This is a genomic window from Mycobacterium sp. E802 (assembly GCF_001666875.1).
GTDB lineage: Bacteria > Actinomycetota > Actinomycetes > Mycobacteriales > Mycobacteriaceae > Mycobacterium.
Genome location: NZ_LZJD01000066.1, coordinates 1 through 43,372, shown reverse-complemented (window position 1 = coordinate 43,372; position 43,372 = coordinate 1). Strand labels below are relative to the sequence as shown.

The 43,372-nt window shown below is 64.9% G+C and carries 41 protein-coding genes and 2 pseudogenes; 12 read left to right on the top strand and 31 right to left on the bottom strand.

What is annotated here, in order from left to right:
* Window positions 1-190: pseudogene (locus A5699_RS29545) on the bottom strand (esterase); the annotation flags it as partial.
* 49 nt (window positions 191-239) lie between these two features.
* Between A5699_RS29545 and A5699_RS09925 the strand changes: the two are divergent.
* Complete coding sequence (locus A5699_RS09925) at window positions 240-920, top strand: alpha/beta hydrolase (protein ID WP_231965669.1); 681 nt, start codon at window positions 240-242, stop codon at window positions 918-920.
* On the opposite strand, the gene dmpG is transcribed toward A5699_RS09925, so the two are convergent.
* Genes dmpG through A5699_RS09910 form a run of 3 tightly spaced genes read right to left on the bottom strand, consistent with a single transcriptional unit; the run spans window position 917 to window position 3,675 of the window.
* Window positions 917-1,969 carry a 4-hydroxy-2-oxovalerate aldolase gene (gene dmpG, locus A5699_RS09920; RefSeq protein WP_067768682.1) on the bottom strand — a complete coding sequence of 351 codons (1,053 nt, stop codon included), beginning with the start codon at window positions 1,967-1,969 and terminating at the stop codon, window positions 917-919. The two genes, A5699_RS09925 and dmpG, sit on opposite strands and share 4 nt — an antisense overlap.
* A complete protein-coding gene (locus A5699_RS09915) occupies window positions 1,966-2,877 on the bottom strand; it encodes an acetaldehyde dehydrogenase (acetylating) (RefSeq protein WP_067768680.1) in 912 nt (303 codons plus the stop codon). Before A5699_RS09915 ends, dmpG begins: the two co-directional genes overlap by 4 nt.
* 12 nt (window positions 2,878-2,889) lie before the next feature.
* Window positions 2,890-3,675, bottom strand: coding sequence for a 2-keto-4-pentenoate hydratase (locus A5699_RS09910; protein ID WP_067768678.1), 786 nt, complete (start codon window positions 3,673-3,675; stop codon window positions 2,890-2,892).
* 73 nt (window positions 3,676-3,748) lie between these two features.
* Between A5699_RS09910 and kstD the strand changes: the two genes are divergently transcribed.
* Genes kstD through A5699_RS09895 form a run of 3 tightly spaced genes read left to right on the top strand, consistent with a single transcriptional unit; the run spans window position 3,749 to window position 7,312 of the window.
* On the top strand, window positions 3,749-5,428 hold the full coding sequence (gene kstD, locus A5699_RS09905; RefSeq protein WP_067768698.1) for a 3-oxosteroid 1-dehydrogenase: 1,680 nt from the start codon (window positions 3,749-3,751) through the stop codon (window positions 5,426-5,428).
* Complete coding sequence (locus A5699_RS09900; protein ID WP_067768676.1) at window positions 5,429-6,289, top strand: MaoC family dehydratase; 861 nt, start codon at window positions 5,429-5,431, stop codon at window positions 6,287-6,289.
* Between the two features lie 60 nt (window positions 6,290-6,349).
* Window positions 6,350-7,312: an endonuclease/exonuclease/phosphatase family protein gene (locus A5699_RS09895; protein WP_231965668.1), complete on the top strand. Its 963-nt coding sequence runs from the start codon at window positions 6,350-6,352 to the stop codon at window positions 7,310-7,312.
* A 21-nt stretch (window positions 7,313-7,333) separates the two neighbouring features.
* Here the strand turns inward: A5699_RS09895 and A5699_RS09890 are convergent, their stop codons facing one another.
* From A5699_RS09890 to A5699_RS09775, 25 genes and pseudogenes are all read right to left on the bottom strand, one after another.
* A complete protein-coding gene (locus A5699_RS09890; RefSeq protein ID WP_231965667.1) occupies window positions 7,334-8,044 on the bottom strand; it encodes a glycoside hydrolase family 16 protein in 711 nt (236 codons plus the stop codon).
* A 17-nt stretch (window positions 8,045-8,061) separates the two neighbouring features.
* Window positions 8,062-9,330 (bottom strand): xylan 1,4-beta-xylosidase, encoded by a 1,269-nt coding sequence (locus tag A5699_RS09885; RefSeq protein WP_231965666.1) that lies wholly within the window; start codon window positions 9,328-9,330, stop codon window positions 8,062-8,064.
* A gap of 77 nt (window positions 9,331-9,407) precedes the next feature.
* A complete protein-coding gene (locus A5699_RS29065) occupies window positions 9,408-9,554 on the bottom strand; it encodes a hypothetical protein (RefSeq protein ID WP_157561182.1) in 147 nt (48 codons plus the stop codon).
* Window positions 9,555-9,591: 37 nt separating this feature from the next.
* Window positions 9,592-10,440, bottom strand: a complete 849-nt coding sequence (locus tag A5699_RS09880) for a hypothetical protein (protein ID WP_067768672.1) — start codon at window positions 10,438-10,440, stop codon at window positions 9,592-9,594.
* Window positions 10,437-11,855: a KamA family radical SAM protein gene (locus A5699_RS09875; RefSeq protein WP_067768670.1), complete on the bottom strand. Its 1,419-nt coding sequence runs from the start codon at window positions 11,853-11,855 to the stop codon at window positions 10,437-10,439. Before A5699_RS09875 ends, A5699_RS09880 begins: the two co-directional genes overlap by 4 nt.
* A pseudogene (locus tag A5699_RS09870) lies at window positions 11,855-13,258 on the bottom strand (flavin monoamine oxidase family protein); the annotation flags it as partial. The pseudogene A5699_RS09870 and the gene A5699_RS09875, both read right to left, overlap by 1 nt.
* Window positions 13,240-13,458: an acyl carrier protein gene (locus tag A5699_RS09865; RefSeq protein WP_067768669.1), complete on the bottom strand. Its 219-nt coding sequence runs from the start codon at window positions 13,456-13,458 to the stop codon at window positions 13,240-13,242. The pseudogene A5699_RS09870 and the gene A5699_RS09865, both read right to left, overlap by 19 nt.
* Entirely contained in the window at window positions 13,455-14,984 is a 1,530-nt protein-coding gene (locus tag A5699_RS09860) for an AMP-binding protein (protein ID WP_067768667.1), read from the bottom strand. Before A5699_RS09860 ends, A5699_RS09865 begins: the two co-directional genes overlap by 4 nt.
* A 27-nt stretch (window positions 14,985-15,011) precedes the next feature.
* Window positions 15,012-17,144 carry a hypothetical protein gene (locus A5699_RS09855; RefSeq protein ID WP_067768665.1) on the bottom strand — a complete coding sequence of 711 codons (2,133 nt, stop codon included), beginning with the start codon at window positions 17,142-17,144 and terminating at the stop codon, window positions 15,012-15,014.
* A complete protein-coding gene (locus A5699_RS09850) occupies window positions 17,132-18,535 on the bottom strand; it encodes an oligosaccharide flippase family protein (RefSeq protein ID WP_067768663.1) in 1,404 nt (467 codons plus the stop codon). Before A5699_RS09850 ends, A5699_RS09855 begins: the two co-directional genes overlap by 13 nt.
* Window positions 18,528-19,325 carry a polysaccharide deacetylase family protein gene (locus A5699_RS09845; RefSeq protein WP_067768661.1) on the bottom strand — a complete coding sequence of 266 codons (798 nt, stop codon included), beginning with the start codon at window positions 19,323-19,325 and terminating at the stop codon, window positions 18,528-18,530. Before A5699_RS09845 ends, A5699_RS09850 begins: the two co-directional genes overlap by 8 nt.
* Complete coding sequence (locus A5699_RS09840; RefSeq protein WP_231965664.1) at window positions 19,322-20,314, bottom strand: glycosyltransferase family 2 protein; 993 nt, start codon at window positions 20,312-20,314, stop codon at window positions 19,322-19,324. The genes A5699_RS09845 and A5699_RS09840 overlap by 4 nt, the downstream gene beginning before the upstream one ends.
* Entirely contained in the window at window positions 20,311-20,685 is a 375-nt protein-coding gene (locus A5699_RS09835; protein WP_157561180.1) for a hypothetical protein, read from the bottom strand. Before A5699_RS09835 ends, A5699_RS09840 begins: the two co-directional genes overlap by 4 nt.
* A 5-nt stretch (window positions 20,686-20,690) precedes the next feature.
* Window positions 20,691-21,677 (bottom strand): NAD-dependent epimerase/dehydratase family protein, encoded by a 987-nt coding sequence (locus tag A5699_RS09830; RefSeq protein WP_067768690.1) that lies wholly within the window; start codon window positions 21,675-21,677, stop codon window positions 20,691-20,693.
* A 10-nt stretch (window positions 21,678-21,687) separates the two neighbouring features.
* The gene (locus A5699_RS09825) at window positions 21,688-22,575 is read right to left on the bottom strand and encodes a glycosyltransferase family 2 protein (RefSeq protein WP_082957644.1); all 888 of its coding nucleotides are present in this window, start codon (window positions 22,573-22,575) and stop codon (window positions 21,688-21,690) included.
* Between the two features lie 53 nt (window positions 22,576-22,628).
* Complete coding sequence (glmS, locus tag A5699_RS09820; protein WP_067768655.1) at window positions 22,629-24,389, bottom strand: glutamine--fructose-6-phosphate transaminase (isomerizing); 1,761 nt, start codon at window positions 24,387-24,389, stop codon at window positions 22,629-22,631.
* A gap of 175 nt (window positions 24,390-24,564) precedes the next feature.
* Window positions 24,565-25,752 carry a LuxR C-terminal-related transcriptional regulator gene (locus A5699_RS30250; RefSeq protein WP_369806680.1) on the bottom strand — a complete coding sequence of 396 codons (1,188 nt, stop codon included), beginning with the start codon at window positions 25,750-25,752 and terminating at the stop codon, window positions 24,565-24,567.
* 259 nt (window positions 25,753-26,011) lie between these two features.
* Window positions 26,012-26,809, bottom strand: coding sequence for a hypothetical protein (locus A5699_RS09810; RefSeq protein WP_067768686.1), 798 nt, complete (start codon window positions 26,807-26,809; stop codon window positions 26,012-26,014).
* A gap of 29 nt (window positions 26,810-26,838) precedes the next feature.
* A complete protein-coding gene (locus tag A5699_RS09805; protein ID WP_067768653.1) occupies window positions 26,839-27,939 on the bottom strand; it encodes a hypothetical protein in 1,101 nt (366 codons plus the stop codon).
* A gap of 76 nt (window positions 27,940-28,015) precedes the next feature.
* Window positions 28,016-29,179, bottom strand: coding sequence for a lipid-transfer protein (locus A5699_RS09800; protein WP_067768651.1), 1,164 nt, complete (start codon window positions 29,177-29,179; stop codon window positions 28,016-28,018).
* Window positions 29,176-29,595, bottom strand: a complete 420-nt coding sequence (locus tag A5699_RS09795; RefSeq protein WP_142254169.1) for a MaoC family dehydratase — start codon at window positions 29,593-29,595, stop codon at window positions 29,176-29,178. The genes A5699_RS09800 and A5699_RS09795 overlap by 4 nt, the downstream gene beginning before the upstream one ends.
* Entirely contained in the window at window positions 29,577-30,536 is a 960-nt protein-coding gene (locus A5699_RS09790) for a bifunctional MaoC family dehydratase N-terminal/OB-fold nucleic acid binding domain-containing protein (protein ID WP_067768646.1), read from the bottom strand. Before A5699_RS09790 ends, A5699_RS09795 begins: the two co-directional genes overlap by 19 nt.
* An 85-nt stretch (window positions 30,537-30,621) precedes the next feature.
* Window positions 30,622-31,785 (bottom strand): acyl-CoA dehydrogenase FadE29, encoded by a 1,164-nt coding sequence (gene fadE29 / locus A5699_RS09785; RefSeq protein WP_067768644.1) that lies wholly within the window; start codon window positions 31,783-31,785, stop codon window positions 30,622-30,624.
* Window positions 31,786-32,790, bottom strand: a complete 1,005-nt coding sequence (locus A5699_RS09780) for an acyl-CoA dehydrogenase family protein (protein WP_067768642.1) — start codon at window positions 32,788-32,790, stop codon at window positions 31,786-31,788.
* Between the two features lie 27 nt (window positions 32,791-32,817).
* Window positions 32,818-34,068: a cytochrome P450 gene (locus A5699_RS09775; RefSeq protein ID WP_067768640.1), complete on the bottom strand. Its 1,251-nt coding sequence runs from the start codon at window positions 34,066-34,068 to the stop codon at window positions 32,818-32,820.
* Window positions 34,069-34,234: 166 nt separating this feature from the next.
* Here A5699_RS09775 and A5699_RS09770 point away from each other — a divergent pair, with 166 nt between their 5' ends.
* The 4 genes from A5699_RS09770 to A5699_RS09755 all read left to right on the top strand — a co-directional run bounded on the left by A5699_RS09770 (window position 34,235) and on the right by A5699_RS09755 (window position 37,888).
* The gene (locus A5699_RS09770) at window positions 34,235-35,386 is read left to right on the top strand and encodes a steroid 3-ketoacyl-CoA thiolase (RefSeq protein WP_067768638.1); all 1,152 of its coding nucleotides are present in this window, start codon (window positions 34,235-34,237) and stop codon (window positions 35,384-35,386) included.
* Complete coding sequence (locus A5699_RS09765; protein WP_067768636.1) at window positions 35,386-35,760, top strand: hypothetical protein; 375 nt, start codon at window positions 35,386-35,388, stop codon at window positions 35,758-35,760. The genes A5699_RS09770 and A5699_RS09765 overlap by 1 nt, the downstream gene beginning before the upstream one ends.
* An 8-nt stretch (window positions 35,761-35,768) precedes the next feature.
* Complete coding sequence (locus A5699_RS09760) at window positions 35,769-36,248, top strand: nitroreductase family deazaflavin-dependent oxidoreductase (RefSeq protein ID WP_067768634.1); 480 nt, start codon at window positions 35,769-35,771, stop codon at window positions 36,246-36,248.
* A 197-nt stretch (window positions 36,249-36,445) separates the two neighbouring features.
* Window positions 36,446-37,888, top strand: coding sequence for a histidine phosphatase family protein (locus tag A5699_RS09755; protein WP_067768631.1), 1,443 nt, complete (start codon window positions 36,446-36,448; stop codon window positions 37,886-37,888).
* A 74-nt stretch (window positions 37,889-37,962) separates the two neighbouring features.
* On the opposite strand, the gene A5699_RS09750 is transcribed toward A5699_RS09755, so the two are convergent.
* On the bottom strand, window positions 37,963-38,868 hold the full coding sequence (locus A5699_RS09750) for an SDR family oxidoreductase (protein ID WP_067768629.1): 906 nt from the start codon (window positions 38,866-38,868) through the stop codon (window positions 37,963-37,965).
* 16 nt (window positions 38,869-38,884) lie between these two features.
* The gene (locus tag A5699_RS09745) at window positions 38,885-39,667 is read right to left on the bottom strand and encodes an SDR family oxidoreductase (protein ID WP_067768627.1); all 783 of its coding nucleotides are present in this window, start codon (window positions 39,665-39,667) and stop codon (window positions 38,885-38,887) included.
* A gap of 59 nt (window positions 39,668-39,726) precedes the next feature.
* On the opposite strand from A5699_RS09745, the gene echA20 reads away from it, so the two are divergent.
* Genes echA20 through ipdC form a run of 4 tightly spaced genes read left to right on the top strand, consistent with a single transcriptional unit; the run spans window position 39,727 to window position 43,204 of the window.
* Window positions 39,727-40,482, top strand: coding sequence for a (7aS)-7a-methyl-1,5-dioxo-2,3,5,6,7,7a-hexahydro-1H-indene-carboxyl-CoA hydrolase (gene echA20, locus A5699_RS09740; protein WP_067768625.1), 756 nt, complete (start codon window positions 39,727-39,729; stop codon window positions 40,480-40,482).
* Window positions 40,482-41,381 (top strand): cholesterol ring-cleaving hydrolase subunit IpdA, encoded by a 900-nt coding sequence (gene ipdA, locus A5699_RS09735; protein WP_067768623.1) that lies wholly within the window; start codon window positions 40,482-40,484, stop codon window positions 41,379-41,381. Before echA20 ends, ipdA begins: the two co-directional genes overlap by 1 nt.
* Window positions 41,378-42,127 (top strand): cholesterol ring-cleaving hydrolase subunit IpdB, encoded by a 750-nt coding sequence (gene ipdB, locus A5699_RS09730; RefSeq protein ID WP_067768621.1) that lies wholly within the window; start codon window positions 41,378-41,380, stop codon window positions 42,125-42,127. Before ipdA ends, ipdB begins: the two co-directional genes overlap by 4 nt.
* A gap of 3 nt (window positions 42,128-42,130) precedes the next feature.
* Window positions 42,131-43,204, top strand: a complete 1,074-nt coding sequence (gene ipdC / locus A5699_RS09725) for a (3aS,4S,5R,7aS)-5-hydroxy-7a-methyl-1-oxo-octahydro-1H-indene-4-carboxyl-CoA dehydrogenase (protein WP_067768619.1) — start codon at window positions 42,131-42,133, stop codon at window positions 43,202-43,204.
* Window positions 43,205-43,372 lie beyond the last annotated feature (168 nt).

The following is a 43,372-nucleotide window of genomic DNA, read 5'->3' as shown; positions in this document are numbered from 1 at the left end:
TGTTGGGGTTGTACACGAATCCGCTGCCATGCACGGCAATGACGCGTTCGCCGGTGGGGTTGGGTGGGGTGATCACCCAGACGTCGCCACCCTCGTAGGTCTCTTTGGTGACGTCCAGTCCGATCGTGGTGAACCACGGCGGGGTCGGGGTGGTGATCACCCCACCCAACCCCACCGGCGAACGCGTCATTGCCGTGCATGGCAGCGGATTCGTGTACAACCCCAACATCATTCACTGGATGGACTACACGCAGATGGCACGGCAGACCGGCGCTACGATCGTCGTCCCGCGTTATCCGCTGATTCCCGACGGCGGCACCGCGGAGAACTCGGTCCCGCCCATGGCTGATTTCATCGCGGCACAAATTGAGGAGTACGGCGCCGAGAACGTCAGCATCTATGCGGATTCGGCCGGTGGCACGCTCTCGACGCTGGCCGTGCAGAAGATCGTCCGCGACTGCAATGGCGATTCGAGCTGCCTGGCGAACAAGGTGCCGTCGCGCATGGTGCTGCTGTCCCCCGGTCTCAGCGGCCCGGACATCTACACCGATCCCAACGTCGAGCTGGTCAACGACCCGGTCGCGTGGCTGACCGAGGAAGACAGGGAGTACTACGCGCAGTGGTCCACCGGGCCCGAAGAATTTTGGAATGCGATGGTCGGCCCGACCGAGGGCATGCCGCCGACCACGATCTACATCGGATCGCGCGAATCATCGGCACCGGGCGCGTTGCTCTACGCACAGCGGATGGTCGATGCCGGCGGCGACGTCGACGTGGTGATCGGGATGGGCCAGATCCACGACTGGGCGCAGGGCGGACCGATCCCGATCAACTCACAGTCGGCGAATTATCGCGACGACATCTACCGCGAGCTCGGCATCGTCTCTGAAGCCGACGATGCCGAGACCGTCAGCGTTTAGGCCTTCGCCTTCTCGGCTTCCCGCTCGCGCTTGATCTCCAGGGCGATGTCGATCAATTGGTCCTCCTGACCACCGATCAGCTTGCGCTGTCCGGCGCGGTGCAGGAGCTCATGTGCGGGAACGCCGTACCGCTCGGACTGACGGATGGCGTGCTTGAGGAAGCTGGAGTACACCCCCGAATAACCCATGATGAGCGCGTTGCGGTCCAGCAGGCACTCGGCGGGCATGGCCGGGGCGACAACCTCTTCGGCGGCGTCGGCGATGTCGAAGAAGTCGATGCCGGTCTTGACGCCGATCTTGTCGAACACTCCGATGAGCGCCTCGACGGGTGCATTACCCGCACCCGCACCGAACCTCCGGCACGATCCGTCGATCTGCTTGGCACCGGCGCGCACGGCCTCTATCGAGTTCGCGACGCCCAGGCCGAGGTTCTCGTGACCATGGAAGCCCACCTGCGCGTCGTCACCGAGTTCGGCGACCAGCGCGCTGACCCGGTCGGCGACACCCTCGAGCACCAACGCGCCGGCCGAGTCGACGACGTAGACGCACTGGCAGCCGGCGTCGGCCATGATGCGGGCCTGCTTGGCCAGCTTCTCCGGGCTGATGGTGTGGCTCATCATCAAGAAGCCCACGGTCTCCAGACCGAGTTCCCGAGCCAGACCGAAGTGCTGAATCGAGACGTCGGCCTCGGTGCAGTGCGTCGCGATGCGGCAGATCGAGCCACCGTTGTTCTGGGCTTCCTTGATGTCTTCCTTGGTGCCCACACCGGGCAGCATCAGGAAGGCGATCTTGGCTTCCTTGGCGGTTTCGGCGGCGAGCTTGATCAGCTCTTGCTCCGGAGTCTTGGAGAACCCGTAGTTGAAGCTCGACCCGCCCAGACCGTCACCGTGGGTGACCTCGATGACCGGGACGCCGGCGGTGTCCAGGGCGGCGACGATGGCACCGACCTCGTCCTTGGTGAACTGGTGCCGCTTGTGATGCGACCCGTCGCGCAGCGACGTGTCGGTCATCCGGACGTCCCAGATCGGATTGAAGAAAATGTCACTCATGCTTGCGCTCCTGCCGAGGCACGTTCTTTGGCGATCTCCTCGCCCACCTTGGTGGCCGCGGCGGTCATGATGTCCAGATTTCCAGCGTAGGGCGGCAGGTAGTCACCCGCACCCTCCACCTCCACGAACACAGTGACCAGGTGGTTGCCGCCGTTGACCACCGATGGCTCGTCGAACTGCGGCTCGTTCAGCAACCGGTAGCCCGGGACATAGGTCTGCACCTCGGCCACGACGTCCTTGATCGACTGGGTGATCGCGGCGTGGTCAGCGTCTTCCGGAATAGCGCAGAAGATGGTGTCGCGCATGATCATCGGCGGCTCGGCCGGATTCAGGATGATGATCGCCTTGCCCTTGCGGGCGCCACCGATGTTCTGCACACCGGCACTGGTGGTCTTGGTGAACTCGTCGATGTTGGCCCGGGTGCCCGGCCCGGCCGAGGCCGACGACACCGACGCCACGATCTCGGCGTAGGGCACGTCCACCACACGGCTGACGGCGTAGACCATCGGGATGGTGGCCTGGCCACCGCAGGTGACCATGTTGACGTTGGGCGCATCGAGGTGCGCGCGCAAGTTCGCCGGCGGAATGACGCCGGGGCCGACGGCGGCCGGGGTCAGGTCGATCGCCCGGATTCCGGCCTCTTCATAGCGTGGCGCGGCGTCGCGGTGGACGTAGGCGCTGGTGGCTTCGAACACCAGGTCCGGCTTCTCGTCCTGGGCCAGCAGCCAGTCCACCCCCTCATGGGAGGTCTCCAAACCGAGTTTGCGGGCCCGGGCCAGACCCTCGGACTCCGGATCGATGCCGATCATCCAGCGCGGCTCAAGCCACTCCGAGCGCAGCAGTTTGTACAGCAGGTCGGTGCTGATGTTGCCCGACCCGACAATGGCAACAGATGCTTTCTCAGCCATAAAACGGCTCCCTTATTCGAAACTCAGTCTTACTGAACCTAACCCGGCGAAGTCCGCGACGAAATCGCTGCCCGGAGGTGCATCTATCGCACGCGTGCACGAGCCCGGCAACACGATGTCCCCGGCCTTCAGACGCACCCCGAAGCTCTCCACCTTGCGGGCCAGCCAGGCCACCGCAGTCACCGGATTTCCCAGCACCGCATCGCTGCGTCCCTCGGCCACGACCTCGCCGTGATTGGTCAGCACGGCGTCGATGTTGCAGATATCGATGTCCTTGGGCGAGACCCGCGCCTCCCCCAACACCCAGCCGGCGCTGGAAGCGTTGTCGGCGATGGTGTCGCACAACTTGATCTGCCAGTTGGTGATGCGGGTGTCGATCAACTCGATCGCCGGGGCGAATGCGGCCGTCGCCGCCAGCACATCCTCCTCGGTGCAACCCGCGCCGGGCAGGTCGTCGGCCAGGATGAATCCGACCTCGACCTCGACCCGGGGGTACAAGAATCGCCCGGACTTGACCGGAACGTCTTCGAAGACCTCCATCTCGTCGAGGAGGTGGCCGTAGTCCGGCTCTTCGACGCCCATCATGTCCTGCATCGCCTTGCTGGACAGACCGACTTTGTGGCCGACGATCTTGGCGCCCTCGGCCACCCGTTGGCGGATGTTGATCAGCTGGATCTCGTAGGCATCCACCACATCGATATCGGGATGGCCATCGGTCAACGGGGTCAGCGGAACCCGGCTGCGCTCGGCCTGGGCCAGGTCGGCGGCCAGCTGGGCGCGCACCTCGTCACTAAGCATTCTGGTGAAGTCCCCTCACTTCTTTGACCGGGGGTGTTGTTGTAACGCCGGCCAATTCTATAACGTGTTCTACATGACTGGACAGGAGTATGACGTCGTCGTGGTCGGTAGCGGGGCTGCCGGCATGGTCGCCGCCCTCACCGCTGCCCACCAGGGCCTCTCGACAGTAGTCGTAGAAAAGGCCCCGCACTATGGAGGTTCCACTGCGCGGTCAGGTGGCGGGGTGTGGATCCCGAACAACGAGATTTTGAAACGGGACGGCGTGAAGGACACCCCCGACGCCGCACGTACTTACCTGCACAAAATCATCGGTGACGTGGTGCCCGCGGAGAAGATCGACACCTATCTCGACCGGTCGCCGGAGATGCTGTCGTTCGTCCTCAAGCACTCGCCGCTCAAGCTGTGCTGGGTGCCCGGCTACTCCGATTACTACCCCGAGACCCCGGGCGGGAAGCCCACCGGTCGCTCGGTGGAGCCCAAGCCGTTCAACGCCAAGAAGCTCGGCGTCGACGAGAAGGGCCTGGAGCCGCCGTACGGCAAGGTGCCGATGAACATGGTGGTGATGCAGCAGGATTACGTCCGGCTCAACCAGCTCAAGCGTCATCCCCGCGGTGTGCTGCGCAGCATCAAGGTCGGCGTCCGCTCCGTGTGGGCCAACGCCACCGGCAAGAACCTGGTCGGCATGGGCCGTGCGCTCATCGCCCCGCTGCGCATCGGCCTGCAGAAGGCCGGCGTCCCGGTCCTGCTGAACACCGCGTTGACGGATCTCTACGTCGAGGATGGCGTGGTCCGCGGCATCTACGTTGTCGATCCCCGCGACGCAAATGCCGAACCGCAACTGATCCGCGCCCGTCGCGGCGTGATCCTGGGCTCGGGCGGATTCGAGCACAACGAGCAGATGCGGGTGAAGTACCAGCGGGCGCCCATCACCACCGAGTGGACCGTGGGCGCGGTCGCCAACACCGGCGACGGCATCTTGGCCGCCGAAAAGCAAGGCGCGGCACTCGAATTCATGGAGGACTCCTGGTGGGGACCGACCGTTCCGTTGGTCGACTCCCCGTGGTTCGCGCTGTCCGAGCGCAACTCCCCCGGCTCGATCATCGTCAACATGGCCGGCAAGCGATTCATGAATGAGTCGATGCCGTACGTCGAGGCCGTGCACCACATGTACGGCGGCCAGTACGGCCAGGGTGCGGGCCCCGGCGAGAACATCCCGGCCTGGCTGATCTTCGACCAGCAGTACCGCGACCGCTTCATCTTCGCGGGCCTGCAGCCCGGACAACGTATTCCGAAGAAGTGGCTGGAATCCGGCGTCATCGTCAAGGCCGACACCCTCGAGGAGCTGGCCGCCAAGACCGGCCTGCCCGCCGACGCGTTCGCCGCCACCATCGACCGGTTCAACGGCTTCGCCCGCTCGGGGGTGGACGAGGACTTCCACCGGGGCGACAGCGCGTACGACCGCTACTACGGCGATCCGACCAACAAGCCCAACCCCAACCTCGGTGAGATCAAGCACGGCCCGTTCTACGCGGCCAAGATGGTGCCCGGCGACCTGGGCACCAAGGGCGGTATCCGGACCGATGTGCACGGACGGGCGCTGCGCGACGACGACTCCGTGATCGAGGGCCTCTACGCCGCGGGTAACGTCAGCTCACCGGTGATGGGTCACACCTATCCCGGCCCCGGCGGCACCATCGGTCCCGCCATGACCTGGGGATACCTCGCCGCACTCGACATTGCAGGGAAGAAATAGATGCCGATCGATCTCGACAAGGCGCTGGGCGCCGAGCTGGAACCCATCGAGTTCTCCTGGACCAGCAGCGACATTCAGCTGTACCACCTGGGCCTGGGCGCGGGCGCCGATCCGATGAGCGCACGTGAACTGCGCTACCTCGTCGACGACACCCCGCAGGTGCTGCCGACGTTCGGCAATGTGGCCGCCAGTTTCCACATGACCGAGCCGCCCAAGGTGCAGTTCCCCGGCATCGACATCGAGCTGTCCAAGGTGCTGCACGCCAGCGAGGCGGTCAGCGTGCCCGGCCCGATCCCGACCAGCGGCACCGCCAAGTCGGTGCAGCGCTTCACCGAGATCTGGGACAAGGGCAAGGCCGCCGTCATCGTCAGCGAATCCACGGTGACCGATGAATCCGGCACGGTGCTGTGGACCACCAAGCGGTCGATCTTCGCCCGCGGCGAAGGCGGTTTCGGCGGCGAACGTGGCCCGGCCACCTCGGCCGAATTGCCCGATCGCGCACCGGATATCGAGATCGCGTTGCCGACGCTGCCGCAGCAGGCCCTGCTGTATCGGCTGTGCGGTGACCGCAACCCGCTGCACTCGGACCCGGCGTTCGCCAAGGCCGCCGGTTTCGACCGGCCGATCCTGCACGGGCTGTGCACCTACGGCATCGGCTGCAAGGCCATCGTCGACAACTTGCTCGACGGTGACGTGTCTCAGGTGGCGTCCTATGGTGCCCGGTTCGCCGGCGTGGTGTTCCCCGGCGAGACGCTGCAGGCCAACATCTGGAAGCAAGACGGCAAGTTCATCGGCGTGCTCACCGCACCGTCGCGGGACAACGCCGTGGTGCTCTCAGGTGTGGAACTGACAGCGGTTTGACACTGGCCCTCAAGGCTAAAACGGAGCCCACGCACCGGGTCTGAATTCTACGATTCGGTGGTGCTCAAGACGGCCGTCGGGCTCGTTGCGTTCACGATTGCAGGTTGGGCCCTGGCATCGCGATATCTGCCGGTCACCAACCACTTCGTGCTCATCACGGCAGCTCTTTCGCCCTACCTGATGTTGTGCGGGCTGGTGGCCGTGGTCCTGCTGATCATGGGCCGCCACCCGGTGCTCGCCGCACTCGCGGTCACCGTGAGCATTGCGATGCTCGGGGCTCAGGCTCCGCTGTATCTGCGTGCGGATGTCGAACTCGCCGGTGCTGTCGCGATTCGGGTGTTGACCGCGAATCTCCGCAACGGACTGGCAGATTCCGACCGTTTGGTGAAATTGGCTGAGGCACAGGCCGACATCCTGGCGTTCCAAGAGCTCACACCACGTGAAGTCGAGCGTCTGTCGGTCTCCGGGCTGGACACGGTATTCCGATACCGCTGGCTCGATGCACGACACGGGGCATCCGGAGTCGGCTTGTGGAGCCGGTTTCCATTGCACGACAAGAAGAACATCGCCGGCTACAGCATGGCGTTCGTCGCCGCCCGTCTACACGTCGCAGGCGTGTCGATCGATCCCAGCGTCCTCGTCGTGCACCTGCCGGGTCCGTGGCCGCAAGCAATCGACGGCTGGCGACAGGACATCGACCATCTGCCGACCACCTTGAACGAGGTTGGCGCCGCATCGGGCGACGGTGCCGTGGTGGTCGCCGGAGATCTGAACAGCACCAACGACATGCGTGCGTTTCGACGCTTGCTGCGCAATGGTTATCGGGGTGCGGCCGAGCAATCCGGGGCCGGGATCCAGGCCACCTTCCCCGCCGACTCATGGCTACCACCGTTCCTGGCCATCGATCACGTCTTGACTCGTCACTGCACCGCGACATCGCTTCAAACGATCGAGATTCCCGGCTCAGACCATCGGGGTCTGCTCTCCACCGTGATGATCCCGAAGTCACCACCATCGGACTGAACGAGCGCTGCATCTCGATTCTCAAGGGCTGCCGAGCGGATATTCCCGTGCCCAATCGACAACTTGCTGGCCACCCTGGCTGACGTCTCCGCCGAAGTTGTCGACCTGCATGCACATCCGCATCAGACCGCTCGGAATGTGAGCGGCCGTGGTGGTTTCCCACCACTCCGTTCCGTCGACGAACATGGCGATTCGTCGGGGACCCCACTCGACAGCCCAACTGTGCCACTGGGTGGCGTCGATTCGGATGTGGCCGGCCTCTTGCCGGGCGTCTCCGTAGTGCACGAACCCGTCGACGCTCTGCCGGCTCGGATCGGCGATTTCCATGAAGTCGATCTCACCGCCGTCCGGACCCGCCGGCCACAGCAACAAGACGGAGTGGTAGTTCGGTGACGCGGCAGGCGACCTCGCGCATACTTCCCAGCGGCCGTATCGCTGACCTGGAACCCATGACATTCCCTCGGAATTACCCTGCGCGTCACCGGTGATCGTGAGGACACCGTCGGCGACAGATACCGCGTCCGGGGTGCGTCGACCGTTACCCGCGTGTCCCGGACCGTCATAGAGGTCCCATCCGGACAGCGATGATCCGTCGAAATCGTCGGACCTGTTCGGTGCACCCCAGCCGTAGGCCATAGCTGCCGTCGTCGGACAATTGTCCGAGGCGTGCGCCTGTCCGGGCGGCGAGCCGAGCGCCCCGGCCGCTACCCAGGCCATCACAGCGAGCGACACGAGAACCCTATGGGAGTTCATCGGCTGACCCATCGCGACTGATAAGCCGAGAAATCGATCTGACGCCCATCGACAACGGCAGTGACGTTCCGGTCCGTGGTGTTGACGACCACGTAGGTCCGGTCGGAGGCAAGTGCGAGCAACCCGTCCGCGCTCTCGAGCATCCGTCGGTCGACGTCCGGTGGAAAAGACTGGACGAAGCGCTGGAGGAAGTCGGTGAGAAACGGCAGCGGACGCCCCCCGTCGGGCATACGGGTGTCGGTCCACAGACAGGTGGCACAGCCCGGGTCGTCCGGACGCGGGTTCCAATACAGAGCCGTGTCCGCTCCGCTACCGGCGAGCTCGATCATCGCGGCGACCCGCAACGCAACCTGGCGCTCGGCTGTCCAATCGGCATGGGACGGCTCGACATACCATTCGGCCCACCAGATGGGCAGGTCGACCTGGGTTCGCAGCCAACCGTTGACGGCGGCGAACTTCTTCAACGCCGCGAACTCGCTTTCCACGCCGTCACCGGTGATGGCATGCCCGTCGACCACGACGAAATCGGCCCCCCGGCGATGGTGGTTCCAGTAATCGAACGCGTCGAGGACTCTTCGGTCGACCGAACCCCACGGACCGGCCAAATAGGGTGAACTGTGCGAGGCATCGAACGGCTGGGCGAAGTCCAGGTACGGGCCGCCGACCTGATTGCCCGGGTTCACCTCTTTCACTGCGTCGTACACCCGGTTGTAGAGCTCGACGTATTTCCTTGCGTCCCAGGTCTTGTGCTCGTGATCGAAGAACCCTTTGAACTCGTTCCAGACCAGGAAGTGGCGCACGTAGGGATAGCGCTTGGCAATCTCGGCGCTCAGGATTGCGAAGTCGGCGAAATGTTCGGGACGCGGCGCGTCCTCCAACCGGTCCCAGTCGGTGCCTCCCGCCTGCCCGCCTTTCATCCAGTCCGGAGCGCAACACAACACCACCACCGGAACCCCGCCGCTACGGCGGATGAAATCCATCCGTCGGTCCAAGGTGCGGAAATCGTATTGGCCAGGCGAAGGCTCAGGGTTGTCCACGCCCCAGCCCATGATCGCCTGTGCCTGAATCATGGGCACCGAACCGATCGCCGTCTCGGCGGTGGCGACAGCCGCAGTCTCACCGCTGTCCGCGCTGAACTGGGTGTGGGTGAACCCCCAACCGGGCCAGCCCGCGTTTCCGCGCCATTCGGAGGCGGGCAGCCGCGGAGACCAGAAGAACAGGGCCGCAACGACGATCATCACCACCGCACATAGCGAGGTCGCCACGGCGACCCACCGGCGCGCCGTGCGTCGTCGACGTAACCGATTCGGGGGCACAGGATGTCGCGCAGCCATGACTGGTGTCAGATGATCGGCTCTTGATGCGGACCCTGCGGAATGCTCGAACGGAGCTTGACATACAGGCCGACGTCGAGAGCGATGAGAATCACGAAGATCGCGGTGGCCGACCCGGTCAGGACTGCCGCTGTTCGTATGAGCACTTCGATCATGTCGGCCCAACTCCTTTGTTTCGAACCATTCATTCCGCTACCAGGGCACGCAGACGAGTTCGCTGTAGAGGTAGTCGATCTGCTCGGCACCCAGGCTGGTGCTGCGGTACATCTTGGCCCAGTTGGTCAGGCGAAGCGACAGAAGCGGATTGCGCTCGATGATCCGTTGCTCGGCCAGAGTGGCGACCAGCCCACGGCGCACCAACAGATGACGGGTCAGTGGGATCAACATCCGGTGGAACAGTTCCGGATCAGAGACATACAGGATGATTGCAAACAACGGCAGCCCTCGGCGTCGGAACTCCCGGTACATGACGTAGCAGGATTCCCGCCCCCGGGTGAGGACGACATGGTGCGCGGCGAGCGCATGCGCGTGATCGCGGTAGATCTGCAGTTCCGTTCCGGCGAGTGTCCGCTCCAGCACCGCCGGGTCGGCACTGACCTTCGTTCGGCCGGGAATGGTGGGCCAGGGCAGGTTGGGAATGAACGCCGCAGAGGTGTCGAGGAACCGAAATTTGTGCCACGCAAGTATTTCCTGTGGTCCCTCGTCGGGTGACAGGACGGTGAAGTGGTAATCATCCTGTGCCAGCAGTGCTTTCAGTAACAAGATACTTCGAGACCGGTAATCGGGAAGCACGCACCAGGAGCTCATGTTGCAGAAGCGTTCGAGGCGTCCGGCGATCATCCGTTCGGAGTACAGCGCCAACAAGGTGCCGACAACCCGATGCCCGTCCCGAAGCATGAACCCGCGATTGGGCGCCTGGACCTTCCACGGCATCGTCGAGCACGATGCTGTCCAGGGAACGCGGTGATTGTGGTTGGTGCGCAGGAATTCTGCCACCTCGCCCACGTCAGCATCCGTGATCTCGGTCAGAGCGACGGTCATGGCGCCGGCTCGTCACAGAACTGACGGCAATTCTGCCGCCACCACGCCTGTCCCGAAGCGGGCAGACTTCCGATCGGGTCGTAGTACGGGTAAACCCGGTGCAGCGCATCGATGTCCGTGCCCTCCAAACCGGTGCGGTAATTCTTGCTCCAGTGGGATATGCCTCGAATCCGGTCGTAATACACCACCTGATGAACCCAGCGCTTGCCGACAAGGGGAACGTCGCACACGAGTCGCGGGGTGGCAAAGCCCGGCAGGTAACCCATGATTTCCAACTGCAGTTGTTGCGCTTCCCACAAGGCGATCCGCCAGTGTTCGGCGTGGGGAATCATGTCGCACATATAGAAGTAGTACGGCAGTATGTTGGCCTCGCCCTGCAACGCGAAGCACAGGTCCAGCAGGTCCGCAGAGGTGGCGTTGACGCCGCGCATCAACACTCCCTGGTTGCGGACGTCACGCAGTCCGGCACCGAGAAGGGCTCGCGCGGCGGCGCCGACCGAGGGAGTCACCGACTGCACATGGTTGATGTGGGTGTGCAGGGCCAGATTGACACCACGCGCAGCGGCAATCTGCGCCACCCGGTGGACGCCGTCGAGCACCTTTGCCTGTAGCCAGTGCTGCGGCAGCGCCACCAGCGCCTTGGTCGCCAGACGAATGTCGCGGATGGTGTCGATCTCCAGCAGCTGCAACACAAACGTTTCCAGCCGCGGCCAGGGAAGGTTCGCCACATCGCCTCCGGAAACCACGACATCGCGGACCGTCGGAGTGGCGCGCAGGTATTCCAGCATTCGTTGCTGCCGGTCAATGGGCTGCAAGGTCAATTTGGCCTTGCTGACCGAGGGCGTGGAGTTCCCGATCAGATCCATCCGGGTGCAGTGCCCGCAGTATTGCGGGCAGGTGGAGACCATCTCGGCCAGCACCTTCGTCGGATATCGATGGGTCAGCCCTTCCACGACCCACATGTCGCTCTCGTGCAACGAATCTCGCTCGGCGTACGGATGTGAGCACCATTGTGGGTCGCGATCGCTGAACACCGGCAGCATGTAACGACGGATCGGGTCGGCATAGAACGCCTCGGTGAAGTTTCGCCGTTCTGATGCGCAGTGGGGGGCCATGGTGTTGAGCATCTGCGGCGGTAGCAACATCGACATGGTGGCCCGCTGTTGTTGATCGGCGGCCAGATCGGCGTAGAACCGCTCGTCGAGCAGAGAGCCGGCCACCTCACGCAACTGAGCGATGCTTTTGATCGAATGCGCCCGTTGCCATTGCGCGTCTTGCCAATCGGACTCGGTCACCGTCGCCCACCCCGGGTACCGTCGCCAGTCCGGTTCGAACAGCTGGGTCCTTACATAGGTGTATGGCTGGTCGGCGGCTGCGGTAAAACCGGCATGCGGCCGTTCAATGAGGGTTGTCATCAGACCAATGCCTTTCGCGAGATGATCGCCGACTCCGTGCCGTGGATCAGTTCGGTGACGACCCGGCGGCCCGATCTGATCGCACCTTCCATCAGCCCGAAGAACTCCAGACTGGTCTCGGTACCCGCCCAGTGCACCCGTCCATGCGGCTCGGTCAGGGTCGGTCCCAGCCGCAGCCAGTCACCCGGGCCGAACAGTGCGGCGTAACAGCCTCTGCTGTACTTCTCGGTCAGCCAGTCCGTCACCGTGCAGTGTGTCGGTACCGGCAATTGCGGAAACAGTCGGCGGGTATGGGCCAGCGCAGCATCTCGCTGCAAGACCGGCGGCAGCCCAGAGAATGCCGCGGCCGCCGATCCGGTGACGAATCCCGTGAGTACTCCGGCTGATTCGTCGCGTGGCGAATCGTCGACGGTCGACAACAATGGTCCGTCACTACTCACGGACCATCCGGAGAGGCCCTGTTCGCGCCAGACCGGAGCCGGATAGCCCAGGTGCACTTTGACGGCGCAGCCGCGTCCGGTGGCCATCGTCGCCCTCGGCTCTCGCAGGGCAGGCGTGAACTCGATCTGCTGGGCCAACAACGGCGGAATGGCGACGATCACCCGGTCTGCTCGGTACTCGCGGGGAGATGCCTGCCCATTCGAATGGCACCGCACCACAACATCGTCGGTGTCCTGATCGATCGCACAGACCGGGCTGCTCAAGAGCACTCGGTCTCCGAGCTGCTTCGCGAGGGCCTGAGCCAACAGATGCGCGCCACCGTCGACCCGCCACTGTTGGGCTCCGCCTTCGAACGCGTTGAGATAGCGGATGCCTCCGCCCGAGTGCAGATAGAAGGCCATGTGCAGCGCAGAGATCGCGGTCGGATCGGCCGCCATCATCTCGCCGAGGAACAACGGGAAGAAGGTCTGTGCGTCCCGATGCGTGACGTGATCGGCCAGCCAACGTGCCGCGGACAGCCGATCGAGTACGTCGGCTCTCGGGCTCAGCCATGGCGCATCGGGACGAATCTGGGCGACCAACTCCTCCAGCTGGTCGAACAGATCACCGAGAGCAACCGCATCCAACGGCGGCACGCGACTTGACGTCGTGGTGCGACGGTCTGAGATCAGGAACGTGCTGTCACCGGACATTCCGGTCGAGACAACCTCAAGTTCATGTTCCCGAAGCAATCCGAGCAATTCGGTGTGCCGCACGCCCAGATAGGCCGCACCTCCGTCGGCGGCCACACCTGCCGACAGGGGAACTCCGTGCATGCGGCCGCCGACCCGGTCCCGCGCCTCGAGCACGGTCACCTCCGCGCCCGCCGCCACCAGATCGACGGCAGCGGTGAGCCCGGCCAGACCGGCGCCGACCACCACGACCCGCATGTCTGCCGCGCTCATCAGACCAGCTCGGCGACTTTGTCGAACAGACCTGCAGGTGACGGACTCTCGACGAAGTCTTCGTACAGCAGCTCCGGTCCGTGGTCTCGGGCTATCGCACTGAGCACACGGGTGGCCAGAAGTGAGTCACCGCCGAGTTCGAAGAAGTCGGAGTGCGCATTCACCTCGCTGTAATCGAGGACCCTGCGGAAGATCTCGATGATGTGATCGACGCTCATGTTGTGCTCCCTTTGTTTACGGGGTCCGCTGCGGCGCGCTGCGTGGCCCTCCGATCGACCTTTCCTCTGGACGTATAGGACAGCCCGGCAACGAATTTCACCCTGGCCGGCACAAACTGGCCGGGGAGCCGGTCTCGCAGGTAACGTTTCAGCTCCGCCTGGGTGGTCGGTGCGGAGGCGACAACGTAGGCGGTCAGGGCGGTGACACCCAACAGACGCTCACCGACTACCACCGCCCCGGAAACCGCGGGATGAGTGGTGAGTTGCGCCTCGACCTCGGCTGGATGCACCCGAACTCCGAGGACCTTCACCTGCTCATCGATACGGCCCCGGCCATACACCAATCCGCGCTCGCCGCGGACGACCAAGTCACCGGTGCGGAACCACCGAGTCTGGTCTGCGCCATGGTCGGTGACCGGGAACGCTTTCGCGGTGAGTTCAGGAAGGCCGAGGTACCCGGTGGCCAGGCCTGGTCCCGACACCAGTAGTTCGCCCTCGTCGGTGACGTGATCCCGCACATGCGGCAGTGGGCGTCCGAGCGGTGCGTCGGTGTCGTCGGCCGCCACGTCTGCTTCGGTACCAGGACCGCTGAGCTGCACGGCGTGGGTGATCATCGTGGTCTCGGTGCACCCATAGGTGTTGAGCAGCCGAATCCACCCGACGTCGAGTTCTCGCCACTGCCGCAACCGAGTGGGATCGACCCGCTCCCCCCCGATGATCACCAGTCGGATGCTGTCTGGCAATGTCGCGCGTTCCTCGTGCAGGAACAGCACGAGCTCGTGCCAGAACGCGGTCGGCAGATCGAGCACGGTGACTTCCTGATCTGCCAGCATGCGGACGAACTTCGGAAAGCTGCCGCAATGGGCCGCGTCGTCGAAAACCAGTGCAGCACCGGAGGTCAGAGCCGGAAGGATTTCTTCGAGGCACGTGTCCCAGCCGAGGGAGGCGAACTGCAGCACCCGATCCCGGGCGGTGATCGCGAACAACCTGCGAAGCGCGCGCACCGTCACCGTCAGCGCCTGCCTCGACACCATCACCGGCTTGGGCGCACCGGTGGAACCCGACGTGCACAGTACATAGGCTTGGTCACACTGATGCCATAGCATCACCGGCAGAACGAATTCCGCTTTCGGTTCTTCGGCGTCGGGGTTTTCGATCCGGTCCACGCCGATCACCTCGACAATTGAACTCCTGCGGGCAACGGGCAGCGCGGCGTCGATCGGACAGTAGGTGGCCCCGGCCCGCAGCGTTCCCAGCAGGTGGTCGACCACAGTGGGCTGGTGAGAGACGAGCACCCCGACCCGACCGGTTGCATCGACGGCGCCGGATCGGCGGGCGCGATAGTGCCGCGCAGTGCGACGTACCCGCGTGGCGAGTTCGGCATAGCTGATGACGGATCCGTTGTGCACGATTGCAGCCCGGTACGGCCAATTCCGGGCAGCGGCCGTGAAGTCGGCAACGACGTCACCGATGATGTCGATGCCGCCGACTGCGACATCTGTGTCAAGAAAAGCGTTGTGAGACATGGCTTCCTCACCGGCTGATAGGGATGGTCATGATGTCAACAGGACGAAGCGTTCGATGACGACGGCCACGAAGCCGATCAGAAGGGGGATCGTGGCGACAGTGAGCGGACGCAGCCTCCGACGCTGGTGAGGCGACAGGTACACCCGCCTCGCCTCGCGCACGCCGAGGAAGCCCACCAGCATGACAAGGAACGCCACGCCGACGGAGGTCCACGGTGTGCTCCACACCTGCAGTCCCGTGGACGATGGCGTGAAGCGGTTGGGAACCGTTCCGGGCGGCCAGTCCAGGGTGTAGATGGATGCGTCCCGGTTCTCTACGACCACGCGGATGCCCGGGGCGGCAGCCACCGCGCTGCGGAATCGAGCAGCCCAATCGAGCGAATATCCTTGCCCGAACGCTATGTAGGCCTCCTGGCTGCGGGTGGTGATCAGGTATGAACCGGGGCCCTGTTCCCTGAGCGTCTGAATGACCGCGGCGACGTCGGTCGGATCAACCGGCGCCATGGTGTTCATCCAGTGGACCTTCTCCACGTCCCGGTAGCCCAGCGGCATGAAAGGCGTCGAGTTGAGTTCCGGTTTGGCAGTGACATAGACGAACTTCGTGTGCCCACGGTCCGACGATTGCGTGTAGACGGTCTCGACCGCGCTGACCGCTCCCGACGGGATCCGTTCGAACGCCTCGTTGCCGAAGCGAGTGACGAAGAACGAGAACAGCAGCGCCACGGTGGATACGCCGGCCACGCACAACGCGAGAACCGACGGGCGCGACGCCGGCCGGGGAAAGAAGGCCAACGCCGCGAGCACGCTCAACGGCGCGAGCGCGAACAAGTAGACGCGCAACGCCATCTCGCCGCCGTAGCTCTGCATGAGCGCCAGGCCGACCGGCGCGGCGGCCAGCACGAGCAGCACCCGGTCCTCGATACCGCGCCGCCTGCGGCGGAGCAGTCCAACTCCGGCGAGGAGGAAGACGAGCACCGTCGTGAGCATGCGGGCGTGGACGACGAACTGGTGATCGGCGTTGCCGAGGCTGGCACGATCCCCCATGGCCCCACCGACATTCCCGACCCCGCTGACCACCTCGTGGATGTTGCCGCCCCAATACGCCTGGGTCATATAACTGATCCAGGCCAGCAGCAAGACTACGAGCAGCACCGGGAGTCCGGTGAGCTCACACCGACGGGCGAGGACCAAAGCGACGACGCTGAGCAGCATCGCAAATGGAGTCAGCTGATGACACACGGTGGCTGCCGCGAACATGACCACCAGAACTGTCAGCACCACAACGCGTTCGGCGGGTCCGGCCGGCTTCGGCAGCAACTCACCGCGGGCCGCATCGCGCCAGAGCCAACCCCACAGCCGCACTCCGGGACGCAGGTACTTCGGAACCTCCTCGGACGTGCGCGGTGGTGGGCGGAACCACATCACCAGGAAGGCCACGAAGAGCAGGTAGAGCACCAGCGAGGAGCCCTGGGGCGAGAAGTAGTCTTGGCCAACCCAATTCAGGATGCAATACAGCAGCGCGGCCAACCACTTTGCCTGCCAGGACACCCACAGGGCACTCATCAACAACCCGAGCGCCACCAGGTACAACAGATTGTGCACGACCGGGGTCACGGTGAGAATGGTGCGCAGCGCCGCCAGCTTGCCCGAGCCGATCCAGAACGCGGCCAGTCCGAAGAATCCGGGCCAGGACCAGCGGGTGTCGAGTGCCGGCGCGGTGGTCCCGGTGCGATCGATGAACTCGACAAAGCCGGCATGCACCCAGGTGATCGCGAAGCGCGGTTCGGACTCCAGCAGCAAGGTGATGCCATGCAGCATGACGACGAGTAGCAGCAGCTGGGCGCAGAGCAGCCATATGCAACAGCGTGGAAGGGCCAGTGCACCAACGAAACTGAGGGTCAGTAGACCCAGGCCCAGCAGTGTCATCACGGGCAGGACCGAGATCAGGCCCAGACCGGTCATGGCGTCGAGTTCGACATCGTGCAGACGGGCGGCGTAAAGCGCGACCGCGGCCACGGTGAGCAGGCACAGCACCATCACCGGGACGCCCTGGCCACGGGTGCGTGGTCGCGCGGGTTGCTTCGGGCCGTCGGTGATGGCCCGTGACAGCGACACTTCCACGTCGGGCTCACACCTGTCCTCGTAGATCAGTTGAGACATACGGTCTCCCCGTATGCGGAGACCGGCGACGCCGGCCGTCGGGATCTGAGAATCCTCGCCAGATCGGGCAACACAGCCAGCATCACGACAAGCTGGCCGAGCAACACCGCCGCTCCCACCGCGGTCAGCCTCGGGTCACCGAAGTGCGTGAACACCGTCTGGTAGTGCAGTCCGGCAATGACCAGTCCCAGCACTGCCACGGCGCGCAGAGATTGCACCCCCACGATTCGCAGCTGCCTGGTTTGCGCCCGTAGCGTTCCGAGGTAGATGTCGACGACCGCACTGGGCAGGCTGGCGAAGGCCAACAGCTGCAGCAACGGCACGGCGTCGAGGTATCCGGAACCCAAGAGGCCCAAGGTGTATGGCGCGGCAAGCCCGATCACCACGACACCGAACACGAGGACGCCGAGGGCGCGGGTCAGCGCAGAGCGACAATGACCGGCCAAGCTGGACGGCTCATAGACGCCTTCTACCGCCATCGACACCGCCAGATTCACCGCAACGAGGTTCATCATGGTGGCCACGGCCCACGCCAGGAAGAAATACGCGTAGGTATGCGGCGCGACCACCGAGGCCACGAGAACCGGAACCAGGAACAAGGTTCCGTACAGGACGAGGGCACCGAAGTAATCCGCGGCGAAGAACCGGCCGATCTGTGCCACCGTCAACCCGGTCTCATCCGTGGACTTGCGCGCATGCTGCGGTAAGAGCCGGCCGAAGATCAACAGGTTGACCGGGAACAAGACGACGATCATGGGAATGATCCACGAGAAGAACAGGCCGTGCCGCGGCGTGGAGTGTGCGAGCACAACCAGAAGGGCGATCTTCGCGACGGCGAACACTGCATTCCAGACCGGCACCCAGACCGCCATCCGAAGCCCCGTCAACACACTGTCCTGCACCGTCACGACGCTGGCGGCGACCGCCGCAGCGATGAACCACAAGCGGGTACTCGGTTCACGCAACAGGTCATATGCCGGCCCTCCCAACAGGTGCAGGGCCAGCAGTAGCGCCACGGCGAGAACCGCGACCGTGGCCGACGTGACGAGGTAGACGAACCCGACGACAAACGTCGTCCGTTTTCCCGTCTTCGGAATGAAGCGGTTCAGCGTTCCGGCGAAGTTCACTGAGACGAGACCGGTCAACAGCATCAACGCCGAGATGGCGGCCGACCCGCGGCCCACGTCGGAGTCGTCGTAGTAGTGTGCCGCCAGAATCCAGTACACCAACCCGAGGACGCCCGTGATCCCGGTGTTGAGAACGAGCGCATACGCGTTGCGCAGGAACGGGGCCCGGCCACGGCGAACTTCGTCCTGGCGATGGCGAGCAGCCTGCGGTTCGGCCGTCGTCACCTCCTCGACGGTCTGCACGGCGCCGGCAGGCTCAGACATGAGACCGCATCCATTTTCCGGCCCGCCGAGCCCGCCGTACCGAGGCCCAACCCGCCGTCAGAACCCGGTCGCGCCGGAAGATCCGGTTGTCGCCACCGGCCATCACCGAAGCGAACACGGCCAGGTCGGTGCTGCGGCGGATTGTCAACCGCGGCAACATCAACAGGTCGTCGGTTGGGGTGGCGCGGACATTCCGCACAGCAGCCGCGTACTGGTAGCCCACTGCCTGGGCGTTGCGTCGCACCCGCGGCGTGGAGTACCCAAACGGATAGGCAAGGGCTCGCACCGGAGACCCGATGCAGTCCTCGAGCAGTGCCCGCCCGACCCGAAGCTCCTCGTTGAGGGTGGCGTCAGTGATCTGATCGAGCTCGGGGTGACTGTGACTGTGTGCCCCGATCTCGATGCCCGCGGAGGCGAGCTCTCGCACCTGCCGCTGGTTCAGCATGCGCCCCAGCGGCTTTCCCGCGGCGTATGGCCCGGCGTCGGCCATCCAACCTGTCGTGACGAACACCGTCGCCGGAAAGTCGTAGCGCTGGAGAACGGGCCAGGCCCGACGTGCGAAGTCGGCGTAACCGTCGTCGAACGTGAGAACCACCGGTCGATCGGGCAGAGCTGCACCGGTCTCGAACGCTCTGGCCAAGGCCGAGAAGGTCATCCCGGTGAAGCCCTGCTCGACGAGAAGAGAGACCTGTGCATCGAGCGACCCTGGGGTGACGGACAAGCGCCGGGTAGAAGGCGAGGGATCTTCGTCCACCGCGTGGTACATGAGGATGGGAACGGACTTGGTCATCGTTCCTCCACGACCGCTGAACGACGGCGGAGTGGAACGCCGCCACGGGCATATCCCGCCGCCGCAGCGAGCAGACCGACCGAGATGGCACCGGAGCGCTCTATCCCGGCCCGATCCCCGCGCAGTGCCTCACCGACGCCGCGGGCCATACCGCGGGTCAGGGTGCGAGTGGTGTAGCTGCGCTCTGCCGAGAGCCCGTCACCAATACCCACGCTCCGGGTCACGGCCGCCTTCGACAGACCCTCCGCGAAGCACCGGGAGCGGAAGTAAGAGAAGCTTTCTCGTGTGGCCGGCACACGGTGCCAGATCACCGCCTGTGGTTCGAAGACGAATTCCCACTCCGGGCGGTGTTGGCGCACCCGGATGCAGAACTCCGTCTCCTCGCAGCCCAGCGGGCGACGCTGTGCCGAGGTCCGGCCGATGTGGCTCGGGAAGCCGCCCGCCACCGAGAAGACTTCCCGTCGGAAGGAAGCGTTGCCACCCAGCAGGTTACGCACCGGACCCGGCTCTCTTCCGGTGAACGTGCAGCCCAGCACCCAGTCGAACTCTTCCGGAAACCACCGGGGCCTGGCGTTCTCCCACCGCGGCAGTGTGGTGCCGCCGACCCCGACGATGTTCTCGTCGGTGTAGGCGTCCCGAAAGTGTCTGAGCCAGTCGGGATGTGCTACGGCGTCGTCGTCCAGGAAGGCCACCACGTCGCTGGAAGTCATCTCGACGCCGGTGTCCTTACCTCCGGAAAGCCCCTGCTGATACCGGTTTTCGGCCACGATCACGTCGGGCAACGTGGCCCGCAACCGGTCATACAAGTCCCGGTTGTGGTCGACGATGACGACGATCTCGTGTGGCACCGTGGTTTGGTGCCGAACCGATGTCACCGCGGCGATGATGTCGTCCCAGCGGTCGAGCGTATACACGCAGATCACCACGCTGAGGGTGAGCGAGCGCCGACGAGTCGATGTGGTTGCCATGGTCATCGGGAACCTGGTCATCGGGCACCGCCTTCCGGGGTTGGAACTGCCGTGCGCAGCTTGCCCACCGGCACCAGCCATAACAGTGTTGCGATGAGGCCCACCGCGATCGCACCGCCGTGCGGCGACCACGCGTCGGCGACCAGCATGGATTGCGCCACCAATGCGTTGATCGCGACCGCGCCGGCCACACCGACGATCAGCGCCACAACGCCGTTCGCGCTCGGTAGCAGCTGAGCGATCGCCAGCGCGGGCGCCGCCAGCAGGAACGCGACCACCGCCAGGTGTTCGAAGGGCACCGACGGCCCGACGCCGGCCAATGCCAGCCCGGCAACTCCGGCCATCGTCACGGCTGCCGCCACCAGGCGCCCGCGGTATGCGTCGACCGACATCATCCTCACACTCCGACCGGTTCGGCAGTATCCGAGTCGAGAACGGCTCGAAGCCAGCGGACCGTACGCCCGATTCCTTCGGCCAGGTCGATCGCCGGTTCCCAGCCGAGCGACTCGGTGGCCTTGGTCGCATCCAGCGCGATGGCAGGTAGTTCGCCGGTGCGTGCCGGGGCGTACCGAGGTGGCAGCGACCCGTCGAATACCGCCGCCACCAACCGGTGTACGTCGGTGACGCTGGTCTGTTCGCCGGTACCGATGTTGAAGAGGCCGGTGGTCCCGCGTGGCGCGCGGGCAGCGTGCACAAATGCCTCCACGACGTCATCGACGTACACATAGTCGCGGGTTGACGTTCCGTCGCCGTACAAGGTGACCGGGCGTCCTGCGGCGATGGCACTGCCGAAGAGCGCGATGACCCCCGCATCTCCGTGTGGGTTTTGGCGTGGTCCGTAAACATTGGACAGCGCCAGGCAGATCGACTCCATGCCGTACATGGCGGCGTATGCGGTCAAGTAGAGTTCAGCGGCGATCTTGCCGACTGCGTACGGCGACATCGGATCCGCCTTGGCGTTCTCCGTGACAGGCAGGTGGGTCGGCGTTCCGTACCGTGATCCGCCCGATGCCGCGTAGACGATCCGGCGGACATCCGCATGCCGACTCGCCTCGCAGAGGTTGATCGTTCCCAGTATGTTGTTCCGCGCATCGAACAGTGGGTCCTGAACCGACGCCCGGACATCGATCTGCGCGGCAAGATGCATGATGATCTCCGGGTTGGACCCGGCCACAACGGCTTTCAGCTCAGGTGCCTGAATATCGATTCGCAGGAAAGTGAAGCGACCAGGGACCAGCCGGTTCAGCCGGAATGCCTGTTCGAGATTGCGCACATCACCCGTGCACAGATTGTCGACAGCGATCACCTGGTGCCCGTCGGCGAGCAGGCGATCGACGAGATTGGACCCGATGAATCCGGCAGCGCCGGTGACGAGGATTCGCATGATCACTGCCCTATCGATGAGGATGTGGATGGCCGGTTGCGGCCAGCGGAGTCGGCTCTGAATGCAGGTTGTGACCGATCTGTATGGACCCGTTGTGGTTCTGTCGCCCGCTGGGGGCCGCAGGCGCCCGGGTGTCAGTGGAGGCGGGTGTGATCCCGACGCCGCTGTGCATGTCGTGATGTCGCCCTCGGACCACGGTGTTGAGCACCCGCCAGCCATCGCGAACGGCATGCAGATTGGATTTGCCTGCACGGCGCGGCATTTCCAGACTCGGCACTTCGGCGATCCGGAGTCCGGCCTGCATCGCATGGACGGTCATCTCGGCTTCTATCTCGAATCCTGTTGCGGTCAGGTCGAGATGCTCCAGGTAGCGTCGGTGGAATGCACAGAATCCGTAGCAGAGATCCGTGAGATCACCGCCGTAGAGGGTGTTGAACACACCGAGCAGGAAGCGGTTACCCAGTCGGCGAAACCGCGTGATGTCCAACGACCCACCACCGCCCATGAACCGCGAGCCCTTGACGAAGTCATATCCGTTGGCCAGAAAGTGCAGGTAGTGACGGATCTCCTGGGGCGCCATGCTGCCGTCGGCATCCATCATCACGATGACATCGCCAGTTGCGGCGAGGAAGCCGGTTCTCAACGCGCTACCCTTGCCTGCCCCCTCCTGGGCCACCACCTTGACGTCGGGGCGATAGCTGCGGGCGGTCGTCAGTGTGGCATCGGTCGAATCACCGTCGACCAAGATGATCTCGTCGACGTCTGAGGCGATCTGTTCCAGCACCCACGCAATGTTGCGTGCCTCGTTGCGAACCGGGATCACCAGGCTGACGGTGGATGCACGCGGTGCACTGGTAGATGCTGATCCATTGTGGTTGATGGTCGCCAGGTCGGTCATTGAACTACTCCTTCGGAAATCCTCAAGTTGCTTGGATGTTCACCAATCAGGTGTCACTCGACCGTCACCGATTTGGCGAGATTGCGCGGCTTGTCGACGTCGTGACCGAGTGCAAGAGCGAGGTTGCGAGCCAGGATCTGCATGGGTATCACGCTCTCCAGCGGACCCCAGGCATCAACCGGAATTGTGTTGACGGGCATGGTGCTTCCGGCCGCACCAATGGTGATGACGCGTCCACCGCGGGTCTCCACCTCTGCGACGTTGCCGGGCAATTTGGGATCTCCGTTGTCGACGACCACCACCGGCGTGCCCGGGGCAACCAGCGCCAACGGGCCGTGCTTGAGCTCACCGGCTGGGTAATGCTCGGCCCACCGGTAGCTGAGTTCCTTGAGCTTGAGGGCACCTTCGGCCGCGTACGGCAGACCCGAACCCCGCGACATGAAAATGAAACCCGCATCGGTGGTGAGGTCTTCCACTATCGGCGGTACCACACACTTGGCTATGGTCGCGGCCGCCGCGAGCCGATCGGGCAGACGCCTCAGATCGTCGGTGAGCCGCCGGCCAGATCGCACCGAAATTCTCCGCATTGCCACCAATGCCGAGACCATCACCGCCACGCCCGAGACGATCTGACACACAAAGGTCTTGGTGGCAGCCACACCGATTTCTGGCCCTGCTGAACATCCGACGACGGCATCTCCGAGCCGCGACAGCGTGGAATACCGGTTGTTGGTCAGCACCAGCACGGGCGACTCGCCCACGGCCGCAGACTCCACCGCACGCAACACGTCGGCGGTCTCACCGGACTGACTGATCGCCAGGCAAAGCTGAGAAGAGTCGGCGATTTCGGCAGGTGTTTCACTGCCTACCGTGGAAGCTACCGGGATCCCACCGATTGCCCGCACCAGATTGCCGATCACGTTGCCGGCATTCAAGGAAGTGCCGCATCCGATCACTCGCAATCGGTCGAAAGGTGGCAGACCGAGGTCGCGCCAGAACGCCCCGGTGGCGATCTCATCCCCGAGCTCATCGAGCAGTCGGGCCACGGCTTGCGGCTGCTCGTCGATCTCCTTCGCCATGTAGTCGGCGTAACCGTTCAGATCGACGTCGCTGCCTCGCCACACGCACCGAGCGGTATTGCCGCGGTGACCGTCGTCGGTGAGGTCGACGACCTCACCGTCGGCAAGCACACGGAATTCGTCGATCCAATCAGCGATCGCCGCGATGTCACTTGCCGCGAAGTCCCCGCGGTCGGTATGCGCCACCAACAGCGGGGAATCCTTAGCGGCCACTGCGATCCTGCCGGTGGGCTGCTCGAGAACAGCGAGCGCCCAAGAACCCTGGACCCTGACGAGTGCTTTCCGCACTGCCACCAGGAGATCGGCGCAGCAGTTTCGCTCGTGCTCTATCAGGTGGCACAGCACTTCGCTGTCCACGGTCGTCGACAGGTGGTGACCTTGCGCCACCAACATGGCCCGAAGGCTTGCCGCATTCTCGATGATCCCGTTGTGCACCAGGCTGATCTGTCCCGTGCAATCGACGTGAGGGTGCGCATTGCCTTCCGTCACCGACCCGTGGGTCGCCCATCGGGTGTGGCCGATCCCCACGCCGTCGAGCTGGGGGCCGGACCACTTGTCCAGCAGTCTTTCCAGCCCACCGACCCGGTCGATGGTCCGGAGTCGGATGACGTCGCCAGAGGTTGTCCGCAGGGCGACCCCGACGGAGTCGTACCCGCGGTACTCGAGCCGACGTAAACCCAGTCGCAGATAGTCGATTGCAGGACGGTCCGTCCGGCAGGCGATGATGCCGCACATCAGCCGACCCCCCGATCAACGAGCACGATTTCCACCGAACCGGACCCGGAAACTCCGTCGCCAGCGACGTCTTCGCTTGGCCCTGAGCTAACCCCCGCAAACATGACTTCACTATCGAGGCCTGAAAGCCGTTGGTACATGGACCAAGAGAGCGATTTTCGAACTGGACCCCGGACTAGATCTCTGGGGGGATCTCGCCGGCAAGAACCGTCCGGGCCATCGCCGCGGCCTGTGCCCGAGTAGTGACACCGAGCTTGGTGAGCAGGCTGTGCACGTGATTCTTGACGGTATGAACGGCAATGCACAGCTCATCGGCGATGTCCCGATTCGCAAGCCCTAGTTCCAACATCCGGAGGATCTGGATCTCACGAGCCGTGAGGACTAGTTCCTTCGCCTTCGATGGGCGTTGAGACGCGAGCGTGGACAACCGCCGCAACAAGATCGCCGAAACTCTTGGCGAACATAGCGACTCCCCCGCAGCAACCTTGTGTATCAAGGCAAGCAGATCTTGCAGGGTTTCGGTGCGCAGGTGATAACCGGCCACCCCGGCCTCGGCGCAGGCGACGATCTCAGACTCGTCGTCCTCCGATACACCCAGAACGACGACTCGGACTTGGGGCCCCAAGCTCAGCGCGCATCGCAACAGGACCGCGCTGTCACGGGTGCCCATGTTCAACACCACCACTCGAGGCATCCGGGCCTCGAATGCCGCAGTCAAGGTGGGTAGGTCCCAGGCCACCCCGGGCGAGACCGCGCCATGCGACAGAAAGACCCCGACCAGATAATCGCGGTACAACGTGCAGTCATCGACAAGGAGAACCCGCGCGTCGCGGAGCAGACCTCGGCCGTCGACCAGCTCGCTGTAGGCATCCATCCGTCCGCCGAGAACAGGCGGGCGCTCCCAGTCCTGAAGTCCGTCGAGCGACGGCGGCAACATCGACGGTCTGATCGGATGATGCCCGCTACCGCTCGCAGGACCGAGTGCCGACTCAGCCTGGTGCGAGATGATCACCGCGGCTTCGTCCTCAGTCGTCAGCGCCACCGCGCCGCAAGGTGACGAAGTCCGCATATCGACTGCCGTGCCGTCCACTGAAGTGAGACTTTTCAGTTCCGGACCGGAGAGGTTTCCGTCCTCCTCGGAGAGGACGGCATCGGTCGTATCGCTGGCCAAATCGATCGCATGGTCCACGGTCCTTCCTCCGGAGAGGTTTACACCTGATATAGATGTCCCAAAGGTGGGCCGATGGTATGCATTTGCCAGTTTCAGGGTCAACCGTTTCCCACTGCCGTCCTTGGCAAATGTTTCCTTCAGAAAAGCCGATGGACATACCCGAAATACGAGGTTTGAAACCTGCGAGTGCATAGCTGCTGCGAAAGCGAGCTTTAAGGACACCCAGGCGCGTGAAGCCCACTTTTTCGTACCGAAGGTTGGTTTTTCGCCGTATAGGACTGGGCGAAGAGCCTGTCAGTACGCTGCGAAAAAGCTGAACGCAGTACGGTTCAGTCCTCAGCCCTTGAAAACGTCATTCCGGCGCCTGCCGGACTAGCAATGATCTTGAACGTTACAAAGCAACAGCCGAAAATTTGCTGGACCGGACGTACACCCTCCTTGCGGGCGACGACTACATCCGCTTCCAGAGATCGTCCGGGCTGGAATGACGCGGTGCCTCCGGGGCCACCGGAACCGGACCGGGCGCCGGGTGGCTCGGCGCAGCAGGAGCCGCCGCGGCGGGCGGCGCCGACGCCGGCGGAGCCGACGAAACGGGCGGCGCCGAATGCGGGGCGGCCGACGCGGCCCCACCGGAACGGTCGTTCAGCTGAGACTCGCGAGCCTCCAGCCCGGCCTCGCGCCGGTCCTGTGCGGTATCGCGATCGTTCTGCTGTGCCTCGCGGTCGTTTTGTTGCTTGTCCCGCTCGTTGAGCTTGGCTTCGCGTTCGTCCTGCTGCTGTTGGGGGTTCGGCCCACCGGGACCGCCTGGGCCGCCGGGCTGGCCGGCGCCGGGTGCACCGCCGCCGTTCTCGCCGCCGCCCTTGGCGCCTTCCATGGCCTTCATCAACGGCTCCATCAGTGAGCCGAACTGCCCGCCCATCTGACCTGCCATCTGGGCGGGTTGACCGGCCATCTGGCCCATCTGGCCGAGCTGCCCCATCATCTGGCTGAGCTGACCCACACCCTGCCCACCGGACTCGTCAGCCTTCTCGTAGGCCCCTTGGGCGTCAGAGAGCTTGCCGTTGAACATGTTCTCCTTGGCCGACAGCGCTGTCACATTCGTGGTCAGCGACGCCGCCAGGGTCGGCACGATTCCGGCGATCGTCATGCTCATCGCGTCCTCGCCGGGCTGAATCGACGGCAGGTCCGGCAGCTGTACCTCTGCGGGGCTCCAGTTGAGCGCACCGGGAGTTGTGAGCGGACTAGACACCGTTGCCACCTCTTTCTCGCAGAGACAGGTCACCAATCGTCATATTCATCATCGCCATCCCCCAACTCGTGTTCCAACGGAGCCGGAACGGCCAGCCCGGTCGTCGTACCCCCGCCGCCGCCGGCCCGCTGACCCCCGCCCATCATGCCCATACCGCCGCCCATGCCGCCGCCCGCCGCATTGGCGGCGGCCAGCGGCGCGACGCCACCGATCACCGCGGCGCTGGCACCGGGGTCGACCGACACCGGCGCGGTGCTGCCGCCGACCATCTTCGCCAACAAGGGAGTCTGCGGGCTACCGCCACCGGCCCCGCCGGGCAGACCGGCCGACTTCACCAGGCCCGCACCGCTGCTCGGCCCAGACCCACCGGCCAACGGGTGATTCGAGAACGCCGAGAACGGGCTGGCGCCACCGCCGGTGCCCTTCCCACCCGAACCGAGCATCGACGTCAGCTGCTGAAGCGGCTGCGACAGCTGTTGCAACGGCTGGGCGAGCTGCTGAGGAATCTGCCCGGCCATCTGCGGAATCTGCCCCAGCATCTGCGGCAGCTGGCTGATCATCTGCAGCATCTGATCGGCACCCTTTTGCGCGGCCTGCTGTGCCTGGGCGGTGGGTGGGGTGCCGACCTGCGGGAGGTTGGCGATGGTGCTGAGGCTGCTGGCCATCTCGGAGCTGGCCGCCGAAACCGTCGCGATGTTCTGCGAGAGCCCCATCTTGATCCGGCTCTCGATCAGCTCCTGCTTGTTGCTGAACGGCAGCGCCTGCAAAGCCATGACCTCTTGCTGAACCTCTTCGGCCGCGGCGTTGAGCATGGTCTTGGTCTGCACCACGGCTGCGGCCATCTGGGTCAACGCGGTGGCGATGGCCTGCGCCTGTGCGGCATTTGCCTCGTGCCCGGCGATCATTCCGGTCGCCTCACCCGACGCCGCCAGCGAGGCACCGCCCTGCCACTCCCCGGTGAGCTTCGAGAGTTGGCTGGTCTGTTGAGGAACGACGGAGCCGCTGATCTTCGTCGCGACCTTGGTGTACGACGCCGCCGCTGCGGTCAGCTGGTCCTCATCGATATTCGGCCAAGCCGGTCCCTGCAACGTCTGCGACCCGTACGGGCTGCTGTCGCGCGGCATCCCCATGCCACGGCCCCCTTCTACGCGTGGTGCACATCCGGAGCAAACATTACCGTGCCATGCGGCGGTGACAATGCACCTTTTATCCCAAGATCAACCCGGAAGTCGGCACCCCGGTGCCCGCGGTGACCAGCACGTGCTCGACGCCCTCAACCTGGTTCACCGAGGTGCCCCGCAACTGGCGCACACCTTCGGCGATGCCGTTCATGCCATGGATGTAGGCCTCACCGAGCTGACCACCGTGGGTGTTGATCGGCAGCCGGCCACCGATCTCGATGGCACCGTCGGCAATGAAGTCCTTCGCCTCACCCTTGCCGCAGAAGCCGAGCTCCTCGAGCTGGATCAGCGTGTAGGGCGTGAAGTGGTCGTAGAGGACCGCGGTCTGGATGTCGGCGGGCGACAGACCGCTCTGCTCCCAGAGCTGACGTCCCACCAGGCCCATCTCGGGTAGGCCGAGCTCGTCGCGGTAGTACGAGTACATCGTGAACTGGTCGGTGCCTGCGCCCTGGGCGGCCGCCTCGATGATCGCCGGCCGGTGCTTGAGATCCTTGGCCCGCTCGGGGGTGGTGACGACGATGGCCACGCCACCGTCGGTCTCCTGGCAGCAGTCCAGCAGACGCAGCGGCTCGGCGATCCACCGGGAATTCTGGTGATCCTCGATGGTGATCGGCTTGCCGTAGAAGTGCGCCTTCGGATTGTTGGCGGCGTGCTTGCGATCGGCCACCGACACCGCACCGAAATCGGCGCTGGTAGCGCCATATTCGTGCATGTACCGCTGGGCAATCATGGCCACCGAGGCGGCCGGCGTGCTCAACCCGTGCGGGTAGGACCAGCTGTACTCGACGCCGCGCGAATCGGCGTTGACGGTCAGGCCGGTCATCACCTGCCCGAACCGGAACTCCGAGCGCTCATTGAAGGCTCGGTACGCCACAACGACTTCCGCGACACCGGTCGCGACGGCCAGCGCCGCCTGTTGGACGGTCGCTGCCGCGGCACCGCCGCCATAACCGATCTGGCTGAAGAACTTCAGGTCGCCGATCCCGGTGGATCGGGCCACGGCGGTCTCCAGGTTGGAGTCCATCGTGAACGTGACCAGACCGTCGACGTCCGAGGGCGCCAGGCCCGCGTCGTCGAGCGCGTCGAGCACCGCCTCGGCGGCCAGACGCAGTTCACTACGACCGGAGTTCTTGGAGAAGTCGGTGGCACCGATCCCGGCGATCGCTGCCTTGCCGGACAAGCCGCTCATGCCTGGTCTCCCAAAGTAAGCGTGGCCGTGGCGATCACGTGATCGCCGAGGCTGTTGGATCCGGTCACCTTGACGGTCACCACATCATCCTCGATCGCGGTCACCTCACCACGGAACGTCACGGTGTCATATGCGTACCACGGCACGCCGAGGCGCAACCCGATCGACTTGATCCGCGCCGACGGCCCCGCCCAGTCGGTGAGGTACCGCTGGACCAGCCCGGTGTCGGTGAGGATGTTGACGAAGATGTCCTTGGATCCCTTGGCCTGCGCCTTGTCCCGATCGTGGTGCACGTCCTGGTAGTCGCGGGTGGCGATGGCCGTGGACACGATGAACGTCGGGTCTCCGTAGAAGGCGAGCTCGGGCAGCTTCTGCCCGACGGTTGCGACGGGCGCGCTCACTTGGCCGGCTCCCATGCGTAGAGCGTCCATGCCGGGCTGACCTCGCTGTCCGGGAAGTCGATAAAGGTTGCGCGCACGGGCATTCCGATCTCCACCTTGTCGGTGTCCACATTGCGCAGCTCACCGAGCATGCGCACGCCTTCTTCGAGTTCCACCAGCGCGATGACGAACGGCAGGCTGCGGCCCGGCACCTTGGGCGCGTGGTGCACGACATAGCTGAACACCGTGCCGTTGCCCGAGGCCACGACATACTCGATCGGTTCTTCTTTGGCCTGCCACACCGCAGGCACCGGCGGATGCTGCAGCGAGCCGTCCGGACGCTTCTGGATGCGCAGCTCGTGCGCGTTCACACCGTCCCAGAAGAACTGGGTGTCCTTCGACGATGCCGGACGCATCAGCTTGTCCGGGTCGAGGTCCTCGGGAACAGCCGGTTTGTCGGCCGCCCGTGGCTTGAATTTCATGATGCGCCAGTTCATCTCGGCGACAGTCTCGGTCTCACCGACGTCACCGACGGTCCAGGTGATGAGCTGGTTGATGAAGAAGCTTTCACCCAGCGCAGTTTGCTTGGGGCCCACCACGTCGACGATCTCGGCGTGGATGGTGACTTCTTCGCCGGGCTGCAGGTACCGGTGGTAGGTCTGCTCACAGTTCGTCGCGACCACCCCGACATATCCGGCATCGTCGAAGAGCTTCATGATCTTCGACAGCGGATCGTCGTCGGATCGACCCTGACCCAACCCGCCCATCGTCCACACCTGGATCATCGCCGGCGGCGCGACGACGCCGGGATGACCGGCGGCCTTGGCCGCTTCGGCATCGACGTAGATGGGGTTCTTGTCGCCGATGGCGTCGACCCAGTGGTGAATCATCGGCTGGTTCACCGGGTCTCGGCCCGCACGCGGCTCGCTCGTACCGGCCGCCTTGATCTTCTCGATTCCGGCCTGCAGATCACTCATCGGCGTACTCCCCGTCGAAAGTGAAGTTGTTTGCGAGAATCGGACAATTTCTCGCCATCGAGTTCACGCTCGACGTCGTCCACCATCATCGCGGAACCCTCGGCACGCGCAGACCCGACGCCGCAATCATCTCCCGCATCACCTCGTTGACTCCACCACCGAAGGTGATGACCAGGTTGCGCTTGGCCATCTTGTCCAGCCACACCAGCAATTCGGCGGTCTCCGGGTCGGCGGGGTTGCCGTACTTGCCGACGATCTCCTCGGCCAGCCGGCCGACTTCCTGGATCCGTTCGGTGGAGAACACCTTGGTGGCCGCGGCATCGGCCACGGCGATCGTCTCGCCGGAGGCGGCCACCTGCCAGTTGAGCAGCTCGTTGATCCGCCAGATCGACTTGATCTGCCCGAGAAGGCGTTTCACGTCGTCGTGCTCGATCGGGGTGACCCCGTCCGAACCGGGCTTGGACGCCCAGGCGTGCACCTGGTCGTAGATGCCGGCGACGCGGCCGGCCGGGCCCAGACCGACCCGCTCGTGGTTGAGCTGGGTGGTGATGAGCTTCCAGCCGCCGTTCTCCTCCCCGACGAGCATGTCGGCGGGCACGTGCACGTCGTTGTAGTACGACGCGTTGGTGTGGTGCGCACCGTCGGACAGGATGATCGGGGTCCAGGAGTAACCCGGATCCTTGGTGTCGACGATCAGGATCGAGATGCCCTTGTGCTTGGCGGCCGTGGGATCGGTCCGGCAGGCCAGCCAGATGTAGTCGGCATCGTGGGCGCCGGTGGTCCACATCTTCTGCCCGTTGACGATGTACTCATCGCCATGCCGCACCGCGGTGGTGCGCAGCGAGGCCAGGTCCGTTCCGGCGTCGGGCTCGGAGTAGCCGATCGCGAAATGCACGTCACCGGAAAGGATGCCGGGCAGGAACTTCTTCTTCTGCTCCTCGGTGCCCAGCGCCTGCAGGGTGGGGCCCACTGTCTGCAGCGTGACCATCGGCAACGGGATGTCCGCGCGGTTGGCCTCGTTGATGAAGATCTGCTGCTCGACCGGGCCGAAACCCAGACCGCCGTACTCCTTGGGCCAGCCGACACCGAGCTTGCCGTCGCTGCCCATCCGCTTGATCACCGTGCGGTAGGCCTCGTTGTGCCGATCGGACTCCATCGCCTTGGCTTCTTCGGGCGTGATGAGAGTCGAGAAGTATTCGCGCAGTTCGGCTTGTAGCGCCCGCTGTTCGGGCGTCAGATCGATGAACATTTACGCTCCCACCAGGTCGAGGCGATGCGACGGACCACCCAACAACCGGGTCAGATCCTTGATCGAGGAGTAGTAGCGGTCCATCGGGTAGGTGATGTCCATACCCATACCGCCGTGCAGGTGATGGCACAGCCGCATGGCCGGCGCGGCCTGCGAGGTCAGCCAGTAACCCAGGATGCCCAGATCCTCGTCGGCGTCGAGACCTTCCGACAGCCGCCACAGCGCCGACGTGGACACCAAAGAGATTGTCCGCGAGGCGATGTAGACCTCCGACAACTGGGCAGCCACGGTCTGGAACGTCGACAGCGGGCGACCGAACTGCTCGCGGGTGGCCACATAGTCGGCGGTCAACCGCAGGGCACCGGCGACCAATCCGGCCGCGAACGCCCCGGTGACCGCCAGCGCCAACTCGTTGACCCGGTGCGCCGTCGCGCCCTCGAGCACGTCGGCGGCATCCACGGTGACGTCGGCGAAGGTGACGACGTACTCATCCGAACCGTTGGCGGTCGGGGTCTTGGTGACCGTCACACCGTCGGCCGTGGGCGACACGACGACCACCGCGTTGTCGGCGGTGACCACCAGCCACTTGGCCGTCTCGGCATACGGCACACCGGTTTTGGTGCCGTTGAGCTTGCCGTCGGCATAGTTGGCGGAAGGCCGCTCCGGCAGCTGCTGCCCGGGCTCGTTGAGCGCGGCGGAGAGCACCGCACCGGTGGCAACCCCGGACAGATACCGGTCCTGCTGGGCATCGGAGGCCAAATCGAGCAGCGGCACCAGCCCGAGACCGAGGGTGGCCAGCGCCGGGCTGATCGTGCCGTGGCGGCCGATCTCGGTGAGCGCGGTGGACAACTCGGACAGGCCCAGCCCGTCTCCCCCGAGGCGTTCCGGCACTCCCAGCGCCGCAACACCACCGGAAACCAGTGCGTCCCAGGTGTTGTCGCGTTCCAGAACAGAGGTCACCACATCGGCGACAGCCTGCTGCTCCGGGTTCGGTGTGAAATCCACCCGAATCCTCCTCGATTCGTTAGACGATCAATGGCTGACCGGGCACTTACCCGTGTAGTCCACGGGCCAGTGCTTGATACCGTTGAGCCATCCGGACTTCAGCCGCTCCGGCTCGCCGATCGGCTTGAGGTCGGGCATGTGGTCGGCGACGGCGTTGAAGATCAGGTTGATCGTCAGACGGGCCAGGTTGGCGCCGATGCAGTAGTGCGCGCCGGTGCCGCCGAAACCCACATGCGGGTTCGGGTCACGCAGGATGTTGAACGTGTACGGGTCGTCGAACACCGTCTCGTCGAAGTTGGCCGAGCGGTAGGACATCACCACTCGCTCACCGGCCTTGATCTTGACGCCGGCGATCTCGGTGTCCTCGCTGGCGGTGCGCTGGAACGCCGAAACCGGTGTGGCCCAACGGATGATCTCGTCGACGGCGGTCTTGGGACGTTCCTTCTTGAAGAGCTCCCACTGGTCGGGGTTCTGCGAGAACGCGATCATGCCGTGGGTGATCGAGTTGCGACTGGTCTCGTTGCCCGCCACCGCCAGCATGATGACGAAGAAGCCGAACTCGTCGTCAGACAGCTTCTCGCCGTCGATGTCGGCCTGGATCAGCTTGGTGACGATGTCGTCGGTCGGGTTCTTGCCCCGCTCCTCGGCCATCTTCATGGCGTAGGTGATGACCTCGAAGGAGGACATGGCCGGGTCGATGTCGGCATATTCGGGATCGTCGCCGGCGGTCATCTCGTTGGACCAGCGGAACAGCTTGTCGCGATCATCCTGGGGCACACCCAGCAGCTCGGCGATGGCCTGCAGCGGCAGCTCACAGGACACCTGCTCGACGAAGTCGCCGGAGTTGGACGCCGCGGCGTTCTTGGCGATCTGCTGCGCACGGTTGTTCAGCTCGTCCTCGAGGCGCGAGAGCGCACGCGGGGTGAAACCGCGGGAGATGATCTTGCGCAGTCGGGTGTGATGCGGGGCATCCATGTTGAGCAGCACGGCGCGCTGCAGATCGACGGCCTCGCGGGTCATCTCCTGCGGCCACACCGGGATCGCCCCGTTCATCGCGCTGGAGAACACGTCGCTGCGCAGCGAGACGTCCTTGACGTCCTCGTGCCGGGTGACCAGCCAGTAACCCTTGTCGCCGAAGCCGCCGGTGCCGCCGGGCACGTCGACCCAGCGAACGGGCTCGGCCTTGCGCAACTCGGCAAGTTCCTCGACCGGCAGCCCCTTGAGGTTGAGCTCGGAATCGAGGAAGTCGAAGTCCTTGGGGATGTTCGGGCAGCCCATGTGTCTACTCCTTGGGTTTGTAGCAAGCCGTGCGCGTAGCCAGCAATGCTTGAAACAACGTGGTCTAGTACCAATTGAGACCATTGAAACACGGCTTGACCGCAGATCAAAGGTAGTGATGCATCGGCGCTTGTCAGAGTAATGAAACGTGTTCTAGCCTGGCTTCATGGGTAACCCTGTCATCGTCGAAGCCACCCGCAGCCCCATCGGTAAGCGCAACGGCTGGTTGTCCGGTCTGCACGCCACCGAGCTGCTCGGCGCCGTCCAGAAGGCCCTTGTGGAGAAGGCCGGGATTGACGCCGGTCAGGTGGAGCAGGTCATCGGTGGCTGTGTCACGCAGTATGGCGAACAGGCGAACAACGTCACGCGGCAGTCCTGGTTGATCGCCGGCCTGCCCGAGCATGTCGGCGCCACCAGCATCGACTGCCAGTGCGGCAGCGCCCAGCAGGCCAACCACCTGGTCGCCGGATTGATCGCCGCCGGCGCCATCGACATCGGCATCGCCTGCGGCATCGAGGCGATGAGCCGGGTGGGTCTCGGCGCCAACGGTGGCGGCGCCCGGGCGGCCTCGTGGGATATCGACCTGCCCAACCAGTTCGAAGCCGCCGAGCGGATCGCCAAGCGTCGCGGCCTCACCCGCGCGGACGTCGACGCACTCGGCCTGGCCTCGCAGACCCGGGCCAAGCAGGCCTGGGCCGAGGGCCGGTTCGACCGGGAGATCTCCCCGATCGTCGCGCCGGTGATCGACGAGAACAAGCAGCCGACGGCCGAGCTGAACACCGTCAGCCGCGACCAGGGTCTGCGCGACACCACCGCCGAAGGCTTGGCCTCGCTGAAGCCGGTGATGGAAGGTGGTATCCACACCGCGGGCACATCGTCGCAGATCTCCGACGGTGCGGCCGCCGTGCTGTGGATGGACGAAGACAAGGCGAAGGCCCTCGGCCTGAAGCCGCGGGCACGCATCGTCGCGCAGGCCAACGTCGGCGCCGAGACCTTCTACCACCTCGACGGCCCGGTGCAGTCCACCGCCAGGGTGCTGGAGAAGGCCGGCATGAAGCTCGGCGACATCGACCTGGTCGAGATCAACGAGGCCTTCGCCTCCGTCGTGCTGTCGTGGGCGCAGGTGCACGGCGCCGACATGGACAAGGTCAACGTCAACGGCGGTGCGATCGCCCTGGGACACCCCGTCGGGTCGACCGGTTCACGGTTGATCACGACGGCGCTGCACGAGTTGGAGCGCACCGGCAAGAGCACCGCGCTGATCACCATGTGCGCCGGCGGAGCGCTGTCCACCGGAACGATCATCGAGCGCATCTAGTGGCATTCAGTGAAGCCCAGCGCATCGCGGCCGCACAGGCCTACATCGATGCGCTGGCCAGCCACGATGCCAGTGCGGTGCCGTTCGCACCGCACTGCACGCGCACCGAGATCGGCTTGAAGACAGGCTTTTCCGGCAAGCAGATGCGCCGCGATCTGGATCGCGGCCCGCAGTACCGGGTGATCAAGTCGATCTCGACGCCGGAGTTCACGGTGTCCGGCGACGAGATCCGGGCCCGGTTCGAATTGCTGACCAAGCCGACGCTGGCCGGTCGGCGCGTCGGCGCCCGCATCGATGAGACGTTCGTGATCCCGGAATCCGACGGTCAGATCCATCGGATCACAGCCAGCATCCGGCCCTTCATCGCACGTTAAGGTCACTCATGCCCGAGACTCCCCGCCCGCTGTCCCCCAAGCAGGTCGAACGCCTCAACGCGAAATCGACCGGCACCGCGATCAAATGGATGTCGCGGGCGCAGACCTGGATCTTCAAGAAGTCCGGTGGGCGCCTGGGCGACAAATTCCTGCGGGGCGCCCAGGTCGGCATCTTGACCACGATCGGGCGCAAGTCGGGCGAGGAACGCGACAGTCCGTTGCTGTATCTGCAGGAGGGCAAGCGCATCGTGCTCGTCGCTTCGCAGGGTGGCCGGGCGACCAACCCGATGTGGTACCTGAACCTGGTGGCCAATCCCAAGGTGAAGTTCCAGACCAAGCACGAGACGCTTGAGCTCACCGCACGCGACGCCACCGATACCGAACGCGACGAGTACTGGCCCAAGTTGGACGCGATGTATGCCGACTTCGCGAACTACCGGTCCTACACCGACCGCAAGATCCCGATCGTCATCTGCGACCCGGCCTGACGCTGCGACCGCACCACGCCCTCGGACTTTTGTCCGGGGGCGTTTTGCGTTGTCAGCGGCCGCGGAACCGGTGAATTACGAAACTGTCCGTAGCTGAATTGACGGGTGAACACAATTTTGATTATGTTCTGTGAGCCCGCCCACAGTGAACGGCAAGTGAGCGGCAGCCCACATTTTCGTGAACCGATGGAGACCCTATGCAACGACCCACCCGCCGCCGCCGGGCTGCCGGTGCCGCCGCGACCACGCTGACCGCCTGCTCGTTGTTCGCGGCCGCGACTCTGCCTGCCGCCGCCATGACCGTGACGTTCATCCGGCATGCCGAGTCACAGGCCAACGCCTCGGGCTACATCGATACCAGCACACCCGGGCCGCATCTGACCAATGACGAGGTCGACCAGACCGGCGGACTGACCGGCGAGGAGCAGGCACAGGCGTGGGCCGATGGCCAGTCCGCCACCGCGTTCGACGCGCTCTACGCCTCGACCATGATCCGCACCCAGGAGACCGCGGCGCCATTCGCCGAGAAGAGCGGCTTGCCGGTGACGATCCTGGGCTCCTACGATCCGACCCGCCCGCAGCGGAACTCCGGCGTCCAGGAAATCAGTGCGGGCATTTTCGAGGGCTTGTCCGAAAAGGAGGGCGTCGGCCGCATCGGCTACATCCTCGCCCCGTTGGCCTGGACGTTGGGCTTGCAGTTCGTCTCGGTGCCCGGCGGGGAGAGCGGCCTGGAGTTCAACGAGCGGGTGACGAACGCGCTTGCCGACGTCGAGGCCAACACCACCGACACCAACGGCGACCACCAGATCGACGCCGCGGTCTTCTCCCACGGCGCCACCATCATGATGTGGACGTTGATGAACGTCGACAATCCGAGCTTGACGCTCCTGGCGAACACGCTGGACAACACCGACACCGTGGTGGTCACGCAGAACGATGACGGCAGTTGGCATCTGGTGAGCTGGAACGGCCAAGAAGTCGGCGAGGCCGACTATGCGACCAAGATGTTCGTCAACGTACGCGATCTGATCGTGGCGCCCCAGAAGGCGATCTACGACATGCGCCTGCCTGTCCTGTCGTTCGACCCTGAGTCCATTGCGGACGCCGGCGCCAAGGGCATTCAGGATGTCGGCAAGGCGACGGTGAAGTTCGTCAGCGATTCGATCAACGACACCGTCGAGGCGATCGCCGGCATTCCCGGCTCGCTGAACAAGTCCACATCGCAGCAGTCCAAGGTCGGGATCCAGAACACTGCCGCCCAGACCGATGAGCCGGTTGCCGACAAGGCCACCGAGCCGACGGTCGAGCAGGACGTCGAGCAGGTGACCGAGAACGTCAGCAACGAGGTCACCGAAAAGGCAGCTGCGCGCACCACATTGGTGCAGAACAGGATCTCGAGTACCCGTACCGCCAACGGTGCGACCAAGCTGGTCGCAGGCAACAAGGTGGAGCCGGGCAAGGCACTGTCCGCGATGCGAGACCGGGCCGATCGCGCTTCAGACGAGGTGCGCAGCGGGATCGAGTCCTCGGTCCAGCGCGCCCGCGAGACCGTCAAGAAGCTCGCCGGTGCCGACAAGCAGGACAAGAAGGACGGCAAGGCCGGCGAGAAGGCGAAGTCCGCCGGTAAGGACGCCGCCTGATCTGCCGACCAGACGTAAACCGGTACCAAATCGCTTGATTTGGTACCGGTTTGCGTCTGCTCGCGGGAGGAAAATTAGGCGCCGTAGACGGGGACTGCCGGGCGGGCTTTGGCCAACAGGTCATTGACGACGGGGCCCAGCTCGGCCGGATCCCACTTGGCGCCCTTGTCGATCTCGGGGCCATGCGCCCAGCCCTCGGCGACGCGGATCTTGCCGCCCTCGACCTCGAACACCTTGCCGGTCACGTCCTTGGACTCGACACTGCCCAACCACACCAGCAGCGGTGAGACGTTCTCCGGAGCCATGGCGTCGAAGGCCTGGTCCTGGGTGGCCATCATGTCGGCGAACACGGTCTCGGTCATCCGGGTGCGCGCCGAGGGTGCGATGGCGTTGACGCTGACGCCGTAACGGCCCATCTCCGCGGCGGCGACCAAGGTGAGTGCGGCGATGCCGGCCTTGGCGGCGCTGTAATTCGCCTGTCCCACACTGCCTTGCAGACCGGCGCCCGAGCTGGTGTTGATGATGCGGGCATCAACAGTGTTGCCCGCCTTGGACTGGGCGCGCCAGTACGCGGCGGCGTGCTTCATGGTGGCGAAGTGCCCCTTGAGGTGCACGGCGGTGACGGCGTCGAACTCCTCCTCGGAGGTGTTTGCGAACATCCGGTCGCGCACGATGCCGGCATTGTTCACGAGAACGTCGAGCCCGCCGAAGGAATCGACCGCAGTCTGGATCAGGGCCTCGGCCTGTGCCCAGTCCGCGACGTTGGAGCCGTTGGCGACGGCTTCGCCTCCGGCGGCAACGATCTCGTCGACCACGCTCTGAGCGGCGCTACCACCGCCGGCCGGCGAGCCGTCCAGACCCACGCCGATGTCGTTGACCACGACGCGTGCACCTTCGGCCGCAAACGCCAGCGCGTGTGCGCGGCCCAGGCCGCCGCCGGCGCCCGTCACGATGACCACCCGGCCGTCCAGAAGTCCCATGTGAGTGTGTCTCCTTCTATTTGATGTCTGCTGTAGTGGTCGACAGGTAATGCGGCGGTTCGCCGCCGCCGTGCACCTCCAGCGAGGCGCCGCTGATGTACGAGGCCGCAGCCGACGACAAAAACGCCGTGGCCCAGCCAATGTCGGCCGGCTTGGCCAGGCGTCCCAACGGCACGTTGCGCGAGATGGCCGCGATGGACTCGGCGTCGCCGTAGAACAGTTCGGACTGCTCGGTCTCGACCATGCCGACGACGACCGAGTTCACCCGGACCTTCGGCGCCCACTCCACGGCCAGCGTGGACGTGAGGTTGTCGATGCCGGCCTTCGCCGCACCGTAGGCCGCGGTGCCCGGCGTCGGGCGGTGGCCACTGACGCTGGAGATGTTGACGATGGAGCCGCCGGAGTCCTGCTGCTGCATCACGGCATTGGCGTGCGTAGACACCGAGAGTGCGCCGATCAGGTTCAGCTCGATGATCTTGGTGCTGAACTTCGCCGACGCGTCGGCGGCGAGCACATACGGCGAGCCGCCGGCATTGTTGACGACCACATCGAGACGGCCGTGCTTGTCGACGACGGCGTCGATCAGCGCCTTCACCGAGTCGTCATCCCGGATGTCGCAGCTGTGGAACTCGTAGGGCAGTCCCTCAACCGGACGACGTGCGCAGGTCACCACGGTGGCGCCCTGACCGGCGAAAACCGCGCTGATGCCAGCGCCAACCCCTCGCACTCCGCCGGTTACCAGGACCACCTTGCCGGCCAAACCCAAATTGATTGCACCGGCTTCTGGCGTATCGGTCACTGTGCTAGCGTACCAAGCAAGTGCTTGCTTAGGTAGCGACCCCTCCAGGAAGTGGATTGATGACGATCACCACCAAGACAGTCGAACCGGGCATCGTCTCGGTCACCGTCAACTACCCCCCGGTCAACGCCATCCCGTCGGCCGGCTGGTTCGAACTCGGCGATGCCATCACTGCCGCCGGCCGCGACCGCAGCACCCACGTGGTGATCCTGCGGGCCGAGGGCCGCGGGTTCAACGCCGGCGTGGACATCAAGGAAATGCAGAACACCGAGGGCTTCACCGCACTCATCGACGCCAACCGCGGCTGCTACCACGCATTCAAGGCCGTGTACGAGTGCGAGGTCCCAGTAGTGGCCGCAGTCAACGGCTTCTGCGTCGGTGGCGGCATCGGCCTGGTCGGCAACGCCGACGTGATCGTCGCCTCCGACGACGCCAAGTTCGGGCTGCCCGAAGTGGAACGTGGAGCGTTGGGCGCCGCGACCCACCTGTCCCGGCTGGTCCCCCAGCACCTGATGCGCCGCTTGTTCTTCACTGCCGCGACCGTTCCCGCCGAAACCCTGCATCACTTCGGATCGGTGCACGAGGTGGTCCCGCGCGAGGAGCTCGACGAGGCCGCGCTGCGCGTCGCCCGCGACATCGCCAGCAAGGACACCCGGGTGATCCGGGCGGCCAAGGAGGCCTTGAACTTCATCGACGTGCAGCCTGTCAACGCGCGGTACCGCATGGAGCAGGGTTTCACCTTCGAACTGAACCTGTCCGGTGTGTCCGACGAACACCGTGACGAATTCGCGGGGACCAACAAGGGGTCGAAATAATGGCAGACAAGACAACAACTCTGGAAGCGGCGGTCGCCGAGATCGAAAGCGGCATGACCATCGGCATCGGCGGCTGGGGCTCGCGGCGCAAGCCGATGGCCTTCGTCCGCGCCCTGCTGCGCACCGACGTCAAGGACCTGACCGTGGTCACCTACGGCGGGCCTGACCTGGGCCTGCTGTGTTCGGCCGGCAAGGTCAAGCGCGTCTACTACGGCTTCGTCTCGCTGGACTCGCCGCCGTTCTACGACCCGTGGTTCGCGCGCCGTCGCACCGAAGGCGCCATCGAGGCCCGCGAGATGGACGAGGGCATGCTGCGTTGCGGGCTGCAGGCAGCCGCCCAGCGGTTGCCGTTCCTGCCGATCCGCGCCGGACTCGGCAGCGACGTCCGCGCGTTCTGGGGCGACGAACTCAAGACCGTGACGTCGCCGTACCAGACCGACGGGGCCTATGAGGAACTCATCGCGATGCCCGCGCTGAACCTCGACGCGGCGTTCGTGCACATGAATCTCGGTGACGCCCAGGGCAATGCGGCCTACACCGGTATCGACCCGTACTTCGACGACCTGTTCTTGATGTCGGCCCAGCGCCGCTTCCTGTCCGTCGAGCGCGTGGTCTCCACCGAGGAACTGGTCAAAGCCGTTCCGACGCAGGCCCTTCTGATCAACCGGATGATGGTCGACTCCGTGGTGGAGGCACCCAACGGTGCCCACTTCACCACCAACGAGCCCGATTACCGACGTGACGAGAAGTTCCAGCGCCACTACGCCGAGGCCGCAGGCTCTGACGAGACCTGGGCTGAGTTCGTCAAGACGTACCTGTCCGGCAGTGAGGACGATTACCAGGCCGCGGTGCGCAAGTTCGCCGAGGATCAGAAGGCAGCCAAGGAGGCCGCAAAGTGAGTGACGTGACCCGCGCCGAGGTATGCGCCGTCGCCTGCGCCGAACTGTTCCGCGACGCCGGCGAGATCATGGCCAGCCCCATGACCACCGTCGTCCAGATCGGAGCCCGGCTGGCCCGGCTGACTTTCTCCCCCGACATCGTGCTGACCGACGGTGAGGCCCGGATCATGGCCGACACCCCGGCTATCGGCGGCTCCTTCACCGTCGAGGGCTGGATGCCGTTCAACCGAGTTTTCGAGACCCTGGCCTGGGGCAAGCGCCATGTGGTGATGGGCGCCAACCAGATCGACCGCTACGGCAACCAGAACCTGTCGGCCTTCGGCCCGATCCAGCACCCGACCCGGCAGATGTTCGGCGTGCGCGGTGCGCCGGGCAACAGCATCAACCACGCCACCAGTTACTTCGTCGGCAACCACTCCAAGCGGGTGTTCTGCGAGTCGGTGGACATCGTCTCCGGAATCGGCTGGGACAAGGTTGATCCCGCCAATCCGGCCTACCGGTTCGCCAACATCTACCGCGTGGTGTCCAACCTGGGCGTGTTCGACTTCAACGGCCCCGACCACCAGATGCGCGCGGTGTCGTTGCATCCCGGCGTCGAGGCTCAGCAGGTCGCCGACAACACCTCCTTCGAGGTGCACGGGCTTGACAGCGCCGAAGAAACCCGGATGCCGACAGACGAAGAGCTCACGCTCCTGCGCGAGACCATCGATCCGAAATCGTTGCGCGACAAAGAGGTAAAGGCCTAACCCATGGGCAAGCTCAAGACTCCGCTGACCGAACTGGTCGGCATCGAGCATCCGGTCGTCCAAACCGGCATGGGCTGGGTGGCCGGTGCGCGACTGGTTGCCGCAACCTCCAACGCCGGCGGGCTCGGCATCCTGGCGTCAGCGACCATGACGCTCGAGGAACTGCAGACCGCCGTGACCAAGGTCAAGGCCGCCACCGACAAACCCTTCGGCATCAACATGCGTGCCGATGCGGGCGATGCCGGTGCGCGCGTCGACCTCCTGATCCGCGAAGGAGTCAAAGTCGCCTCCTTCGCTCTGGCTCCCAAGCCCGAGCTGATCGCCAAGCTCAAAGACGCAGGCGTCGTGGTGATCCCGTCGGTCGGCGCGGCCAAGCACGCCAAGAAGGTGGCCGGCTGGGGTGCCGACGCGGTCATCGTGCAGGGCGGTGAAGGCGGCGGCCACACCGGCCCCGTCGCCACCACCCTGCTGCTGCCCTCGGTGCTCGACGCGGTGAAGGACACCGGCATGCCGGTGATCGCCGCGGGGGGCTTCTTCGACGGCCGCGGCCTGGCCGCTGCCTTGTCGTATGGCGCCGCTGGGGTTGCCATGGGGACCCGGTTCCTGCTGACCTCTGATTCCACCGTGCCCGACGCGGTCAAGCAGCGGTACCTGCAGGCCGCACTGGACGGCACCGTGGTCTCTACCCGTGTCGACGGCATGCCGCACCGCGTGCTGCGCACCGGCCTGGTGGAGAAGCTCGAAAGCGGCTCAGGGGTTCGCAGCCTCGCCGCCGCGGTCGGCAACGCCCAGAAGTTCAAGAAGTATTCGGGGATGTCCTGGCTTTCGATCGTCAAGGACGGACTGGCCATGCGGGAGGGCAAGGAACTCACCTGGTCGCAGATCGTCATGAAGGCCAACACAGCGATGCTTTTGAAAGCCGGTCTCGTGGATGGCAACACCGACGCCGGTGTGCTGGCCTCTGGACAGGTGGCCGGCATCATCAACGACCTCCCATCCTGCGCGGAGCTGGTCGAAAAGATCGTCGACGACGCCGTCGCGCATCTGCGCGCTGCTTCGTCGTTTGTGGTCGAGTAACGGGTCTGCACGGGGCGCGGCGTGTCACGCAACCCGCATGGCGTGTCGCGCGACCAGACGCGGGGTCGAGTTGCCCGCCTGTTAGCGACTTTTCAGCGACAATCGCCACGCTGATCTCGTTGCGCCTCACCAATTCCATTGTCGCTCGGCGATTTTGACACTCGCACA

Bases quoted from the DNA above. Each gene is read 5' to 3' on its own strand.
- A5699_RS09925 (WP_231965669.1), top strand. From the start codon at position 240: ATGGACTACACGCAGATGGCACGGCAGACCGGCGCTACGATCGTCGTC.
- dmpG (WP_067768682.1), bottom strand. From the start codon at position 1,969: ATGAGTGACATTTTCTTCAATCCGATCTGGGACGTCCGGATGACCGAC.
- A5699_RS09915 (WP_067768680.1), bottom strand. From the start codon at position 2,877: ATGGCTGAGAAAGCATCTGTTGCCATTGTCGGGTCGGGCAACATCAGC.
- A5699_RS09910 (WP_067768678.1), bottom strand. From the start codon at position 3,675: ATGCTTAGTGACGAGGTGCGCGCCCAGCTGGCCGCCGACCTGGCCCAG.
- kstD (WP_067768698.1), top strand. From the start codon at position 3,749: ATGACTGGACAGGAGTATGACGTCGTCGTGGTCGGTAGCGGGGCTGCC.
- A5699_RS09900 (WP_067768676.1), top strand. From the start codon at position 5,429: ATGCCGATCGATCTCGACAAGGCGCTGGGCGCCGAGCTGGAACCCATC.
- A5699_RS29065 (WP_157561182.1), bottom strand. From the start codon at position 9,554: ATGATCGAAGTGCTCATACGAACAGCGGCAGTCCTGACCGGGTCGGCC.
- A5699_RS09880 (WP_067768672.1), bottom strand. From the start codon at position 10,440: ATGACCGTCGCTCTGACCGAGATCACGGATGCTGACGTGGGCGAGGTG.
- A5699_RS09875 (WP_067768670.1), bottom strand. From the start codon at position 11,855: ATGACAACCCTCATTGAACGGCCGCATGCCGGTTTTACCGCAGCCGCC.
- A5699_RS09865 (WP_067768669.1), bottom strand. From the start codon at position 13,458: ATGAGCGTCGATCACATCATCGAGATCTTCCGCAGGGTCCTCGATTAC.
- A5699_RS09860 (WP_067768667.1), bottom strand. From the start codon at position 14,984: ATGTCTCACAACGCTTTTCTTGACACAGATGTCGCAGTCGGCGGCATC.
- A5699_RS09855 (WP_067768665.1), bottom strand. From the start codon at position 17,144: ATGTCTCAACTGATCTACGAGGACAGGTGTGAGCCCGACGTGGAAGTG.
- A5699_RS09850 (WP_067768663.1), bottom strand. From the start codon at position 18,535: ATGTCTGAGCCTGCCGGCGCCGTGCAGACCGTCGAGGAGGTGACGACG.
- A5699_RS09845 (WP_067768661.1), bottom strand. From the start codon at position 19,325: ATGACCAAGTCCGTTCCCATCCTCATGTACCACGCGGTGGACGAAGAT.
- A5699_RS09840 (WP_231965664.1), bottom strand. From the start codon at position 20,314: ATGACCAGGTTCCCGATGACCATGGCAACCACATCGACTCGTCGGCGC.
- A5699_RS09835 (WP_157561180.1), bottom strand. From the start codon at position 20,685: ATGTCGGTCGACGCATACCGCGGGCGCCTGGTGGCGGCAGCCGTGACG.
- A5699_RS09830 (WP_067768690.1), bottom strand. From the start codon at position 21,677: ATGCGAATCCTCGTCACCGGCGCTGCCGGATTCATCGGGTCCAATCTC.
- A5699_RS09825 (WP_082957644.1), bottom strand. From the start codon at position 22,575: ATGACCGACCTGGCGACCATCAACCACAATGGATCAGCATCTACCAGT.
- glmS (WP_067768655.1), bottom strand. From the start codon at position 24,389: ATGTGCGGCATCATCGCCTGCCGGACGGACCGTCCTGCAATCGACTAT.
- A5699_RS30250 (WP_369806680.1), bottom strand. From the start codon at position 25,752: ATGCACTCGCAGGTTTCAAACCTCGTATTTCGGGTATGTCCATCGGCT.
- A5699_RS09805 (WP_067768653.1), bottom strand. From the start codon at position 27,939: ATGGGGATGCCGCGCGACAGCAGCCCGTACGGGTCGCAGACGTTGCAG.
- A5699_RS09800 (WP_067768651.1), bottom strand. From the start codon at position 29,179: ATGAGCGGCTTGTCCGGCAAGGCAGCGATCGCCGGGATCGGTGCCACC.
- A5699_RS09795 (WP_142254169.1), bottom strand. From the start codon at position 29,595: ATGGGAGCCGGCCAAGTGAGCGCGCCCGTCGCAACCGTCGGGCAGAAG.
- A5699_RS09790 (WP_067768646.1), bottom strand. From the start codon at position 30,536: ATGAGTGATCTGCAGGCCGGAATCGAGAAGATCAAGGCGGCCGGTACG.
- fadE29 (WP_067768644.1), bottom strand. From the start codon at position 31,785: ATGTTCATCGATCTGACGCCCGAACAGCGGGCGCTACAAGCCGAACTG.
- A5699_RS09775 (WP_067768640.1), bottom strand. From the start codon at position 34,068: ATGGGCTGCCCGAACATCCCCAAGGACTTCGACTTCCTCGATTCCGAG.
- A5699_RS09770 (WP_067768638.1), top strand. From the start codon at position 34,235: ATGGGTAACCCTGTCATCGTCGAAGCCACCCGCAGCCCCATCGGTAAG.
- A5699_RS09760 (WP_067768634.1), top strand. From the start codon at position 35,769: ATGCCCGAGACTCCCCGCCCGCTGTCCCCCAAGCAGGTCGAACGCCTC.
- A5699_RS09755 (WP_067768631.1), top strand. From the start codon at position 36,446: ATGCAACGACCCACCCGCCGCCGCCGGGCTGCCGGTGCCGCCGCGACC.
- A5699_RS09750 (WP_067768629.1), bottom strand. From the start codon at position 38,868: ATGGGACTTCTGGACGGCCGGGTGGTCATCGTGACGGGCGCCGGCGGC.
- echA20 (WP_067768625.1), top strand. From the start codon at position 39,727: ATGACGATCACCACCAAGACAGTCGAACCGGGCATCGTCTCGGTCACC.
- ipdA (WP_067768623.1), top strand. From the start codon at position 40,482: ATGGCAGACAAGACAACAACTCTGGAAGCGGCGGTCGCCGAGATCGAA.
- ipdC (WP_067768619.1), top strand. From the start codon at position 42,131: ATGGGCAAGCTCAAGACTCCGCTGACCGAACTGGTCGGCATCGAGCAT.